This is a genomic window from Brevibacterium sp. CT2-23B (genome assembly GCF_013168765.1).
Taxonomy (GTDB): Bacteria; Actinomycetota; Actinomycetes; order Actinomycetales; family Brevibacteriaceae; genus Brevibacterium; species Brevibacterium sediminis.
The window spans coordinates 56587-113902 of record NZ_JABBYK010000009.1 but is presented as its reverse complement, the minus strand read 5'-3'; the positions used below and the strand labels follow the sequence as shown (position 1 = coordinate 113902).

General features: G+C 65.5%; 52 protein-coding genes and 1 riboswitch (2 of these 53 running past the window's edge). Of the genes, 29 read left to right on the top strand and 23 right to left on the bottom strand.

Annotated features, from left to right (window positions below; all coding sequences use genetic code 11):
• Window positions 1–1209: the 3' portion of an amidophosphoribosyltransferase gene (gene purF / locus HIM68_RS18630; protein ID WP_139470412.1), read on the top strand. 273 nt of this gene lie to the left of the window's left edge; 1209 of the gene's 1482 nt are visible here — the last part of the coding sequence; its start codon lies beyond the left edge, outside the window; its stop codon occupies window positions 1207–1209.
• 1 nt (window position 1210) lies between these two features.
• Complete coding sequence (gene purM / locus HIM68_RS18625; protein WP_172175325.1) at window positions 1211–2308, top strand: phosphoribosylformylglycinamidine cyclo-ligase; 1098 nt, start codon at window positions 1211–1213, stop codon at window positions 2306–2308.
• A 405-nt stretch (window positions 2309–2713) separates the two neighbouring features.
• Here purM and HIM68_RS18620 read toward each other — a convergent pair whose 3' ends face one another.
• Entirely contained in the window at window positions 2714–2923 is a 210-nt protein-coding gene (locus HIM68_RS18620; RefSeq protein WP_139470410.1) for a DUF3073 domain-containing protein, read from the bottom strand.
• 127 nt (window positions 2924–3050) lie between these two features.
• Between HIM68_RS18620 and HIM68_RS18615 the strand changes: the two genes are divergently transcribed.
• The 3 genes from HIM68_RS18615 to HIM68_RS18605 all read left to right on the top strand — a co-directional run bounded on the left by HIM68_RS18615 (window position 3051) and on the right by HIM68_RS18605 (window position 5470).
• Window positions 3051–3866, top strand: coding sequence for a hypothetical protein (locus HIM68_RS18615; RefSeq protein ID WP_172175322.1), 816 nt, complete (start codon window positions 3051–3053; stop codon window positions 3864–3866).
• A gap of 129 nt (window positions 3867–3995) precedes the next feature.
• A complete protein-coding gene (locus tag HIM68_RS18610; protein WP_172175319.1) occupies window positions 3996–4589 on the top strand; it encodes a hypothetical protein in 594 nt (197 codons plus the stop codon).
• Window positions 4586–5470 carry a hypothetical protein gene (locus HIM68_RS18605; RefSeq protein ID WP_253904071.1) on the top strand — a complete coding sequence of 295 codons (885 nt, stop codon included), beginning with the start codon at window positions 4586–4588 and terminating at the stop codon, window positions 5468–5470. The genes HIM68_RS18610 and HIM68_RS18605 overlap by 4 nt, the downstream gene beginning before the upstream one ends.
• Here HIM68_RS18605 and HIM68_RS18600 read toward each other — a convergent pair.
• The gene (locus HIM68_RS18600; RefSeq protein ID WP_216657269.1) at window positions 5467–6372 is read right to left on the bottom strand and encodes a LysR family transcriptional regulator; all 906 of its coding nucleotides are present in this window, start codon (window positions 6370–6372) and stop codon (window positions 5467–5469) included. The two genes, HIM68_RS18605 and HIM68_RS18600, sit on opposite strands and share 4 nt — an antisense overlap.
• 72 nt (window positions 6373–6444) lie before the next feature.
• Between HIM68_RS18600 and HIM68_RS18595 the strand changes: the two genes are divergently transcribed.
• The gene (locus tag HIM68_RS18595) at window positions 6445–7434 is read left to right on the top strand and encodes an EamA family transporter (protein ID WP_172175313.1); all 990 of its coding nucleotides are present in this window, start codon (window positions 6445–6447) and stop codon (window positions 7432–7434) included.
• Window positions 7431–8627 carry a hypothetical protein gene (locus HIM68_RS18590; RefSeq protein ID WP_172175311.1) on the top strand — a complete coding sequence of 399 codons (1197 nt, stop codon included), beginning with the start codon at window positions 7431–7433 and terminating at the stop codon, window positions 8625–8627. The genes HIM68_RS18595 and HIM68_RS18590 overlap by 4 nt, the downstream gene beginning before the upstream one ends.
• Window positions 8628–8651: 24 nt before the next feature.
• On the opposite strand, the gene HIM68_RS18585 is transcribed toward HIM68_RS18590, so the two are convergent.
• On the bottom strand, window positions 8652–9533 hold the full coding sequence (locus HIM68_RS18585) for a LysR family transcriptional regulator (RefSeq protein ID WP_172175308.1): 882 nt from the start codon (window positions 9531–9533) through the stop codon (window positions 8652–8654).
• A gap of 93 nt (window positions 9534–9626) precedes the next feature.
• On the opposite strand from HIM68_RS18585, the gene HIM68_RS18580 reads away from it, so the two are divergent.
• Window positions 9627–10562 (top strand): DMT family transporter, encoded by a 936-nt coding sequence (locus tag HIM68_RS18580; RefSeq protein ID WP_172175305.1) that lies wholly within the window; start codon window positions 9627–9629, stop codon window positions 10560–10562.
• 1 nt (window position 10563) lies between these two features.
• Here the strand turns inward: HIM68_RS18580 and HIM68_RS18575 are convergent, their stop codons facing one another.
• From HIM68_RS18575 to HIM68_RS18560, 5 genes are all read right to left on the bottom strand, one after another.
• On the bottom strand, window positions 10564–12045 hold the full coding sequence (locus HIM68_RS18575) for an NAD(P)/FAD-dependent oxidoreductase (protein WP_172175302.1): 1482 nt from the start codon (window positions 12043–12045) through the stop codon (window positions 10564–10566).
• A gap of 54 nt (window positions 12046–12099) precedes the next feature.
• Window positions 12100–12585: a TenA family protein gene (locus HIM68_RS18570; RefSeq protein ID WP_253904070.1), complete on the bottom strand. Its 486-nt coding sequence runs from the start codon at window positions 12583–12585 to the stop codon at window positions 12100–12102.
• 9 nt (window positions 12586–12594) lie between these two features.
• The gene (locus tag HIM68_RS19125; protein ID WP_253904069.1) at window positions 12595–12786 is read right to left on the bottom strand and encodes a hypothetical protein; all 192 of its coding nucleotides are present in this window, start codon (window positions 12784–12786) and stop codon (window positions 12595–12597) included.
• Window positions 12781–12887: riboswitch (TPP riboswitch) on the bottom strand. It overlaps the preceding gene by 6 nt.
• A 56-nt stretch (window positions 12888–12943) precedes the next feature.
• Window positions 12944–13618, bottom strand: coding sequence for a uridine kinase (locus HIM68_RS18565; protein ID WP_367647588.1), 675 nt, complete (start codon window positions 13616–13618; stop codon window positions 12944–12946).
• Window positions 13619–13632: 14 nt separating this feature from the next.
• Window positions 13633–14658, bottom strand: coding sequence for a RimK family alpha-L-glutamate ligase (locus tag HIM68_RS18560; RefSeq protein WP_172175299.1), 1026 nt, complete (start codon window positions 14656–14658; stop codon window positions 13633–13635).
• Window positions 14659–14786: 128 nt separating this feature from the next.
• Here HIM68_RS18560 and HIM68_RS18555 point away from each other — a divergent pair, with 128 nt between their 5' ends.
• Window positions 14787–15149: a VOC family protein gene (locus HIM68_RS18555; protein WP_139469148.1), complete on the top strand. Its 363-nt coding sequence runs from the start codon at window positions 14787–14789 to the stop codon at window positions 15147–15149.
• A 54-nt stretch (window positions 15150–15203) separates the two neighbouring features.
• On the opposite strand, the gene HIM68_RS18550 is transcribed toward HIM68_RS18555, so the two are convergent.
• On the bottom strand, window positions 15204–16586 hold the full coding sequence (locus tag HIM68_RS18550) for an MFS transporter (protein WP_229664224.1): 1383 nt from the start codon (window positions 16584–16586) through the stop codon (window positions 15204–15206).
• A gap of 310 nt (window positions 16587–16896) precedes the next feature.
• Between HIM68_RS18550 and HIM68_RS18545 the strand changes: the two genes are divergently transcribed.
• From HIM68_RS18545 to HIM68_RS18535, 3 genes are all read left to right on the top strand, one after another.
• Complete coding sequence (locus HIM68_RS18545) at window positions 16897–17430, top strand: HutD family protein (RefSeq protein WP_172175296.1); 534 nt, start codon at window positions 16897–16899, stop codon at window positions 17428–17430.
• Between the two features lie 199 nt (window positions 17431–17629).
• Window positions 17630–18994 (top strand): hypothetical protein, encoded by a 1365-nt coding sequence (locus HIM68_RS18540; RefSeq protein ID WP_172175292.1) that lies wholly within the window; start codon window positions 17630–17632, stop codon window positions 18992–18994.
• A gap of 235 nt (window positions 18995–19229) precedes the next feature.
• The gene (locus tag HIM68_RS18535; protein WP_172175289.1) at window positions 19230–20708 is read left to right on the top strand and encodes a catalase; all 1479 of its coding nucleotides are present in this window, start codon (window positions 19230–19232) and stop codon (window positions 20706–20708) included.
• A 180-nt stretch (window positions 20709–20888) separates the two neighbouring features.
• On the opposite strand, the gene HIM68_RS18530 is transcribed toward HIM68_RS18535, so the two are convergent.
• Complete coding sequence (locus tag HIM68_RS18530) at window positions 20889–22823, bottom strand: aconitate hydratase (protein ID WP_172175286.1); 1935 nt, start codon at window positions 22821–22823, stop codon at window positions 20889–20891.
• 231 nt (window positions 22824–23054) lie between these two features.
• On the opposite strand from HIM68_RS18530, the gene HIM68_RS18525 reads away from it, so the two are divergent.
• Window positions 23055–23900 (top strand): DNA-formamidopyrimidine glycosylase family protein, encoded by an 846-nt coding sequence (locus HIM68_RS18525; RefSeq protein WP_172175283.1) that lies wholly within the window; start codon window positions 23055–23057, stop codon window positions 23898–23900.
• 78 nt (window positions 23901–23978) lie between these two features.
• Here the strand turns inward: HIM68_RS18525 and HIM68_RS18520 are convergent, their stop codons facing one another.
• Window positions 23979–24659 carry a TetR/AcrR family transcriptional regulator gene (locus tag HIM68_RS18520; protein ID WP_172175280.1) on the bottom strand — a complete coding sequence of 227 codons (681 nt, stop codon included), beginning with the start codon at window positions 24657–24659 and terminating at the stop codon, window positions 23979–23981.
• A gap of 48 nt (window positions 24660–24707) precedes the next feature.
• On the opposite strand from HIM68_RS18520, the gene HIM68_RS18515 reads away from it, so the two are divergent.
• Genes HIM68_RS18515 through HIM68_RS18505 form a run of 3 tightly spaced genes read left to right on the top strand, consistent with a single transcriptional unit; the run spans window position 24708 to window position 27982 of the window.
• A complete protein-coding gene (locus HIM68_RS18515) occupies window positions 24708–26084 on the top strand; it encodes an NAD(P)/FAD-dependent oxidoreductase (protein WP_172175277.1) in 1377 nt (458 codons plus the stop codon).
• The gene (locus tag HIM68_RS18510; protein WP_172175274.1) at window positions 26081–26944 is read left to right on the top strand and encodes an SDR family oxidoreductase; all 864 of its coding nucleotides are present in this window, start codon (window positions 26081–26083) and stop codon (window positions 26942–26944) included. The genes HIM68_RS18515 and HIM68_RS18510 overlap by 4 nt, the downstream gene beginning before the upstream one ends.
• Window positions 26945–27004: 60 nt before the next feature.
• Window positions 27005–27982, top strand: coding sequence for an aldo/keto reductase (locus HIM68_RS18505; protein WP_172175271.1), 978 nt, complete (start codon window positions 27005–27007; stop codon window positions 27980–27982).
• A gap of 84 nt (window positions 27983–28066) precedes the next feature.
• On the opposite strand, the gene HIM68_RS18500 is transcribed toward HIM68_RS18505, so the two are convergent.
• The 3 genes from HIM68_RS18500 to HIM68_RS18490 all read right to left on the bottom strand — a co-directional run bounded on the left by HIM68_RS18500 (window position 28067) and on the right by HIM68_RS18490 (window position 33199).
• Window positions 28067–29302, bottom strand: a complete 1236-nt coding sequence (locus HIM68_RS18500; RefSeq protein WP_172175268.1) for a threonine/serine exporter family protein — start codon at window positions 29300–29302, stop codon at window positions 28067–28069.
• Between the two features lie 124 nt (window positions 29303–29426).
• Window positions 29427–31067: a GMC family oxidoreductase gene (locus HIM68_RS18495; RefSeq protein WP_172175265.1), complete on the bottom strand. Its 1641-nt coding sequence runs from the start codon at window positions 31065–31067 to the stop codon at window positions 29427–29429.
• A 194-nt stretch (window positions 31068–31261) separates the two neighbouring features.
• Window positions 31262–33199, bottom strand: coding sequence for a primary-amine oxidase (locus tag HIM68_RS18490; RefSeq protein ID WP_172175262.1), 1938 nt, complete (start codon window positions 33197–33199; stop codon window positions 31262–31264).
• A 100-nt stretch (window positions 33200–33299) separates the two neighbouring features.
• Between HIM68_RS18490 and HIM68_RS18485 the strand changes: the two genes are divergently transcribed.
• The 4 genes from HIM68_RS18485 (at window position 33300) to HIM68_RS18470 (ending at window position 38237) form a co-directional block, all read left to right on the top strand.
• The gene (locus HIM68_RS18485; RefSeq protein WP_172175259.1) at window positions 33300–33896 is read left to right on the top strand and encodes a TetR/AcrR family transcriptional regulator; all 597 of its coding nucleotides are present in this window, start codon (window positions 33300–33302) and stop codon (window positions 33894–33896) included.
• A 169-nt stretch (window positions 33897–34065) separates the two neighbouring features.
• On the top strand, window positions 34066–35028 hold the full coding sequence (locus tag HIM68_RS18480; protein WP_172175256.1) for a helix-turn-helix domain-containing protein: 963 nt from the start codon (window positions 34066–34068) through the stop codon (window positions 35026–35028).
• Between the two features lie 289 nt (window positions 35029–35317).
• Complete coding sequence (locus HIM68_RS18475) at window positions 35318–36709, top strand: APC family permease (protein ID WP_253904076.1); 1392 nt, start codon at window positions 35318–35320, stop codon at window positions 36707–36709.
• A gap of 124 nt (window positions 36710–36833) precedes the next feature.
• Window positions 36834–38237: an aldehyde dehydrogenase family protein gene (locus HIM68_RS18470; protein WP_216657277.1), complete on the top strand. Its 1404-nt coding sequence runs from the start codon at window positions 36834–36836 to the stop codon at window positions 38235–38237.
• A 70-nt stretch (window positions 38238–38307) separates the two neighbouring features.
• Here the strand turns inward: HIM68_RS18470 and HIM68_RS18465 are convergent, their stop codons facing one another.
• Both HIM68_RS18465 and HIM68_RS18460 read right to left on the bottom strand, forming a co-directional pair.
• Window positions 38308–38943, bottom strand: coding sequence for a bifunctional 2-polyprenyl-6-hydroxyphenol methylase/3-demethylubiquinol 3-O-methyltransferase UbiG (locus tag HIM68_RS18465; protein WP_172175247.1), 636 nt, complete (start codon window positions 38941–38943; stop codon window positions 38308–38310).
• Window positions 38944–39037: 94 nt separating this feature from the next.
• Entirely contained in the window at window positions 39038–39934 is an 897-nt protein-coding gene (locus tag HIM68_RS18460) for a LysR family transcriptional regulator (RefSeq protein WP_139907031.1), read from the bottom strand.
• A gap of 122 nt (window positions 39935–40056) precedes the next feature.
• Between HIM68_RS18460 and HIM68_RS18455 the strand changes: the two genes are divergently transcribed.
• The 5 genes from HIM68_RS18455 (at window position 40057) to HIM68_RS19390 (ending at window position 45629) form a co-directional block, all read left to right on the top strand.
• Window positions 40057–41247: an acyl-CoA dehydrogenase family protein gene (locus tag HIM68_RS18455; RefSeq protein ID WP_172175244.1), complete on the top strand. Its 1191-nt coding sequence runs from the start codon at window positions 40057–40059 to the stop codon at window positions 41245–41247.
• A gap of 98 nt (window positions 41248–41345) precedes the next feature.
• Complete coding sequence (locus tag HIM68_RS18450; protein WP_253904067.1) at window positions 41346–42407, top strand: 2-keto-3-deoxygluconate permease; 1062 nt, start codon at window positions 41346–41348, stop codon at window positions 42405–42407.
• The gene (locus HIM68_RS18445; protein ID WP_172175241.1) at window positions 42404–43651 is read left to right on the top strand and encodes a four-carbon acid sugar kinase family protein; all 1248 of its coding nucleotides are present in this window, start codon (window positions 42404–42406) and stop codon (window positions 43649–43651) included. The genes HIM68_RS18450 and HIM68_RS18445 overlap by 4 nt, the downstream gene beginning before the upstream one ends.
• The gene (gene pdxA / locus HIM68_RS18440; RefSeq protein WP_139907034.1) at window positions 43651–44676 is read left to right on the top strand and encodes a 4-hydroxythreonine-4-phosphate dehydrogenase PdxA; all 1026 of its coding nucleotides are present in this window, start codon (window positions 43651–43653) and stop codon (window positions 44674–44676) included. Before HIM68_RS18445 ends, pdxA begins: the two co-directional genes overlap by 1 nt.
• Window positions 44677–44735: 59 nt before the next feature.
• Window positions 44736–45629: a GntR family transcriptional regulator gene (locus HIM68_RS19390; RefSeq protein WP_172175238.1), complete on the top strand. Its 894-nt coding sequence runs from the start codon at window positions 44736–44738 to the stop codon at window positions 45627–45629.
• A gap of 112 nt (window positions 45630–45741) precedes the next feature.
• Here HIM68_RS19390 and HIM68_RS18430 read toward each other — a convergent pair whose 3' ends face one another.
• Both HIM68_RS18430 and HIM68_RS18425 read right to left on the bottom strand, forming a co-directional pair.
• Window positions 45742–46815 (bottom strand): amidohydrolase family protein, encoded by a 1074-nt coding sequence (locus HIM68_RS18430; protein ID WP_172175235.1) that lies wholly within the window; start codon window positions 46813–46815, stop codon window positions 45742–45744.
• Between the two features lie 35 nt (window positions 46816–46850).
• A complete protein-coding gene (locus HIM68_RS18425) occupies window positions 46851–47735 on the bottom strand; it encodes an oxidoreductase (RefSeq protein ID WP_216657268.1) in 885 nt (294 codons plus the stop codon).
• Between the two features lie 83 nt (window positions 47736–47818).
• Between HIM68_RS18425 and HIM68_RS18420 the strand changes: the two genes are divergently transcribed.
• Together HIM68_RS18420 and HIM68_RS18415 are read left to right on the top strand one after the other, a co-directional pair.
• On the top strand, window positions 47819–49573 hold the full coding sequence (locus tag HIM68_RS18420; RefSeq protein WP_367647587.1) for an ABC transporter transmembrane domain-containing protein: 1755 nt from the start codon (window positions 47819–47821) through the stop codon (window positions 49571–49573).
• Complete coding sequence (locus tag HIM68_RS18415; protein WP_172175217.1) at window positions 49570–51351, top strand: ABC transporter ATP-binding protein; 1782 nt, start codon at window positions 49570–49572, stop codon at window positions 51349–51351. Before HIM68_RS18420 ends, HIM68_RS18415 begins: the two co-directional genes overlap by 4 nt.
• 20 nt (window positions 51352–51371) lie before the next feature.
• Here the strand turns inward: HIM68_RS18415 and mgtE are convergent, their stop codons facing one another.
• Window positions 51372–52739, bottom strand: a complete 1368-nt coding sequence (gene mgtE, locus HIM68_RS18410) for a magnesium transporter (protein WP_172175214.1) — start codon at window positions 52737–52739, stop codon at window positions 51372–51374.
• 137 nt (window positions 52740–52876) lie between these two features.
• Here mgtE and HIM68_RS18405 point away from each other — a divergent pair, with 137 nt between their 5' ends.
• Entirely contained in the window at window positions 52877–53587 is a 711-nt protein-coding gene (locus HIM68_RS18405; protein WP_172175211.1) for a helix-turn-helix transcriptional regulator, read from the top strand.
• A gap of 56 nt (window positions 53588–53643) precedes the next feature.
• Window positions 53644–54450 (top strand): isocitrate lyase/phosphoenolpyruvate mutase family protein, encoded by an 807-nt coding sequence (locus HIM68_RS18400; protein ID WP_172175208.1) that lies wholly within the window; start codon window positions 53644–53646, stop codon window positions 54448–54450.
• 7 nt (window positions 54451–54457) lie between these two features.
• On the opposite strand, the gene HIM68_RS18395 is transcribed toward HIM68_RS18400, so the two are convergent.
• The 4 genes from HIM68_RS18395 to HIM68_RS18380 all read right to left on the bottom strand — a co-directional run.
• The gene (locus HIM68_RS18395) at window positions 54458–54820 is read right to left on the bottom strand and encodes a universal stress protein (RefSeq protein WP_172175205.1); all 363 of its coding nucleotides are present in this window, start codon (window positions 54818–54820) and stop codon (window positions 54458–54460) included.
• Window positions 54821–54829: 9 nt separating this feature from the next.
• Window positions 54830–56275: a sugar porter family MFS transporter gene (locus tag HIM68_RS18390; protein WP_172175202.1), complete on the bottom strand. Its 1446-nt coding sequence runs from the start codon at window positions 56273–56275 to the stop codon at window positions 54830–54832.
• A 64-nt stretch (window positions 56276–56339) separates the two neighbouring features.
• The gene (locus tag HIM68_RS18385) at window positions 56340–56837 is read right to left on the bottom strand and encodes a hypothetical protein (protein WP_172175199.1); all 498 of its coding nucleotides are present in this window, start codon (window positions 56835–56837) and stop codon (window positions 56340–56342) included.
• A 76-nt stretch (window positions 56838–56913) separates the two neighbouring features.
• Window positions 56914–57316, bottom strand: partial view of a patatin-like phospholipase family protein gene (locus HIM68_RS18380; protein ID WP_172175196.1) — the end only. The gene runs 581 nt beyond the window's last position; only the last 403 of its 984 coding nucleotides appear in the window; its start codon lies off the right edge, out of view; its stop codon occupies window positions 56914–56916.

Genomic DNA, 57316 nt, shown 5'->3' with positions numbered 1-57316 from the left:
GGGCACACACGGTATTCGACGACCGGATCACCGTCGTTCGAGAACGCTCAGCCCACCCTGGGGCCGACTCCGTTCGGCACCGTGGCATTGGCGCACAACGGCAATCTGACGAACTTCGACGCACTCGAGGCCATGGCCGATTCCCGTCGCGACCACGCGACGAAGGTCGTCGAGGAGGCCACGAAGAAGACGTCCCGCACCCGGCCCTTCCGTGATTCGTCGAACGACACCTCCCTGGTCACCGAGCTGTTCGCGACCGAAGAGGGTGAGAACCTCACCGAGGCGGCCCTGACCCTGTTGCCCCATGTCGAAGGGGCGTTCTCGCTGGTCTACATGGACGAGCACACCCTCTACGCCGCCCGGGACAGGCACGGGGTGAGGCCCCTGTCGCTGGGACGGCTGGAGAACGGCTGGGTCGTGGCCTCGGAGACCGCGGCGCTCGACATCGTCGGTGCGAAGTTCGTCCGCGACGTCGAACCCGGAGAGCTCATCGCCATCGACGAGGACGGTCTGCGTTCGCACCGCTTCGCCGAACCGGACCAGGCCCGCTGCGTCTTCGAATACGTCTACCTCGCGCGTCCCGACAGCATGCTCGCCGGCAAGAACGTCCACGCTGCGCGCACCCAGATGGGCCGGCAGCTCGCCGAGGAGTACCCGGTCGACGCCGACCTCGTCATCGCCACTCCCGAATCCGGAACGCCGGCGGCCGTCGGCTATGCCGAGGCCTCGGGCATCCCGTTCGGCCAGGGGCTGATGAAGAACGCCTATGTCGGACGCACGTTCATCCAGCCCTCACAGACCCTGCGGCAGCTGGGCATCCGCCTCAAGCTCAATCCGATCCGGGAGAACATCGAAGGACGACGTCTCGTCGTCGTCGACGATTCGATCGTGCGCGGAAACACTCAGCGGGCGCTGGTGCGCATGCTGCGGGAGGCCGGAGCGGCAGAGGTCCACGTGCGCATCTCCTCCCCGCCGGTGAAATGGCCGTGCTTCTACGGCATCGACTTCGCCACCCGGGCCGAGCTCATCGCCAACGGACTGACGACGAACGAGATCTGCGAGAACCTCGGTGCCGATTCTCTGGGCTATATCTCTCTGGACGGCATGATCGCCGCCACCCAGCAGGAGCGCAGCCAGCTGTGCACCGCCTGCTTCTCGGGCGAATACCCGATTCCCGTCAACAACACCCCCGCCGACAAAGGATGCTGAGTTGAGTTCCGACGCGAACCCGAAGTCCACCACCTATGCCGCCGCAGGCGTCGACGTCGAGGCCGGAGACCGCGCCGTCGAACTCATGAAGGCCGCGGTCTCGGCCACCCACAACTCCTCGGTCGTCGGTGGGATGGGCGGATTCGCCGGACTCTTCGACGTCTCCGTGCTCAAGGACTTCGAGCGTCCGCTGCTCGCCTCGTCGACCGACGGTGTGGGTACGAAAGTCGCCATCGCTCAGGCCATGGACAAGCACGACACCATCGGCTACGACCTCGTCGGTATGGTCGTCGACGACATCATCGTCTGCGGTGCCCGGCCTCTTTTCATGACCGACTACATCGCCTGCGGCAAGGTCGTGGCCGAACGCATCGCTGATATCGTGCGCGGAATCGCCGACGCCTGCGCCTCGGCCGGAGTCGCACTGGTCGGCGGGGAGACCGCCGAACACCCGGGTCTGCTCGGGGTCGATGAGTACGATGTCGCCGGTGCCGCCACCGGAGTCGTCGAGGCCTCGAAACTGCTCGGCCCGGAAAAGGTCCGTGCCGGGGACGTGCTCATCGGTCTGCCGTCCTCGGGCATCCACTCCAACGGATACTCGCTGGTCCGCCACATCATCGCCGAGGCGGGATGGGGCCTGGATACGCATGTGTCGGAATTCGGGCGCACCCTCGGTGAGGAGCTGCTCGTTCCCACTCATGTCTACACCGGCGAGCTCGCCGCTCTCTTCGACGCACTGCCCGACTCGGTGCATTCGGTCTCGCACGTCACCGGCGGGGGACTGTCGGCCAATGTGGCCAGGGTGCTTCCGCAGGGCCTGGTCGCGAAGATGTCGCGTGCCTCGTGGGAGATCCCGGCCGTGTTCTCCGTGCTCGGCGACCTCGGAGGAGTGCCGCAGGACGACCGGGAACGCACCTGGAACCTCGGCGTCGGCATGGTCCTCGTCGTCGACGCAGCGTCGGTCGATGGTGTGCTCAAGGCGAGCCCCGGAGCCTGGGTGCTCGGCGAGGTCGCCGCCGATGACGGTTCTCTGGCGACCGATCCCTACTATGTGCAGGGCGCCAAGGGCGTCGACGGCGGCGCCGCGATCCTGCAGTAATGGGTCGCGTGCCTCGCGCAGCCGGCTGGCCTGGTCGCGGGGCATCCCTCACCGTTAGTCTCGCCCTCTCGGCGCAGAGGCTTCGCACACCGTTAGTCTCACACCCTCGTGTTCCTGCACGGGGGTGTGCTGCTTGCGGTGCGTGATGGCCGCGGGAGTGGAGGAATTGCACTCAACGGTGCGTGATGCTCCTCGGTCACAGCCGCCTCGGCGAGGGGATGGAACTCGAGTTCGCGGTCATTCGGCGCGGTTACGCATGGCGGTCGCCGCCTCGGCGAGGGAATGCCCACGAGCGAACGGACCGGCGGGCCCACGACCGTCTGTGCGCACGACAGAGGGCGGGGACCGAAGTCCCCGCCCTCAGTGCGTGTCAGATCAGCCGTGTGCGGCTGGACTCATCCGAGATCAGTTCTCGTACTCGTCGTCATCGTCGACGTTGTACTTGTCGGCGTAATCCGAGTAGTCGGGTTCATCGTCGTACGGATCGGACGGACCGGACTTGCTCGCGTCGGCGCCCAGCTCCTGCTGGAGTCTATTAAGGTCGGTATCCGGGCTGTAGTACTTCAGCTTCCGAGCTACCTTGATCTGCTTTGCCTTTGCGCGGCCGCGACCCACTGGCGTGACCCCCTCCGTCGTCAATGGGGCGAATGGCCCCGGACTAGATCTCTGCTATGCGCTTAAATCCTACCTGTTCATACTGGGAAGTTCCATTTTGTGAGTGGACCTTGGATAGGCTGAACCCATGGCCTACCGTCGCGATTATGTCGTCACCCTGCGGATCTTCGAACCCCTTGTGGTGCATTCCGAATTGCAAGACAGGCAGGTGGAGGACAACCGGTCACGCATCGAGGAGCAGATCTCCCACGACGCTGACAAGCGCTTGATCTCCCTGCCGCCTTCGCCCGTGGCTGATTCCTTTCGGCGCACTCCGATCTACCTTCCAGCGTCTCAGACCGCGGACGGAGTGGACCGTTTCTGTCCTGCTCAGGAAGACATTCGTGGATGGGAGGCGCTCGATTCGCTGGCCGAGCACACCTCGAAGGCGACCTTGGACATCGTCGCTCCGAAGTCCGCTCGCCGACGTGCCGCCAGCCGTCGTGCGGAGTGGCTGCAGGACGCCAAGGACACGCGGATCTTCACCCGCGTCTCTGCCTGGGACGTGCCCCCGTCGTGGTGGCTGTTCTTCTCTCTGACCGAGGATCAGATCATCACCGAGGAGACCGACGAGGGCCTCCGGGTGCTCATCCGTACGGATATCCTGGCCGCCTCGGCGCGCATGGAATGGGCCTCGGAGACGATCGCGGACACCTCGAAGGTCGTCGATATGGTCGAGCAGACCTCGGTTCTGGCCGAGTGGATCGACACCTTCGACATGAACTCGGTCCTCGAACTCGACCTCGGCGGGATGTCCGATGTGCTGTGGCCGAGCGAAGCCGCGGAACTCGTGGACTCGTGGGTCACGGCACTGAGCAACAACGATTCCGAGTCAGCGGTCGCCGCCTTCCAGAAGTATGCGGCCGGCTGGGAGCAGCTCAACCTCTACGCCCGCAGCTCCTGACCCCAATTACTACCTGACGGGGGCTGAGCAACCTGGCGCCAGGTTGCTCAGCCCCCGTCAGGTAGTAAGAAGGGCGGATAGGATTGTCTGCGAACGAGCCGCACCCGAGAGGACGAGTCCCGCAAGCGTATGGAAGAGAAGAAGCGCCGTCTCCTGACGAGCCAGGACCCAGCTGCTCAGGGGCCTGACCCCGCCGGTGCGTCCGATGGCCCCGGCGCCGGTGAGTCCGCGACCGACATCGCCAGGTCCGCTGGTACCCCGAAACCCGCGACCCGGGTGAAACCGCTGTCGAAGGTCTCCATCGGCTGGCGCATCGTCGTTCCCGCCATCGCCTTCGTCATCCTCACCTGCGGACAGTTCCTCAACACGAACGACTTCTTCCCGCTCGGATCGCTCACCCAGTACGCCACCGCCAAAGACCTCAACGGAACCGTGAACTCCACGTGCATCGAAGCTCAGTTCCCCGGCGAGGACGAACCGCGCCGCCTCGGGTTCAATGCCGCGACCGTCGGCATCGAACGCGGTGACGTCGAATCCCAGCTCGACCGGGTCATCGCCCACCCCGAGCTCCTGCAGTCGATGGCCGACTCGTACGTCCGGCTGCACCCGGACGAACCGAAGCCCGAAGCGATGATCCTCTGCCGCACCACCACACAGCTGAAGAACGGCCTGGCCGTCGGCGAACCCGAACAGACGACGCTGGCGAAGTGGGAGGTCCGATGAGCAGCATCCCGACCCTGAGGTCGACCCCCACCGAGGCGGCCCCCACAAATCCGTTCCTCCGCTGGTTCATGCCCGAGGTCCCCCTCGCTCGGGTGGCCGTGTTCCGTGTCTTCATCTACCTGTTCATCATCATCGATGTGCTCACGATCTCCGGTGATGTCATCGCCCACGGCTGGACGCCCGAGTTCTACCAGCCACTGTGGCTGGCCCGGTTCCTCCACATCCCTGCTGTCAGCGTCCTCGGTGCGCAGATCCTGCTCACCCTCATCATCGTCTTCTCGCTGCTCGCCGCCGCCGGAATCCTTCAGCGCCTCAGCGGCTGGGCGGTGGCGCTCAGCTTCGGCGCGTGGATGTTCTACACCCAGGGCTACGGTTACGTCGCCCACGATCATATGGCGCTCGTCATCGCCGCCTTCGTCCTGCCGACGATCGGAACGGCGCGCTTCCGGGACGTCGGCACCGCCTCGGCGCGGGCCGGCTGGGCGCTGCGGATGGTGCAGATCTCCGTCGTCCTCACCTACTTCTACTCGGTGGTGATGAAGTGGATCGCCTCGGGCAACATCACCCACTGGGCCAACGGTGCGGTCATCATCTGGGCGCTCATGCGCCGCGGCGCCGAATGGTCGAAACCGTTCCTCGAGATGCCCGGCCTCCTCATCGCCGCGCAATGGGCGACACTCGTCTTCGAGTTCCTCTCACCCGTCGTCCTGTTCCTCAAGCGCAAGTGGCTGTACGGGGCCGTGGCCTTCTTCTTCCTCTTCCACCTCATGACCTACCTGGCGCTGGGCATCCACTTCCTGCCGACCGTCATCTGCTGGGCGGCGTTCCTGCCCCTGGAGAAGCTCGTGCCGAAGCGCTTCACCAGCACGGGCACCGCCTAATCCGCGGCGTCGTCGACCCGGCTGAGCGCGCTGATCACAGCACGCACCGCGACACGTTCGGCCGTGTCCGGACGCATCACGGCTACGATCCAGCGTGTCGTCGTCACCCCCGTCAGCGGCACCAGTGACAGTCCCGCATCTCGCGGCGTCGTGAACCGGGGAAGGAGCGCGACCTGGTCCGAGGAGGCGACGATCGCTTCGATGAGCCGGTTGTCCCGGATGCGTTGGACAACGTCGAGGTCGCGACCGGTGAGATGCTCGATCGAGGTGAGAATCGTGTCGAAGGGGTATCCGCGGGGCACTCCCACCCAGCGACAATCGACGACATCGTCCGGGGTCAGCTCGGCGCGATCGGCAAGCCGATGGCCGATGGCGAGGGCCACGTCGATCGGTTCGCGGGCGAGCGGGACGACGGTGAGTCCGTCGGTACCCAGGGGGCGTTCGGCGACGAGGCTGTGTGCGACGACGATATCGACATCTCGGGTCAGCCCCGCGAATTCGTGCTCGGCGAGGTCGACATCGTCCATGCGCAGATCGATGTGAGGGTGGTCCTCCCGCAGCCTGCGCAGCGCATCGGGGAGGAGGTGTGTGAGCGCGCTCGGCAGCCCGGCCAGGGCGATCTCTCCGACAGCTTCGCCGAGGTGGCCCTCCCATTGGGCCTGCACCCGGGCAAGCGTGCGGGCCACGTCCCGACCGCCGTCGGCGAGCAGTCGTCCCGCGGCTGTGAGCGTGAGTCCGCGACCGGCGGGTTCGACGAGAGCATGGCCGATCTCGCTCCCGGCCTGCCTCAGCTGCTGAGAAACGGCCGACGGGGAGCGATAGGTGACATCGGCGACGGCGGTGACGCTGCCGTATTCGTCGAACAGGCGCAGCAGCTCGAGATGCTTCGGATCGATGACCATGAAGCCATGCTACAGAGTCAGTGAAGCACTCTGCGATTGTGCTTCACTGTTGTCGAAGTTGAGAATGGGGCCATGTCATTCAAGCACTGTCTGCTCGCCGCCTCGGTGGCGGTGATGTGGGGACTGAATTTCCTCGCCATCGATCTCTCCCTGGCCCAGTTCCCGCCCTTCTTCCTCGTGGCTCTGCGCTTCGCCCTGCTCGCGGTTCCCGCGCTGATCTTCGTACCGAAGCCCGACGTCAAAGCGCGGTGGATCATCGGCTACGGACTCGGCTTCGGACTGCTGCAATTCCTCTTCCTCTACTGGGCGATGGCCGCCGGCATGCCCGCGGGACTCGCGTCCCTCGTCCTCCAAGCCTCGGGCCCCTTCACGGTGCTGCTGGGCATGACATTCCTGCGCGAGAGGGTCCGCGGCTCGCAGATGCTCTTCCTCCTCATCGCGATGGCCGGCCTCGCGGTCGTCGGCTGGCAGCGCTTCGACTCGCATGCGAGCTTCCTGCCCTTCCTCCTCACCCTCGCCGGCGCCTTCGGCTGGGCGATCGGCAACATCTGCAACCGGCAGGCTCACACCACTGAGCCGATCAAGCTGACGATGTGGATGTCGCTCGTCCCGCCCGTGCCGATGCTCGCCCTCTCCCTTGCGGTCGAAGGACCCGACCGGGTCGGGGCGTCGTTTTCGGGACTGACCACCCCAACCGGACTTCTTGCCATCGCTGGGCTGATCTATACAGTGGTCATCGCGACGATCCTCGGTTCGGGCGTGTGGTCGTGGCTGATGTCGCGCAACCCCGCCGGAGTCGTCGCCCCCTTCTCGATGCTCGTGCCCGTCGTCGGAATGAGCGCGGCGTTCGTCTTCCTCGGCGAGCGGGTCACCGTCGGCGAGCTGTGCGGGGCCGTCCTCGTCATCATTGGGGTCCTCGGCGCGGGTTTGAAGGCCGCGAAAGGGGCGCGGATTCTCGCCGCCGCTGAGGCAGTCGTGCCGGTCAGCGCGCCAACGGAGGATTCGACGCGGGCGATTCCATCAGGGCCAGTTGACAGGTGTTCGCGTAGCCTGAGGTCATGACCGCCGATGATGCGCCTCCGACCCTTCATGACGACCGCCTGTCCGCCGAGGATCTGCTCGCGTCCCCGCGGGGATGCTCGCTCGTGTTCGGGCTGGCCCTCGAGCAGGTCGAGAGTTTTCCGTGGACTGGCGATGAAGAAGCCCCAGGCGCGGAGGCGGTGGTGCGCAATCTGAGGTGCCTGTGCCCGATTGCGCCGACTTGGAGTGCAGTTAAGGAAGCCATGTCCGACGTAGTCGACGCTGCAGTGTATTGGCAGCCTCCTGATGATGACGATTGGGGGACCGCGGAAATCGGCGAGGTGCGCGAGGCTCTGCGTCCCTTCGCCGAGATGCTCGTTTCCACGGGCTTGCTAGATGCCTGGTCTAAGCCACTCGATCCCGATGATCAGTGGGCGCTGGGCTGGGACGACAAAGAACTCAATGAAGTCAATGGACGCCACACAGGACTGCCCGCGGTCTTCGACCTCGAGACAGGCCCGACGGATGAGCGCATAGAAATCACTCTGACCGATCTATACCCGCCTCTTGACGAAGACGAAACGAGGCTCCCCTGGGGATTGGACGAGTGGCTTGCAGATGTCCTCACCACGGAAACCCGTTACCGTCACGATTTCGCCAAGAACCCGTATATGGAGCTCAGCGGCGAATGGTGGTCGACTCCGCCAGACGGGCTCTGGTCGTCGACGGGGACCTGGCCGGACGGAACCCTGATCGGCGTCGAACTCGTCGAGGACGATTTCGGTCTCGAGCGTGCCCGAGCCTGCCGTCTGCGACTGCGCCCGGACGCTCGCATCGCCGAGATCCGGACACCCGAGGATTGGGCCGATCTGTGCCGCCGCTACCCGCTCGACGTCACCGCCCAGCGCCGCTATGTCTGGTCCGAGACCACCGGGCGCAAGGGCCGCTGGGTCATCCCCGACTGGTCACGGGTGGCCGAGGAATTCGACGGTGTCCACGTCGGTCTGGCCGGCTATCTGCGCACGGCCGGTGCGGTCATCGACGTGGCGGAGGGCCGCCTCGGCGAGGAATCGGAGACCATCCCCACGGCAGGTAACACGGACGATCGGACCGCGAGTCTCGTGGCGGGCTGGCACCCGGATACTACGTACTGGCTGAACAACGTCATCGAGGCCGTCACCGAGGTGGCCGAATGGCACTATGACAGCGACGCTGATCGGTGGGTGCGGGACTGACCTCGGCGCGACCCGAGAGTTCGGTCAGTCGGCGAGTAGCGCGCCTCGGACAGTCTCGACGGCACGAGGTGCGACGCGGTCGTCGGTGAGCAGCAGAATTGTGCGCTCTGTTCCTGGGATGAGCCTGCGGAAGACGACCTCGTCGGTATCGGCCGGTGGAGTCGAATACGCCAGACACGCGAGAGCGAGGCCGCCGACGACGAGGCTGAGCTGAGTGAGGGGATCGGCGACGAAATGCCGGACGTCGAGTTCGATTCCGCGGGTGCGACCCGCCTGGACGAGGGCTTCGTGGTCGCGGGAATCGCGTGCGCAGGTCGACCAGACTTCGGCGGCAAGATCCGTGATGTCAACGTCCGTCACCGAGGCCGTCCAGTGACCGCTCGGCGCGGCCACATAGGCGGTCTGCCTCGTCAGGTCGGTCGAGACGATCCCTGCCGGCAAGCTCAGCGGGGCGTTCGTCCACGATTCGGCGATGACGATGTCGAGGTGCCCCGCGGCCAGGCGCTTCAGGTGGTCATCGGTCTCGCCGTCTTCGATCGACACGGTCATGTCCGGATGAAGGCTGCCTAACTGAGCGAGGCGCGGGGCGAGCAGGTCGCGGATGCTCGAGGCGATCGCACCGATCTTGACAGTCCCCGTGACCTCGTCGTGTTGGAGATCGTTCTCGGCGCGCTGCATGAGCTCGGTGACCTGCCGGGCGTAGTCAGCAAGAGTGCGGCCGGCATCAGTGAGGCGAAGGCCGCGCCCATCGGCCACGACCACGTGCGTTCCGGCTTCTCGTTCAATTCGGCGCAGCTGCTGGGAGACGGCGGGCCCGGTGAGGTGGAGCAGCGCGGCGGCCTGATTGACCGATCCGGTTCTCGCCACGGCGTCGAGGATCCGCAGCCGCGACCATTCGAGTCTCATCGTTTCGTCCCCACTTTCGGTAAGCAGTACTTATCAATACTAGGTTGGAATAAGAACTAGTGCTGAATGGTCAAGTGGCCATAGCGTCGAAGTATGAGTCAGACACCAACCCCCGCAGCCATCTCCTCGGTGCTCGCCGGAGCGCTGTGCCTGTCTGCGTCCGCTATCATCGTCAAGCTTGCCGATGTCGACGCGGCGACCACCGCGGTGCTTCGCTGCGCCATCGCCGTTGTGCCCCTCATTCCACTTGCGCTCGCCGAAAGACAGCGACAGGAGAGCCTGAGCCCGAGTGGTTGGCTGTGGTCGCTTGCGGCGGGCATTGCGCTCGGCATCGACTACAGCGCGTGGACCGCATCGATCTTCCTCGTCGGAGCGGGCGTCGCGACGGTGCTCATCAACGTCCAGGTCATTGTCCTGCCGCTGCTCGCTCTCATCATCGATCGCGAGCGCATGGAACGGAGATTCCTGATTGCGCTGCCGATCATGATCATCGGGATCGTCCTCGTCAGCGGTGTGGGCCTCAGCGAACTCGGCATCGGGCCGAGCGCATCGGCGGCAGGGCAGGGCCGCCTCGGCGGGGTTCTTCTCGGGCTACTCGCCGGAATCGGATACGGAACGTACCTCTTCCTCAGCCGCAGAGCCACACGGACGCAGTCGGATCTCGCGCTCCAGCCGCTGACGTGGGCGACGGCGGCGGCCGCGGCCACGTCGACGCTCATCACCCTCTTCTCACGGGGACTTTCGGTCTTGGATATCAGCGGGCGTTCGTGGATCCTGCTCATCGCACTCGCGCTCGTCGGACAAGTCGCGGCGTGGCTGCTCATCCATCACGGAAGCGGTCGGCTGCCTGCCGAAGTCACGGCGAGCCTGCTGCTTGTTCAGCCGGTACTCGCGCTCGCTCTCTCGACAATGGTGCTCGGGGAAAGGTTCGGTCTCGGACAGATCATCGGGGCAGCCGTCGTCGTCGGTGGAGTCGCGGTCTCGAGCGGGCTCGTGCGCAGGCCCGGTGCTCGACCGGAAGGGTCCTAGGTCAGTCGCCCGGTGACAGGCTGGGTGCCTCGTCGATGCCGAATCGGGTTTTGAGAGCCCGGCGCGCGGCGAACCAGCCGTTCATCCCGTGCACGCCCGGTGCCGGCGGGGTCGCTGCCGAGCACAGGTAGGCACCGGGCACGCCGAGGCTGTAGTTGTCCCAGCTGGTGCGCGGGCGGGCCATCATCCGGTAGAAGGAGACGATGCCGGTGGCGATGTCCCCGCCGATGTAGTTCTGGTTGTGGCCGGCCATCTCGGAGGCGGGGATCGCGTTGTGCGCGACGATGCGGTCGCGGAAGCCCGGGGCGAAGCGTTCGAGCTGGCGGGTGATGTACTCGGTCGGGTCGAGCGGGCAGTCGAAGGGCACGTGCGCATACGTCCACAGCGGTCGCAGGCCGTTCACCTCGCGGGATGGGTCGAAGACGGTCGGATCCGAGACGAGGCACACGGGATCGGCGGGCATGCGACCGGACATCACCTGTGCCTCGGCGGCGGCCATCTGCGCCCGGGATCCGCCGATGTGGATAGTGCCGGCACGGCCGACCTCGGGGTCGGACCAGGGGACCGGTCCATTGAGGACGAAGTCGACCTTGGCAGCGGCGTTGCCGTGTTTGAAGCTGCGCAGGGCTTTGTCGACGTGGCTCGGGATGAGGCCGGAGAAGATCTGCGCGGCGTTCAGCGCCGAGGTGTCGAGCATGTAGGCGCGGGCAGCGGGCATGTCCGATACGTGGTCGATGCGCGCATCCGTGTGCACGGTTCCGCCGTGGGCTTCGAGGTCGGCGACGAGGTAGTCGATGATCGACTGCGATCCGCCGATGGGGGAGGGCCAGCCGCCCGCGTGGGCGACGGTCGAGAGCATCGTGGCCGTGGCCGCGGTGCCCATCGCCGGCAGCCCACCGATTGCGTGCGCGGCGACGCCGGTGAACAGGGCCTGGGAGGATTCGTGGGAGAGCGGAATGTTCCACGCGGGACTGGCCTGGGACAGGAGCCGCAGGCCGAACTTCACGACGTTCGCGATGCCGGGAAGATCGCGCAGGGTCTCTGGCACAGAACGTTTGTCACCGAGGGAGAGCCAGATCGCGTCATCGACCCGGTCGAGCAGCGGAGCGAAGAAACGCCGCCATTCCGGTCCTGCCGCGCCGAGGTGGTCGACCGTCTTTTCGAGATCGTGGAAGGCCAGCGCGGCGGGTTTGCCGTCGAGGGGCTGGGCGTAGGAGATCTCGGGGGTGGTGAACTCGAGGCCGCGGGCACGCAGGTCGAAGTCGACGAAGAAGGGGCTGGCGATGGCCAGTGGGTGGACGGCCGAGCAGATGTCATGAGTGACGCCGGGGGCCAGACCGAGGTCGAGGGTGCGGGCGCCGCCGCCGATCGTCGGCTGAGCCTCGTAGACTTCGACGCTCAGCCCGGCACGGGCCATGGTGACGGCGGCGGCCATGCCGTTCGGGCCGGATCCGATGACGACTGCATCTACACCTGTGCTCATGGGGCCAGTCTAGGTCAGTGAGATGGACGGCTGCGGTGTGCGTTCCCTGGCGGCTCAGTTGTCGTACACGTTGTCGAAGAAAGCGCATTCGAGGTCGACGGCGTGCCGCCACACGCGGGTCAGGGACTCGGCGGCTTCGGCGTCGCCGGAGGGGAAGACGCGTTCGAGTTCGTCGACGAGGAACTGCACCCACCCGTGAAAGGCCTCGCCTCGGTGGAGATCGATCCAGCCTCGGTGAATATGTCGCGGCGGCATGTCCTTCCGGGACTCGGCCCAGTCGAGATAGAGCCATTCGGCGACAACGAGGACGACGAGCAGCTGCGGATACGACGCCGAAGCGACTGACGAGTCCATGAGATTGCGGAACCCAACCGTCGGGGCGGTCAGTTCCGGGTGGAGATAATCGGCTGTATCGACTCCCAATTCGGCGAAGGAGTCGACGAAATAGGTGTCCTCATCGGCGACGAGCATTCCCAGCTGTCGGGCGAACCGCAGCTTCGCCTCGAGTTCATCGGCGTGGGCCACGCACGCGCCGAGCATCGACAGAAACTACTCGAAGAACTGATAGTCCTGCACCAGATAGTCGCGCATCACTGCGTCGTCGATGCTGCCGGCGAACAGTTCCCGGACGAACCGGTGATCGACCGCTCCCGCCCACTGCCGGCTGGTCGAACTCACCAGTGCTGATACAGCTCCGTCGGCGTCCACGGTGATCGATGTGTCGAAATCTGTGGTGGTCATTGCTTGTCCACTCCCTCCGCCGGTGCTCACCGGATCAGGTTCAAAGGGTCTGCATGCGCACTCTCAGCGCCGGTCCTTTCGGCGCTCCCCTGTAGCACTTCGACACTATCATCGGGATAAGGTGTGCTGTCAGAGCGAACGGGCCAGGGCCGGCAGATCAGGGCCGGTCGGGCCCGGACCGGCGGATCAGGGTCGGCCGTTCCAGATCGCGATTGTCGAGCACCCATGTGGCGTTTTCCCACGGAGCAGCCTCGGCGAAGTAGAGTCGCTGACCACCGACGTAGCGGCGATTCGACTCATCCTCGGGATCGGCATCGAAGGCTCCGGCAAACCGCTCGTTTCCTCGCGGGACCGAGACCTCGAAGGGAACATCGACCCACACGCTCGCATCCCAGAGGTCCACAAGCTCGGGCCGGTGGAGGAAGATTCCGTCGATGAGGAGGACGCAGTCGTTCGGCAGATTCCGAGGTTCGGGCGCAATCGGCCGATCCTTGTCGACGTCCCACACGGCTGGAACGACCGTGCCGCCTCGTCGAAATGGTTCGACGACGGAATCGACGAAAGCTCCGTAGTCATAGGAACGGCGATAGAAGGTGTCTGGCCCCTTGCCTTGGGCGTAGCGGATCGCCCGAGGGTGGTGGAACCCGTCGATGCTGATGGCGGCGACCCGGCGGTCGGAACCATGTCCAGGAACGTCCGCAGCGGTCTTGGCCAAATTCACGAGCTCGTGAGCGAGCATCGTCTTCCCCGCACCGTCGACCCCATCGAGGGCAATGAGCGCACGACGCCCTGGCCGGACTGCTCGCAGTTCCGCCAGTAGTTCCGTGAGCACGCGGGCGCGGGACCTCACCGGGCTGCGGACCCGGCGGGGGATACCGACTGTGGGGCCGCCTCGGCGAGGGTGTCGGCTATGAAATCGGCGATCCGATCGGCGGCCGGCTGCCGACCGGCCAGCTGCTCTCCGGATTCGACGGCTGGGTTGTAATTCGTGTTCGTGTTGATGTCATAGACGACCTGCCGGCCATCGGCGGTCTCGATGAACTCGACGCCGGCGATCTCGATGCCGAGGTCGGCCAACAACGTCTCGAGCCGAGCGATGAGCGGTGTTCCGGCCGTGATCTCCTCACGGCGGGCGAACTGGGGGACCGCCTCGACGTCGGGATCGGCCCCGGCACCCGGAATCGTGCAGGCATCGGCCGGGCACAGCTCGAATGACCCACCTGAGACGTCGACGCGCACCGCATAGTGGAAGCGTCCGCCGATGAATTCGGCACGGGTGATGAACGGCTGGGCAGGCTGCACATATTCCTGGATGAGGGTGATGCCGTCGATCGGCGCATTCGCTCCACCGGGCGCGAACTCATCGGCGACCGCCTCGAGCTCGGCGTGGGAGTCGAAGCGACGCACACCGAGGCCCTTGCCGCCCTGATTGTGCTTCGTGATGAATGGGGGAGTGAAGCCGGCCGCGGCGTCGACGAGCGCCCGCGGTCCGAACGCGGCGGCGGTGCGCGGAACATCGAAGCCCCGGCCGGCCAGCTCGCGATGCTGGCGGACCTTGCTCACCTCGAGCTCGTAGACATCGCGACCGTTGATGACTCGGCGGCCGGCGGCGGCGAGCCAGTCGAGGACCGCACGCCCGTACTCCTTCACATGCGGATCGGTCCGGGTGTGCGCCGACGCAGACAGCCGCGACCAGAACACCCCCTGTGGGGGCTCGGCGGCGAGATCGATCGTGGTCTCGGGCAGCAGCCATTCGACATGGGCGACGCCGAGGCGGTCGAGCGCATCCGTGAACGGAGCGATCCATTCCGGATTGTCATGGATGACATAGACCGACGGACCGTCGCCGACGGGCAGGGCATGAGAACTCATCGCGAACCTTCATCGTGTGGAGCCGGTGCGGCCGAGAGTACGCGGAAACATCGGCGGATCTGCTCAACAATCCTACGCCCTGGTGTCCAGCCCTTCGCTGTGTCAGTGCGGCGGCGTAGACTCGGGGCATGGCTATCGCAAAGCAGCCCGTTGTCGTGCTCGACGCCCCTGACGCCGGTGAACTCGCAGAGTTCTACGGCAAACTCCTGGACTGGTCGGTCACCGTCGAAGAAGACGGCACCTGGGCAGAAGTCGTCTCCAACTCCTGGCCGCCGATCTGCATCCAGCAGGTCGAGGACTACCACGCACCCAGCTGGCCCGGGCAGGCCCACCCGCAGCAGATGCACCTCGACGTCATGGTCGATGATCTCGACGTCGCCGAGGAAGCCGTGCTCGAGATCGGCGCAGGCAAGGCCCCGGAGCAGCCGGGAGAGACGTTCCGAGTGTTCCTCGACCCGGCTGGCCACCCGTTCTGCCTGTGCAAGGGATGACCGGCCCCGCCCAGAGCTGATCCGGAGAGACCATCGGCGCTGACACGCGCCGGCTCAGACCAGGTCGGCCTCCTCGTTGAGCTCCTGGGCGAGGTCCTTCGCCTCTTCCTTCGATGCCGCCGACGGAGTCGAACCCCACAGCGGACGACGATTGCTCTCAGGCACGAAGTGGATCGTGACGAGCCCGATGACTCCAGCGGCCATGAGGTAGATCGCCGGCCACATGAGGAATCCGGTGGCGTTGATGAGCGAGGTCATGACGAACGACGTCGTGCCGCCGAACAGCGAGATCGAGACGTTGAACGCGATCGCCAGTGCACCGGCGCGGACCATCGTCGGGAACAGCGACGGCAGAGTCGAGGGCATCGTAGCGCTGAAGCAGATGAGGCTGAGCCCCATGATGAGCAGGCCGAGGAAGACCACGAAGTCGTTGTGCCCGCGGATGAGCCACAGTGACGGGAACGAGAGCACGATGAGCGAGAGCGCTCCCGCGCGCACAACGGCCTTGCGGCCCAGCCTGTCCGAGAGCTTGCCGATGACCGGGATCAGCGCCAGACAGCAGGCCATGACGATGATCTGCAGGACCTGCGAGGTCAGTTCTGAGACTCCGCCGCTGCCCTGGAGGTCTTCGACCATCGGGAAGTACACGGGAATGAAGGAGGTGAGCATGTAGTTCGTCACGTTCCAGGCCAGCACCAGACCACAGCAGGCCAGCAGGTTCGGCCACAGCTTGAAGATCTTCTTGAACTCGCCCTTAGCGTGGTTCTTCTGCTCCTCCTGTTCGGAGAGCTTCTCCATCTCCTTGTAGGCAGGAGTATCCGCGAGCTTCGTGCGCAGGTAGACGCCGATGAAGCCGAGAGGCAGAGCGACGAAGAACGGGATCCTCCAGCCCCACGACTCGAGGAACTCGGGAGTCGAAACAGCCTGCATGATCGTGGCGACGAGTGCACCGAGGACGTAGCCGGTGAACGTTCCGACCTCGAGCAGGCTGCCGAGGAAGCCGCGGCGCCGGTCGGGTGCGTATTCGGCGATGAAGGTCATCGCATTCGAGTACTCGCCGCCGGTGGAGAAGCCCTGGAGCAGACGGCAGGCCAGCAACAGGAACGGTGCCCAGAGGCCGACGGTCGCATAGTCGGGGATGACACCGATGAGGAAGGTGCCGGCGGCCATCATGATCATCGTCATCGCCAGCACCTTGTTGCGCCCGATCTTGTCGGCCAAAGGGCCGAACACCAGACCGCCGAGCGGACGGACAAGGAAGGCGACGGCGAAGAGTCCGGCGACGATGACGGTCCCGATCGGTCCTGAGTCCTCCGGCAGGAAGATTCCCTCAATCACGACGGCGAGGTAGCCGTAGACACCGAAGTCGTACCATTCGGTGATGTTGCCGATGGCCGCGGCGCCGATGGCCCGCTTCGTGACGTCGGGCTTGGTCACTGTGATCTCTTCCGGCCGCCACCGCCGGCGGACATTATCCGGTCCGAACATGTCCCTCCCTCCGATTGCCGGTGAGAGGCTTGCGGGAACGCGACCCGGGCGCGAATCCACAGAGTGTGAGAATCACGCGCAGTCGTCTCCGCGAGCCCCTCATCGTTCTGGTTGATGTCGTTGTTCTCAGCCGGGTCGCCCCGACGAAAAACACCACTCAAGGCTAGTCCTCTCAGCTCTCATGGCAACCCCGATTGCGCGGGAACCCCCGATTCCGAGGTTGTGAACAGCTCGTCGCAGGTCCGTCTAAAGTGGTTCTATGCGCCTTCTCACCAGCTTTGATGATCGTGATCCCGTTCCCTGGGCCAACGGTGCCGGGGAGACGACCGAGCTCGTCTCCCCCGCCGACTCCGAGAATCTGACCCCGCTTGCGCGGCCGTGGCGACTGAGCATCGCACGGCTCGATCGCACCGCCGAGTTCTCCGTCCTGCCAGGGATGGAGCGCACCTTCCTGCCCACCGCCGAGGTGGTGCTGTCCGTCGACGGTCGAACACACCGCATTCCCCGGCTGACTCCGCTGCGCTTCCGCGGGGACCGAGCCGTCGTGCTCACTGAACTGGGTGAGCCGTGCTTCGCAGTCAATCTCATGGTCGCTCAGTCGGATTCGGTCGACCCGCCTCGGCGAGAGCTGGCGATGATCGGCCCCGACGAGGAACACGCAGTGAGGGCGGACGACGGCGCCGCCTTCCTCCTCACCCTCGCGTCGAGCCCGGACCGCCCGCGTTTCCAGCTGTTCGAACTCACCGGTTCCGACGGTCCGGCGGACCGCCTCGGCGGAGTCCTCCTGCGTTGAGGGAAGACGGGGCCCACACCGCTGGGGAAATGGTGTGAAGCGCGTGTCTGCCGCATCACACCGGTCGTCGTTTTCGCAGGTCAACACGCCTATCCGCGGTCGGGTGGGTCAGCGATCTCCCAGACTGCGAGGGGGTGGGTCAGGATGCCCGCACACTCGAGTCCGATACTGGTGAGAAGTACGTGTTTATGGAGGACCATTGGCATCGAATCACGGCGAAACCGACCAGACGGACAAGCAGCGGACGACTCCCGGCAGTGAGGCTCCGACGAGCGCGCCGCGGCACTCTCAGACTCTGCCGCTCATCACCGAGGAGATCGCGGAGAGGCCTCGTGCCGAGGCGGCGCCGACCGAGCATGTCACTACTCCGGTGATGCCGCCCAATCCGATCCGCATTGACGATCGGACCGGAGCAAGTCCGGCGAGGAGTGTGTCGGCGGAGACCGTGGGCACCGAGGACGGGCAGCGGACCGCCTCGATGCCGTCGGGGGACGGAAGCCAGGCGGGAGAAGCGACTGGCGGTGACGACGAGAAGAAGTCCGAAGGGCGCATTTCGGCCACCCAGCTGATCGCGGGTGCCGGTGCCGCGGCGACCTCCTCGGTCATCGGCGGTCAGCTCGGCGTCGCCGGCACCGTCGTCGGCGCGGGCATCGCGAGCATCGTCACCGGTCTCGCCGTCACCCTCTACGGCCGCAGCCTCGACAAAGGCAAGGAGAAGATCCAAGAGGTCGGCTCCAAGCTGGCCCCGGCCGTCAAGGCGAAGATCGCAAAGAACCCCACCGCGAAGACCGCAGCTGTCGATCAGACACTTGCCGAGGATTCGGCCTTCGCCCCGCCGGAGCCCACCGGTGGCCATGCGACTGCATCAGCCGCCTCGGTGCCGCACGACAGAACAGCCGAAGACGGCGACAGCAGTGAGACCGAGAGCGAGCCCCGCTCCTGGTGGCAGAAGCTGCGACGCAAACGGATCCTCTACCCGTTGACGATCGGCGTCGCCGCCTTCGGAATCGGACTCGGCGCGGTCGTCGTGGCCGAGAACTTCACCGAAGCCGATATCTCACCAGGCACCTCGCAGATCTCACGATCGGTGACCGGGCAGTCGACGAACGACGAATCCGTCACCGACGACGGGGCCTCGGACTCCGGAAGCAGTGGAAACGAATCGTCGAGCGGATCCGGGTCGGGCGCCGACGGCGGTCAGAGCTCATCGAACAGCGGATCGAACACCCAGAACGGTCAGTCCACCTCGGCGGGGGAGACCGACACCGAAGGTGGGGCCGAGGGGCAGGGCTCTCAGGGCACGGACACGACGACGGGCACGAGCGATTCCACCGGCAGCTCGACGAGCACCGACGGCACCGAAACGAGCAGCGGTTCCACCTCGACCGATGGCACCGGCAGCACCGGGGACACCAGCGGCGGGACAAGCAGCAGCACGGGCTCCGGATCCGCCTCGGACGGTTCGGGCAGCGGTTCCGGCAGCGGCTCGTCGGGTTCGGGCGGATCCGGAACCGGCGGTTCCGGCGGTTCCGGTGGTGGGTCGGCCGCCTCGGCGGAGGGGTGAGCCGGACAACGTCGAGGACGGGAATTTAGACAGCCCACCCTTGGTTGTATGAAGTAGAGAACATCGCTAGGTTGAAACCAACTCCGACAGTGTTCTGCCGAAGTCGGGATAACGAGACTGGGCGAACGGCGCTCAGCCGATCGATCAGCTGCACCGGCGGGAACCGCATCTCACCGGTGGCCGTGATCGCGGGCTGGGCGACGACGCCTGAAATCAAACGGTTGAAGGAGATGTTATGACGCAACATACAGATCATGAATATGCCGGTCACGACAATACGAAGGCATCGTCGACCGAGTCCGGTGCGCCGCGGGAATCCGATGCTCACTCGCTGAGTGTGGGCGCGAACGGGCCGCTGCTGCTCCACGATGTGGCTCTGGTTGAAAAGCTTGCTCGCTTCGACCGTGAGCGTGTTCCCGAGCGCAGCCCCCACGCCAAGGGATCCGGCGCATTCGGTGAGCTCGAAGTCACCGAAGACGTCTCCAAGTACACCAAGGCCGACTTCCTGCAGCCGGGCAAGAAAACCCCGATGCTGGCCCGCTTCTCCACCGTCGCCGGTGAACTCGGCTCGCCCGACTCCTGGCGCGACGTGCGCGGATTCGCACTGAAGTTCTACACCGAAGAGGGCAACTTCGACATGGTGGGCAACAACACCCCCGTGTTCTTCGTCCGCGATCCCATGAAGTTCCCCGACTTCATCCACTCGCAGAAGCGCACCCCCGATTCGGGTCTGCGCAGCAACAACATGCAGTGGGACTTCTGGTCGCTCTCGCCAGAGTCGGCTCACCAGGTCTCCTACCTCATGGGACCCCGCGGCCTGCCCAAGAGCTGGCGCCACATGAACGGCTACTCCTCGCACACCTACATGTGGGTCAACGCCGAGGGAGAGAAGTTCTGGGTCCAGTACCACTTCCACACCGACCAGGGCGTGGAGAACATGAGCAACGAGGAAGCCGGTCGGATGGCTGGCGAGGACGCGGACATGCACCGTCGCGATCTGTTCGATGCCATCGAGCGCGGGGACTACCCGTCCTGGACCTTCAGCGTGCAGATCATGCCGTACGAAGAAGCCAAGGACTACCGCTTCAACCCCTTCGACCTGACCAAGACCTGGTCGAAGAAGGACTACCCGCTCATCAAGGTCGGCAAGTTCACCCTCAACGAGAACCCCTCGAACCACTTCGCGCAGATCGAGCAGGCTGCCTTCAGCCCCTCGAACACCGTGCCGGGAACCGGGCTCTCGCCGGACAAGATGCTGCTGGGACGTGTGTTCTCCTACCCGGATGCACAGCGCAACCGCATCGGCACGAACTTCAACCAGCTGCCGGTCAACGCCCCTGTCACGAAGACGAATTCGTATGACAAGGAAGGCCAGATGCAGTACCACCACTCGGGTAATGCACCGGTCTACGCCCCGAACTCGTACGGACGTTCCTTCCAGGACGAGCAGGGTCCGGTCGACAACGGCTGGGAGGCCGATGGCGAGCTGGTCCGCAGCGCCTACAGCCTGCACGCCGAGGACGACGACTTCGGCCAGGCACACACCCTGGTTCGCGAGGTCTACTCCGAGGAGGAGCGCCAGGGGCTCATCGAGACTGTGGCCGGCGCACTCTCCGACGGAGTCGAGGAGCCGGTGCTGTCGAACGCGATCCAGTACTGGAAGAACATCGACGCCGAGGTCGGCGCTGCCATTGAGACCAAGGTCAAGGGCTGACAAGCTCTGAGACTGTGAGCGTCTGACCGCTCGGAATTCGGCACGAGACGGCGGCCCGGAACCTCCCCACCGCGGGAGCGTCCGGGCCGCCTTCTCTTTTTCTCTTTTCCAATTACTACCTGACGGCGGCCCAGCAACCTCGCGCGAGGTTGCTGGGCCGCCGTCAGGTAGTTCGTGGAGTCAAGTGAGGTGGGCGGCGCGTTGGGCGATGCGACCGCCGGCGAGGACCATCTCGACCTGACGCGGCGACAGGCCATGGCGGAATTCGAACTTCCGGCCGGCCGCCTCGGCGGTGATCGTCGTCCCGTCACCGAGCTCATCGCGCAGACCACGAAACTCAAGCACATCACCCTGGGACAGGGACTCATAGTCGGCCTCGTTCGTGAACTCGAGAGCGAGGACGCCGAAGTTCGCGAGATTCTGCCAATGGATCCGCGCCAACGATTTCGCCACAACGACCCGCAGACCGAGATAACGGGGAGCGATGACCGCATGCTCGCGAGAGGACCCCTGACCATAGTTGTCCCCACCGACGATCGCGTGCCCTCCGTCGTGGTCGGCGGCACGGGTGGCATAGGTGTCATCGACCTGGATATAGACGAACTCTGAGATCTTCGGGATGTTCGACCGGTACGGCAGAACGCGGGATCCGGCGGGCATGATCTCGTCGGTGGAGACGTTGTCGCCGACCTTGAGCAGGATCTCCAGATCGATGTCATCGGGCAGCGGATCGAAGTCCGGCAGGGTCGAGATGTTCGTTCCCTTCACGAGTTCGACCGACCGGGCTTCCTCCGGTTCCAGCGGTGGGACGAGCATCTTGCGGTTCGCGGAGTACTTCTCTGGCAGCCGCACCTCGGGATAGTCCATGTCGAGATCGCGAGGATCGGTGATCTTCCCAGTCAGCGCGGCAGCGGCTGCGGTCTCCGGCGAGCACAGCCACACGGCGTCCTCGTCGGTGCCGGACCGGCCGGGGAAGTTCCTCGGCATGGTGCGCAGACTGTTGCGCCCGACCGCCGGAGCCTGGCCCATGCCGATGCAGCCCATGCAGCCGGACTGGTGGATCCTGGCCCCGGATCCCACCAGAGAGGTCAGCCATCCGCCGGCGATGAGGTCGGCAAGGACCTCACGTGAGGTGGGGTTGATGTCGAGTGAAATCTGCTGGTGGATCTGGCGGTCGGCAAGTGTTTCGGCGACGACGGCGAAATCCCTCAGTCCCGGGTTCGCCGAGGAGCCGACGACGACCTGGAAGACGTCGTCGCCGGCGACCTCGCGCACCGCAGTGACATTGCCCGGAGATGAAGGTGCTGCGATGAGCGGCTCGAGCTGGGAGAGGTCGATGGCGTCGGTGAGGTCGTATTCGGCGCCCTCATCGGCCTCGATGCGCGTGAAATCCTCACCGCGGTCGACGGCTTCAAGGTAGTCGCGGACGGCATCGTCGGCGGGGAAGACCGTGGCGGTGGCGCCGAGCTCGGCACCCATATTCGCAATCACGTGACGGTCCATGGCCGTGAGGTTCTTCAGGCCCTCTCCGTGGTATTCGATGATCTTTCCGGCTCCGCCTTTGACGCCGTGGCGACGCAGCATCTCGAGGATGACGTCCTTGGCCGAGACCCAGTCGGGCAGGGCGCCCGTGAGCTCGATGCCCATGATCTGCGGCGCGCTGATGAAGAGGGGTTCACCGGCCATGGCCATGGCGATCTCGAGCCCGCCGACGCCGATGGCGAGCATTCCCAGGGCACCGGCGGCGCAGGTGTGCGAGTCGGAACCGATGAGAGTGGCTCCGGGCTTTCCGAACCGTGACTGGTGAACGGGGTGGGAGACGCCGTTGCCGGCAGGGGAGAACCACAGACCGAACCGTGCCGCGGCAGAGCGGAGGAACTCGTGGTCCTCCGGGTTCTTCTCATCGGTCTGCAGCAGGTTGTGATCGACGTACTGCACGGACAGTTCCGTGCGGATGCGGTCGAGGCCGAGCGCCTCGAGCTCGAGCATGACCAGGGTGCCCGTCGCATCCTGGGTGAGAGTCTGGTCGATCCGGATCCCGAGTTCGTTTCCGGGAGCGAGCTCCCCGGACTCCAGATGTGACCGGATGAGCTTCTGAGCAACGTTCTCAGCCATTGTCCGCCTCCTTCGGCAGTCAGCGATCCACCGAAGCCACTCGGTTTGCGGTGGTCAATCCACGCTAGTCCTCGACCGACGGGTTCTCAAGGTCGGTCACCTCCTGCGACCGGGTTTGCGCGTCTCAGAACTACCCGACGGCGGCTCAGCAACCTCGCGCGAGGTTGCTGAGCCGCCGTCAGGTAGCAATTGGGGGTGTTGGGATTGGGCGGTGAGGAGGATACTGGGACTATGCCGGAGCTGCCCGAGGTCGACGCGCTGGTCGACTTCCTGCGTCCTCGGCTAGTCGGGGACTTCGTCACCCGCGCGGACATCGCCGAGCTCAGCCTGCTCAAGACCGTCGACCCGAGCATCGATGCGCTCGCCGGACTTGCAATCACCGAGGTGGCCCGCCGTGGGCGAGCCCTCGTCATCGGTCTCGACGGACTTAACCTGGTCTGCCGGTTCGCCCGAATGGGCTGGCTGAACTGGCATGACACCGTACCGAATGGTCCGGTCCGGATGGGCAAAGGGCCGTTGGGAATGCGCGTAACCCTGGCCTCGGGAGCCGCTTTCGACCTCATCGAACCCGGATCGAAGAAGAACGCCGCCGTGTCCCTCGTCCGCGACCCCTCCGAGGTGCCCGCCCTCGCATCGCTGGGCCCCGACGCCCTGAGTCTCACCGTCGACGAACTCGCCGCGGCACTGTCCGAGTCGACCTCCCGGATCAAAACGGTCCTCGAAGATCAGAGAATCATCTCGGGCCTCGGTAATGCCTATACCGATGAGATCCTCCACGCTGCGAAGCTCTCCCCGTTCGCAACCGCGAAGACCAACGACCCGCAGACGCTGCACACCGCCATCCATGAGGTGCTCGATGCCGCCCGCACAGCCCTCATCGGCCTGCCGCCGGGCAAGATCAAAACCGCGAAGAAACGCGGATTCTCCGTTCACGGCCGCACAGGTGAGACCTGTCATGTCTGCGGGGAGACCATCGCCGAGGTGTCCTTTGCCGACAAATCTCTCCAGTACTGCCCCGGCTGTCAGACCGGCGGAAGGAAGCTCTCCGACCGTCGAATGGACCGCCTCCTCAAGTGAGGCGCCTCCTCAAGTGAGATCCGACTACCGGCATGGACGGCACCATCGACAGGATCTGTACCCCCGCTCACCGCACTCTCACGCTGGGCGGAGGCGAAAATGGCGGTCGGCGATGCCATGGGCACGCAGGGCCACCTCGGTGATGGCGGTGAGGAACTCATCCCGGGATGATCGCTCATCGGCGGGAGTGTGGATGCGCTGCACGAGCGTCTCGGTGATTCCGCCGACGAGGACGATGCTTGTGAGGTCATTCGACGCCGCCGGCGCGGTCAGGCCGTAGGCGTGATCGAGTTCGTCGAAGGCTCCCTGCACCGAGGCGGCCAGCAGTCGCATCGTCTGATGACGCCGTTCCTCGAGTGAGTCGCAGATGCCGACGGCTTCGACCTCGAGGAGGCGAGCCTTGCGCTCGTCATCGAGCATCGGCGACAGGGCCGCGCCGACGATCAGCCTGGCAGCTTCGGCCAAAGTGGCGTCAGAGGGGATCTGCGCCTCGTCGAGGACCGTGGTGATCTCCTCGTTGAGTTCGATGTAGAGGTCCTCGAGAAGACTCTCCTGAGTCGGGAAGAGCTCGTAGAAGGACCGGCTGGAGACCCCCGACTCCTGACACAGGGCTTGCACCGAGGTCTTTCGGAACCCGATCGTTCCATAGAGCTCGAGCGCCGCGTCGAGCAGGCGCGTACGACGCGCCGAATCCCGTTCCGACCGCAGGGTGCCGTGCCAGCGACGTGGGGAAGAAGGCTGGGCCGGAGAAGAATCCATCCTCCCATTATAGTGAAAATTCATATTTTCACTGGCATACTCTGTGACATGGCTTACATGATTCGACAAGGTCGTCGCGAACCGGCCCCCACCGCCCCGGTCGCCCCGGACCCTTCTCTGCCGAAGGTCTGCATCATCGGAGCGGGATCCTCCGGCATCGCCGCCGCGAAGACGCTCTACACCTCGGCCATCCCCTTCGACTGCTTCGAAAAGGGCAGCGAAATCGGCGGCACATGGCTCTTCGACAACCCCAATGGTCAGAGCGCCTGCTACGAGACCCTGCAGATCAACACCTCGTGCCCGCGCATGGCCTTCTCCGACTTCCCGATGCCCGAGCACTACCCGCACTACGCCAGCCACGATCAGGTCTTCGACTATTTCCGCGACTACGTCGACCATTTCGGATTCGGTCACACGATCACCTTCAACACCGAAGTCACCGATGTTCGCCGAGGCGGCCGTGGCGGTTGGGATGTCGACATCAGATCCGGAACAGGTCAGGACGCCGTGTCGGAGACTCGGCACTACGATGCCGTGATGGTCGCCAACGGCCACCACTGGGATGCCCGCTGGCCCGACCCTGCCTACCCGGGGGACTTCGCCGGCGAACAGATCCACGCCCACGACTACCGCAGCGGCGACCAGCTCGAAGGACGTGATGTGGTCGTCGTCGGTGCCGGCAACTCGGCCATGGACATCGCCGTCGAAGGCTCGCGCCGGGCGAACAACGTCACCCTCTCGATCAGACGCGGCCAATGGGTGATGAAGAAGACGATCATGGGCATGGCGGCCGACCAGATCGTCCTGCCCGGGTGGGCCCCGTGGTGGATGACCTCGGCCCGGCTGCGCCTCGGCGCGATCCTCTCCGGCGGGTTGAAGAAATACGGACTGCCGGTGCCCGGCCACACGCCGGGCCAGTCCCACCCCGTGCAGTCGGATGCCATCCGGGATCGCCTCAAGGCCGGTGCCGTGACGGTGCGTCCCGGGATCGAACGCCTCGAGCGCGACCGCGTCGTCTTCACCGACGGAACCTCAGCCCCGGCCGACCTCATCGTCTGGGCCACCGGCTACCGGGTGTCGTTTCCGTTCCTGTCCTCCGACGTCGTCGACGTCGAGAACAACGACCTGCCGCTGTGGAAGCGGTGTGTCCACCCCGACCGGCCGGGTCTGTTCTTCATCGGCCTGCTTCAGCCGGTGGGTGCGGTCATGCCGCTGTCCGAAGCCCAGTCGAAGCTGGTGGCGAAGATCCTCACGGGATCCTGCGAACTGCCGAGCCGTCGGGACATGGTCAGACAGATGGCTCGCGATGACCGCCGGAACAAGAAGCAGTTCTACGATTCGCCACGGCACACGATGGAGGTCGACTTCGACCACTACCTGTGGGAGATCGACCGGGAGATGAAGAAGGGAGCGATCGCCGCATGAAACGCTTCGGCACAACCCGCGGGAAGATCGTCGCCGTCACCGGAGGGGCACGCGGAATCGGCAAGGCGATCGCCGCACAGTTCACCGCGGCCGGCGCCCGAGTCGCCATCGGCGACCGCGACCTCGAAGCGGCCGAGGACACCGCCGCGGAACTGGGAGTGCGCGCCTTCGGCCTCGACGTCACCGACCCGGACTCCTTCGCCGATTTCCTCGAATTCGTCCGCCGCGATCTCGGCCCCGTCGATGTGCTCGTCAACAATGCCGGCATCATGTGGGTCGGTTCCTTCGACGAGGAACCGAACGGAGCGGCTCGCGCTCAGCTCGAGGTCAACCTCCTCGGCGTCATCAACGGAATCAAGACCGCAGCACCTGCCATGCGCGAGGCCGGGCACGGTCACCTCATCACGGTCGCCTCGGCGGCATCGATCCTGCCCACCCCGGGCGAGGCGACATACGCGGCTACCAAACACGGAGTGCTCGGCTACCTCAAGGCTGTGCGCACGGAGATGCGCGGTACCGGGGTGCACTTCACCGCCGTCATGCCCGCCGTCGTCGACACCGTCCTGGCCGCGGGGACCGGCACCGGTGCGGGTCCGCTGCTGCGTCCCGACGATGTCGCGGCCGCCGTCGTCCGTGCGGTCGCCCGGCCCCGTTTCGAGATCACCGTACCCGGCTTCATCGGTCCCGTGACCCGCCTGGCCGATCTCCTGCCACAGCCGGTCAGGGACCGCATCTTCGGGGCCATGGTGCCCGACCAGGTCGCGCAGGTGAGGGCCGACGCCCGCGCCGGTTACGAGGTCGCGGCGTTCACGACCTCCCGCGCGGGGCGCGGTCAGGGGCGGGCCGCCTCGGCGGAATAGTCCTCCAGATCTATCCGTTGTGCAGAGGTGCGGGCCATCTGAGGCCCGGACATTCTGCGAATGGAGGAAAATTTGACGTCACGGAAGCAGATCCCCGGCACCGACCTGTCCGTCTTCCCGATCAATCTCGGCACGAACACCTTCGGGTGGACGGCCGATGAGGCGCAGTCCCATGCCGTCCTCGACGCCTTCGTGGCAGGCGGCGGCAATTTCCTCGACACCGCCGAGTCCTACCCTGCGTGGGTGCCCGGCAACACCGGCCGCGAATCCGAGACCATCATCGGCACCTGGTTGGCCTCGCGGGGCAACCGCGATGACGTCGTCATCGCCACGAAGGTCGGCGACCATCCCGAGCACAAGACTCAGGATCCCGAATATATCCGCACCGCCATCGACGCCTCACTGGAGCGTCTGCAGACCGATCACGTCGACCTCTACTACGCCCACCGTGACGATGAGGTGACCCCCATCGCCGAGGTGGCCCGCGTCTTCGATGAGCTCGTCCGTTCCGGTAAGGCCAAGCACACCGCGGTGTCGAACTATTCGCCGGCGCGTCTGGTCGGGTGGTTCGCAGCGGCTGAGGACGAAGGGCTGGTCAAGCCGGTCGCGATCCAACCGCAGTACAGCCTCGTCTATCGGCGGGAGTTCGAGACCGATCTGCGCCCAATCGCCGAGCGGCGGGATCTCGCGGTGTTCTCGTACTTCAGCCTTGCCGCCGGCTTCCTCACCGGCAAATACCGCACCGAAGCCGACCTCGAGGGGGCCGATCGGGGTGGCATGGTGCAGGGATATTTCAATGCCGAGGGGCTCAAGGTCGTCGACGATCTCGTCGCGATCGCTGATTCGCACGATGTCGCTCCGACGACTGTGGCGCTGTCCTGGCTGCTGGCTAAGGGCGTGACGGCGCCGATCGCCTCGGCCCGCACACCTGAGCAGCTCGAGGCGGTCATGGCCGCGCCCGGGCTCGAGCTCAGCGCCGACGAGGTCGACCGTCTCGACCGGGCCTCGACACCGTTCGCTGTAGAAGAACCGTCCTGACTTCCCTCCCAATTACTACCTGACGGCGGCTCAGCAACCTCGCGCGAGGTAGCTGAGCCGCCGTCAGGTAGCTCTAGGGGTGTCTCAGGCGACGATTTCGTCCTTGGGCTCGACGGTGTGGGCAATGGCGGCGCCGATGACCGTGCCGATGGCGATCGTGAAGAACGTGGTCGCAGCCGCCAGCATGCTGCCGGCAACCCCAGCGCCGTCACCGAATTCGATCTGCGAGGCATTGAGGAGCCCGAACGACCCGGGAGCGACGACGAGGAACGCGGGCACGAAGCTGATCCGCCAGATCGGGCCTTTCGGCAGGCGCGAGAGCACGACGGCCACCACCGATGCGGTCAAAGCGCCGGCCAGACCGCCGATGGCCGCACCGAATTCGGCACCGATGCCCAGCTGCGCCAGCGCGGCCGCAGCGATGGTGAGGACGATCGGCACGGTGTGCTCGAGAGGGGTGTGCAGATAGATGATGAGGCCCAGTGTCGCGGCGGCCACGCCCAGGGCGGAGAGCCACCATGTCGAGGAGGTGAGCTGGGAGTTCGCAAGCGCCTCGGCGCCGGTGCCAGTGACGACGGCGGCACCGGCGACTCCGGCGATGAACATCGCCAACTGGACGGTGGCCGAGACGAGCCGGGAACTGCCTGCCGAGAGGGCGCCGGCGGAGATCTCGGTCAGCCCGGTGACCACGGCGCTGCCGGGCAGCAGCAGCGCCAGAGTGGCGACGATCGTGCGCAGGGGACTGTCCAGCCAGTCGAGGCGGAAGCCGATGAGGATGAGCACCGCGACGATGAACGACGAGGCGACCGGCAGCAGCGGTCCGAGGCTGGGGTGGCGGGCATTGACGGCGAGGACACCCGCGACGATGAGCGAACCGAGAGCGGCGAAGGCGAGGTTGACCAGTCCCGGTTCGAGCAGCAGGCACAGCCCGACGCCGACGGGCACCGCGCCGAGGCAGGTCACCCATCCGGGCCAGCGCGGGGGAGTGCCGTAGACCCCGGCCTCGATCATGTGGCGAGCGGCGTCGATGCCGAGCCGACGCGACCGCACGGCGTCGACGATGTCGAGCAGCTTCGCGGTCTGGTCGAACCGCAGGTCAGGGCCGATGCGTTCGAATCGGGTGGGACTGCCGGGGCCGATGGTGAGGAAAAGGCCCTTGGGAAGGGCAGCGACATTGATGGACTTCAGGCCGACCGCAGGTGCCAGTCCGGTCAGTGCGTCTTCGACATCGACCGAGGAGATCCCACCTGCGAGCAGCCCCGTCCCGATCGTCACCAGCAGCTCCTGTGCGGGGACGGTCTTTTCGCTTGCCTCGTGCACTCCCAGTCCCTCTCGTCTGCAGTTCGGCCGACGAAGTAGAAGATACCAGCCTCTTACTACCCGACGGGGGCCCAGCAACCTCGCGCCAGGTTGCTGGGCCCCCGTCAGGTAGCAATAAGGGGAATCAATGGGCGGCGGGAGCGGTGATTCCTGCGGCGGGGGAGCCGACGAGAGCGGCCGCGGCGCGTTCGGCGATCATGATCGTCGGAGCGTTCGTGTTCCCGGTCGGCACGAGCGGCATGATCGACGCATCGGCCAACCGCAGCCGGCTCACGCCCCGGACCTCGAACGTGGCCGGGTCGACGACCGCCTCGGCGTCCGTTCCCATCCGGCAGGTTCCGGCTTGGTGATGATAGGTCACAACCGACCCGCGGACGTAGTCCTCGAGGTCCTCGTCGGCCACCTCGGGGCCCGGGTGGATCTCGGTGGGCTGCCACGATGACAGCGCCTCGGCCCGCCCGATCTCACGGCATTGCCTCACCGAGGCGACGAGAGCGTCGACATCGGCCTGTGCCGAGAGCACCTGCGGGTCGACGACGAGCGGATCCTGTGGATTCGGCCCGCTGAGCCGCACCTCTCCGCGACTTTCGGGGCGAACCAGGCCGCCCTGCAGAGTGAAGGCTCCGCCGGGTCCTGGTCCGATCTGCGCGGTCGGCGCCGCATCCTGGGCATACATCGGCACGGAGAAGAACAACGGCTGGGTGTCGGGGACCGGCAGCTCCGGTCGGGACTTCGCAAAGAAGTGAACCTCGGCGGGCGCCACCTCTCCCATCGGCACCTCCCGATCTCCGGTGGAGAAGATGACCGGCGAGAGCCAGTGATCCTGGAGATTCTTGCCGACGCCCGGCAGATCGACCACGGAGTCGATGCCGACCTCGGCAAGCTCCTCGGCAGGACCGATGCCCGACCGCAGTAGCAGCTCGGGGGAGGCCAGGGCACCTGCGGAGAGGACAACCTCGTCGGCGGACACGGTGCCGACGCGGCCGCGGAAATCGATCTCGAGACCGGTGATCGCGGTCCCGTCGAGGAGAAGCCGACGGGCGTGCGCGGAGGTGAGAATCGTGAGGTTCTCACCTCCGAGGCGGGGCTTGAGGTAGGCGCGCCATGTGTTCATTCGTTTGCCGTCGCGGACGTTGAGCTGGATCTTTCCGATGCCTTCGACGGATCCGGAGTTGTAGTCGTCATTGACGGGTATGCCGGTCTGTGTGGCGGCCGTGAACATGTCCTCCTGCAGCGGATTGCGCGCATAGTCGACGCGCACATCCATCGGACCGTCGGTGCCTCGATTCTCAGCGATGTCGCCGTCGAAGTTCTCGATTGCGGCGAAGACCGGCCAGACCTCGTCCCAGGACCATCCCGGACACCCGGATTCGACCCACTGTTCGTAGTCCCAGGCATCGCCGCGGACCCAGATGACGGCGTTGAGGGCATTCGACCCGCCGAGGACCTTGCCGCGGGGGAGGTGGATGCGGCGGTTCATCGCCGCCGGCTGCGGGGGAGTGTAGTAGTCCCAGTCCTGCTGCGAATGCCAGATCAGTCCGAGGTTGTTGAGATGGTCGATATTCGGATTGGTCTCGTCTCCGCCTGCTTCGACGAGGCAGACTTTCTTTCCGGCATCGAGCAGCCGGCGGGTGAGGACGCACCCGGCCGATCCCGCACCGACGACGATGTAGTCGAATCGCTCGTTCGGGATCTCAATGGGAAACGTGTCAGGGTGGTCTGAGGTGTTCGAGGCCACGGTGCCTGATTCATGCTCGGTTGTCATGGCCTCAGGCTAGTGACGTCGGTCACCGGTGAGGAATGCCTGCGGACGAGGTGTGCACGATTCGGCAAGTCGTCGGCGACGGTCGTGCGCGTATCGTCAATTTCGGTCCCACCCGACCTCTCCGTGCTACCCGACGGCGGCCCAGCAACCTGGCGCCAGGTTGCTGGGCCGCCGTCGGGTAGCAATTGGGGAGGTTAGGAGTCGCAGCAGGGGGAACCGGACTCCGGGGCGGGGACGTCGAGGACGGGGGAGCGGTCGAAGAATCCCTCAGGTCGCAGCTTGAAGCCGACGGTGTCGACGGGCATGATCGGCCAGTCCTCGACCCGCGGGAAGTGGGTGAGGCCGAAGCTGTGCCAGACCACGATGTCCTCCCCGTCGACGTTGCGATCGGATGTCGTCCACGCCGGCAGCCCTGCATGTCCGGGATGCTGGTTCGGGAAATCCCCGGTCGGGTAGCGCTCGTCCTCCTGATACTGCGAGACCCACAGCGACTTCGACGCGAACGTGGCACGGCGATGAATCGACGAGTCCTCGGCCGCGAGCAACGTGGGCAGGCCCGTCGGGTGCAGTTTGTATCCGACCGGTTCGCCGAGGCGGTTGGTCGACTCCGGGTTCGTCACCACCCATGTCCGCGCCTTCGACTGATCCGCATCCCGCTGCGCAGCCAGTTCGGTGGCCAGAACGGTCCGGGACCGGCTGAAGGCATTGCCGCGCGGATTGTCCTGCGAGACCGGCAGACACACCACATCCTCCTCCTCGACCCGGCATTTGCCGCCGTCGAGGGCGAAGTCGAGTCGAGCCCCGAAGAGATGCTGGTGGAACGGGGCACCGAGACCGGGCGCGATCTCCGAGGCGAAATCCGTCGACCCGTTCGGCAGCGCCGAGGTGAAGACGACACCGGTGGCCTTGGCCTCGAACTCGATCGTGCCGTCGAGGTAGAGATACCAGTAGAACCCGTAGTCGTAGTTGCCGACCGTGGTGAAGAACGAGACGACGAAGCGACGGTTGCGCCGGGTATAGGCGACACCCGACCACAGGTCCGAATGCTTGGCCAGAATCGACGCATCCTCCTCGTGCATGCAGATGCCGTTCTTGATCTGCCGAGGTTCGCCGAGGTTGTTCGCCACCCACGGCGACAGATAGGTGATGTCGCCGAGGCAGTCACACCCGAGCTCGAGCGAGTTCGCCCATTGCCCGACGAGGTATTCGCCGGTGTCGAAATAGTTCTGCCACGACCGCACCGGTGAGGGGTCACCATAGGGAACGACCATCTCGGCGATCGCCGCCCGATCGAGGATCGTGCGACGGCGCTCACCGTCATCGAACGCGATGTTGTGCAGGACGAGTCCCTCGCGCATGTCGAAGCCGACATCGAACGACCACTTCTCCCACTCGATGTGATTGCCCTCGGTGACCGTGAAGCTCGGCCCCTCCGGCTGCGTGATGGAGATCGGCTTCTGCGTGGTCCGCACGGGCCCGGTCAGTTCCGGATCCGTGTAGTTCCCGTGCTCGGCCGGCACCGGAACGTTCTCGAGGTCAAGGACCTGGTCGACGGTTCTGTTCGTGACATCGACATAGGCGACGAGTCCGTCGATCGGGTGTGCCCACGCCGAGTCCGACTCATGCTGCTGGTGGAACGCCAGCCCGCGCAGGATCCTCCGTCCCTTCTCCTCCGGGTATTCGAAGACTCCGGCCGACAACGGCGCCACCCGGACCTCTGCGATGGGCAGCCCGCGCCTCTCGAGGCTCGCCAGCCACGTCGGATCGGCGGCGAGGACCTCTTCGACGACCTCGAACTCCTCTTCCATGACAGGGAACTCGCCCTCTTCGGTGGAGTCCACCTCGGCGACGGATTCGACCGTCTCACGGGTGGCCGAGACGACGATATCGCGGGCAGTGCCTGCGGACTTGTCGAGGATGAAGGCACGGAAACGGCGATCCACCTCGGCGATGGCCCGCTCCGTACCGCGCACGGGATCGAGCAGGCCGACGTAGGCCATGCGCGCGGTATCGGGGAAGTGCCCGGCCGCGCGCAGCACCGCGGTGACGGTCGAGATCTCGGCCTCGGTCGGCAGTGTGAAGGGGGTGGCGGTGGTCGCCTCGGCGACGGGGGCGGAGGAATGGCAGGACATTGTGCACCTTTGCAATCTGGGCCTGTGGGCTGAGTCACGCTAAAATCTACACTCGTAGGAAATAAAGTCAAGACCCGATCTGCACCGCTGTGGAGGAACCATGCCCAAGATCGTCGACCACGACCAGCGACGACTGGACCTCGTGCAGGCGACGCTGCGCCTGATCGTCCGCCAGGGCCTCAACGGGGCGACGATGCGCGATATCGCGGCTGAGGCCGGGTTCGCCAATGGGGTCGTCAAAACGTATTTCGGTTCGAAGGCGGACCTGCTGGCGGCCACCTACCTGTACGTCTTCGAGGCCACGAACGTCAGGGTCGCGACCTCGACGACGGGCCTGCGCGGGCTCGACGCTCTGCGCGCCTTTGCGCACGAGGTGCTCCCGGTGACCCCGGCGCTGCACGACGAAGCCCGCGTCGTCCTGTCCTATCTCGCCGAAGTGGCCCAGAACCCCGAACACGCCCGCGCGACCGCTGAGACCATGGAGCTGTGGAGGACGTGGATCGTCTCCTGGCTCGGCGAGGCCGACGCCGACGGTCGTCTGCGTGCCGAGGTCGATATCGAATCCGAGACCGAAGTGCTCCTGACGTATCTGCTCGGGGCGCAGACCTCGGCGATCATCGGCGGGCGCGGATTCGACTCCGCCGGCTTTCGGGCCCAGCTCGACTACGTCATCGCCCGACTCGACCTGCCGAACTGAACCGGTAGGGCCGGGGCGAACCTTGGACGGAGGGAGCCTTGCCGAAGCTAGGTGACCAAATGGTCGGTAATCGGGTTCGGGGTGGTGACTGGCGCGACGGTTGGGGATAGAGTGACCGGACAACGGGCCTTCGGCGAAGCGGTCGAGGCTGAGTGAACTGAGGACGACGATGTTGCTTGAAGACACCGCGAACGACTTCGACGGCTGGCAGGGCCTGGTCTCGGACTCGTTCGTCCCGCTCGATACGGAACCCCAGCGCCGAGGCGGATTCCAAGGTCGCATCAGCGCGCGCGACTACGACTCCGTGGTGATGTCGCAGATCAACGCCAATCCCCATGCCGTCCTGCGCACCCCCGAGCTGATTGCCCGAGCCCGGTCGGAGGCGCACGGCTGCGCGGCCGGAACGAACTACTTCAAGGTCTCTCTGCAGCTCGACGGGCACGGACTGCTCATCCAGGACGGGCGAGAGATGACTCTGGCGCCCGGATCGCTGGCCATCTACGACACGTCCCGACCGTATACGCTCAGCTTCGATTCGGACTTCTCGTCCTACGTCATGATGTTCCCGCAGTCACGGGTCAACCTTCCCGCCGGAACCGTCGGCCAACTCACCGCCACCCCGATCGGAGCCGACCACCAACTCGGCGCGGTCGTCGCCCAGGTCATCTCCCAGGCCGGGGCCATGCTGCCGACCCTCAGCCGGACGACCGGTGTGCGGCTGGCCGGCAACGTCGTCGATCTGCTCACCACCGTGATGGCCGACGAGCTCTCTGCCGCGGGCGGCGAGATCGACGAACGGCAGCAACTGTGGGCCGAGATCACCGACTACATCGATGTCCACCTCTCCGATCCGCAGCTCAGCCCATCGACCATCGCCGCCGCCCATTTCGTCTCGGTGCGCACCCTGCACCAGATCTTCGAAGGCACCGGGGAGACCGTTGCCGGAGAGATCCGACGACGCCGCATCGAGAAATGTCGAGTCGACCTCGCCGACCCCGGGCAGCGCCAGACCCCGGTGGCCGCCATCGGCGCCCGTTGGGGACTGAGCGATCCCGCACACTTCTCCCGGCTGTTCCGCAGTGCAGTCGGACAGCCGCCTGCCGGGTACCGCCGCAGCACTCACGCCGACTGAACCAGTCTTCGCGCCGGCTGAACCGAAGCGCCCGGACGCGGATGCGCGAATCGTCAAGAACTCTGCCTGCAAAGCCAAGACGCGATCGGCAGGCGGCACCCACACTGGCAGTAATCACTTTGACTGTTAGGTGGATCACATGAGCACTCTCAGCTCGGACCCGGCCAAAGGCGGCCTGGGTTCCCCGATCGGCAATGCCGCCGATCGGGCCTCCACGGACGTCGGACAGGCACCCGCGGCCACGGCCTCACTCGATGCCCGCCGCATCGGAATCCCCGCGCTCGTCTTCATGATCATCGCCGCCTCGGCGCCGTTGACCGTCGTTGCGGGCGGAGTCCCCAGCAATTTCGCTGTCACCGGTCTGGTGGGGATTCCGCTGTCATTCGTCGTCCTCGGGATCATTCTCATCCTCTTCGCCATCGGCTATGCGGCGATGAGCCGCCACGTCCACAACGCCGGTGCCTTCTTCGCCTACATCTCGAAAGGTCTGGGCAAGCCCGCCGGGATGGGGGCGGCGATGACCGCGCTGGTCGCCTATAACGCCATGCAGATCGGCATCGCCGGAATGTTCGGCTTCGTCTTCTCCTCGTTCCTCGACGCCCTCTTCGGCATCTCCTGGTCCTGGTGGGTCTGCGCCCTCATCGCCTGGGTCATCGTCGGCATCATGGGAGTGCTGCGCGTCGACTTCTCCGCGAAGGTGCTCGGCATCATCGTCGGCGCGGAGTTCCTCGTCGTCATCGTCTTCGACATCATCGGACTCGCACACAGCCCCGAAGGCATCACCGGCGACGGGCTCGCGTTCGACCAGCTCTTCGCCCCCGGAGTCGGCGCGGCCCTGGCATTCTCGATCGCGGCTTTCATGGGCTTCGAATCCGGGGCCATCTACAACGAGGAGGTCAAAGATCCTCGTCGCACGGCAGGCCGGGCCACCGTCATCGCCGTGAGCATCATCGCGGTGTTCTACGCGTTCTCAGCTTGGGCGATGGTCGTCGGCGAAGGGGCCACGAAGGTCATCGGGCGGTCCCAGGAATTCGGGCCCGACCTCATGTTCGTCTTCCTCGGCGAACACGCCCCGGTGTGGTTCGTCGACCTCGGCAACCTGCTGTTCCTCACCTCGCTGCTGGCCGCGCTCGTGGCCTTCCACAACATCGTCGCCCGCTACGTCTTCGCCCTTGGTCGAGACCGGGTTCTGCCATCGTCGCTGGCCAGGACCTCGCGGCGCACCGGTGCGCCCGTGGCCGGCTCCCTCACCCAGTCGGGACTGGCACTCGTCATCATCCTCGTCTTCGCCGTGGTCGGCTCCGGCAGCGATGACCCGCTGTTCCCTGTCGTCACGCTCTTCACCTGGCTGACGAACATGGGTGCCTTCGGACTCGTCCTGCTCATGGCACTGACCGCGCTCGCCGTCGTCGGATTCCTGCGCACGAAGTCGGGGGAGTACTCGCTGTGGACCCGCGCGATCGCCCCGGGCCTGTCAGCCATCGGACTCCTCATCCTCTTCGTCGCCATCGTCATCAACTTCAACGTTCTCATCGGTGCAGAGGGCACCACGGTCCTGTCCTGGCTGCTGCTGGCCATCGTTCTCGTCCCCGGGCTCATCGGCACGATCTGGGCCATCGTCCTCCGCTCGTCGTCACCGAACCTCTATGCAGGAATCGGTTCGGGTGGTTCCCTGGGATGACGTAAGCGTTCCGACCGCCTGAAACAGCCGTACACACCGCCAGAAGATGACCACACCAACCGCAGTCGACCACACGGTCGCCGATCAAAGGAGCACCATGACCGCCGAGGCAACCGCCCCCGAAATGACCACCACCGCTGGAATTCTCGCCGCCATCGTCGACCCCTCCGGACGCGAGATCCACGACCCCGCCACCGGTGAGGTCGTCGGCCGCACCCACGAAGACACACCGGCAGAGATCGACGCTGCGGTGACAGCAGCGCGCCGGGCTCAGCCTGCTTGGGCAGCGCGCAGTTCCCAGGAGCGCAGCGACCTGCTCAACCGAGCAGCCGACGCCATCGAAGCCTCCGCCGAGGCGCTGGCTGAGCTGCTCTCACGCGAACAGGGCAAACCCCTCAACGGACCCAACGCCCGCTTCGAAGTCGGTGCCTGCGCGGCCTGGCTGCGTGCGAACGCGTCCTTCGAACTCGAACCCGAGGTCCTCGTCGACGACGGCGAAACGCATGCTGAACTCCATTACAAGCCCGTCGGCGTCGTCGGTGCGGTCGGTCCCTGGAATTGGCCGATGATGATCTCCGTCTGGCAGTTCGCGCCGTCTCTGAAGATGGGAAACACCGTCGTCCTCAAACCCTCGGAGTACACGCCGCTGTCCGTGCAGGCGCTTGTGGCTGTGGTCAACCAGGTGCTGCCGGCCGATGTGCTCTCCGTCGTTCCCGGTGATGGTTCTGTGGGCGCTGCATTGACCAGCCACGAGGATGTCGACAAGATCATGTTCACCGGATCGACGAAGACCGGACAGGCGATCATGCGCACCGCCGCGGACAACCTCGCCCGCATCACCCTCGAGCTCGGCGGCAACGACGCAGGCATCATCCTCGAAGACGCCGATCCGGCCCAGATCGCGGGAGACCTGTTTTGGGGCGCGTTCATCAATACCGGACAGACGTGTGCTGCGATGAAGCGGCTCTATGTCCCCGAATCGCTCTACGATCAGGTCTGCCAGGCCCTCGTCGAGGTGGCCGGACAGTCTCCGATGGGTGTGGGGCTGGAAGAGGAGAATGTGCTGGGGCCGTTGCAGAACAAGCAGCAGTACGACATCGTCGCTCGCCTTGTCGACGCAGCCAAGGACGGGGGAGCGCGCGTGCTCATGGGCGGCGATCCCGTCGCCGATCAGCCCGGCTACTTCTACCCGACGACCCTCGTCGCCGACATCGACAACGACAACCCGCTGGTGGCCGAGGAGCAGTTCGGGCCGGTCCTGCCGATCATCAAGTACACCGACCTCGACCAGGCCGTCGAATGGGCCAACGAGCTCGAAGTCGGCCTCGGATCCTCGGTGTGGGGCACAGACCTCGACGCCTGCCGACAGGTCGCGGCCCGTCTCGAGGCGGGAACCACGTGGATCAACAAGCACGGCGCGGTCGACCCTCGCGTGCCGTTCGGTGGGGTCAAGAAGTCCGGCTTCGGTCTCGAATTCGGTCTCGAGGGCCTCAAGCACGTGAGTGTCCCCCAAGTCATCTCCTGGTAATTACTACCTGACGGCGGCCCAGCAACCTCGCGCGAGTTTGCTGGGCCGCCGTCAGGTAGTTCTGGGAGGGCTATTCGGGAGGTAATACGTGAATGCCGTCGGGGCCGTCAGCTGTGCGGCGGGTACCTAGGGCCGAATAGACGCTGACCGACCACGGTGAGTCGGAGTCGAATTCGCCGAGGTGCCAGTCTCCATAACGATGCTCAAGTCTCAGTGATGTTCCGGCCGCGCAGTGATCGAGATCGACAGGGCCGCCTCGTCGGTGGGTCGTTGTTCCGACAACGAGGCGACCGCCAGGTGCCAGCAGCTCGTCGGCAGTGGCGAATGCCCTTGCGAGCTCCACTCGAGTCAGAAAAGCCGGCACATTGCCTGACATGAGAATGAGATCGAAGCGCTTCGGCAACTGATGATCTGGCATCGTTCCGGGTGACAGGTCTGTCGCTGACAACTGCCGGAACCAAACAGAGTCGAAGAGCTCCCTCGCCACCTGCAGCACCTCGGGATTCGGGTCGATGCCGAATGCCCGGTGTTCGGCTCTGCGCAGTGCCGCGACCGCACTGCCGATGCCGCAGCCGATGTCAAGGACCGTTGATTTGCGAGGCACAATCATGTCGATGAACCGGGCGTCGACCTCGAGATCGGTACTTGAATGAGCCAACCGCCGCATCTTTGCGGCGTAGTCCGAAAGATCGGTCGAATGCACCATCCCCATAGTCTCTCACTCATTCCGCACCAACTTCGCGCTCTCAGAACTACCTGACGGGGGCCCAGCAACCTCGCGCAAGGTTGCTGGGCCCCCGTCAGGTAGTAATTGGGGAGGGGAAGAGGGTGCGGACGATGTCGAGTACCCGGGCCAGTGCTTCGGACGGGTTGTTTCGGCGCCAGCCGAGGGCGAGAGTGAACGAATCCCCGCCCTCGGCGAGGCGGACATAGCGCACCCCGTCGATGCGGATGTGATCCGAGGACTCGACGACGACGGCCATGCCGACCTGCGCGCCGACGAGCGCCAGAAGACTGTAGGGATCCGGTGCCTCCTGGACGACCTGCGGCAGGAAACCGGCGTCATCGGCCAGCCGCATCATCACCTCTCTGACCTGAGATCCGTGCGACGGGGCATAGGAGATGAACGGCTGACCGGCGAGCTCACCCATGCTCACCGACTCACGCTCGGCCAGCTCATGCCCCGAGGGCATAGCGATCATCACGCTCTCCTGCCGGATGACGTGGACCTCGACACCGGCCGGCACCGGCGGGCTGATGATCGCGAGATCCGTCTCCCCGTCGCGCAGCGCGATCGCGGCCTCCCCGCAGTACATCTGCGGCTGCAGGTCGAGGCTGATGCCAGGGTGCCGTTCGCCGACCTCGCGGGCCAGTCTGGAGAGGATGGAGTAGCCGCTCGTGCCGCCGAATCCGATGCGCACCCGGCCCGCCAGGCCCTGTTGAGCGGCCCGGGCGATGCGCCGGGCACCGTCCACCTGAGTCCCGATTGCCGCAGCTGGTTCGAGCAGCGCCTCACCCGCCGGCGTCAGTCGGACTCGCCGGGTCGTCCGCTCGAACAGATCGACGTCGAGGTCGCGTTCGAGCGCGCGGATCATCTGGCTGAGCGCGGGCTGCGCGATGTGCAGGCGCTCCGCGGCCCGCCCGAAATGCAGCTCCTCGGCGACGGCGAGAAACGCAGTGACCTGCCTGAACTCCATGTCATGTCCCCACTGCCCCGATTGATAAGAATATACGCTTAATCACCATGATATTACCTCTTGGACTCTGAGTAATTCCGATGGCACTGTTGAAGACGAACTCAATGCCCAAGGAGACGCCCATGACTGCCGAAACCACAGACACCACCACCGCCGACCCCTCCGACCTGCTCGACCTCGCCGGACTCCTCACCGACGACGAGCTGGCGCTGCGCGAAAAGGTCCGCAGCTTCGTCGACGAGCGGATCCGCCCGAACATCGCCGAATGGTACGAAGGCGCGATCTTTCCGACCGAGATCGTGCGTGAGATGGGCGAGCTCGGCCTCCTCGGCATGCATCTGCAGGGGTACGGCTGCCCGGGGCGTTCCGCCGTCGAATACGGTCTCGCCGCCCTCGAACTCGAAGCCGGCGACTCCGGACTGCGCACCTTCGTCTCCGTCCAGGGATCGCTGGCGATGTCGGCCATCCACAAGTTCGGCTCCGAGGCGCAGAAGAACCGCTACCTTCCCGGAATGGCCAAAGGTGAGATCATCGGCTGCTTCGGACTGACCGAACCCACCGCCGGATCCGACCCCGCCTCGATGGCCACCACCGCCACCCAGGGCGCCGACGGATCCTGGACGCTCAACGGTGCCAAACGTTGGATCGGTCTGGCCTCGATCGCCGATATCGCCGTCATCTGGGCCGCCACCGACGACGGCATCCGCGGCTTCCTCGTGCCCACCGACACCCCCGGATTCACCGCCACCCCGATCACGCAGAAGCTGTCGATGCGGGCCTCCATCCAGTGCGATATCGACCTTGCGGACGTGAAATTGCCCGCCGAGGCGGTCCTGCCCGAGGTCACGGGACTGAAGGGGCCGTTCTCCTGCCTCAATGAGGCCAGGTACGGAATCATGTGGGGCGCCATGGGGGCCGCCCGCGACTCGTTCGAAGTCGCCCTCGACTACGCACAGAACCGCCTCCAGTTCGACAAGCCGCTCACCGCCTACCAGATCACTCAGGAGAAGCTGGTGAACATGGCCCTCGAGATCCAGAAGGGCACACTCCTGGCCATCCAGACAGGACGACTCAAGGACGCCGGGACACTCGATCCCGTGCAGATCTCCGTCGGCAAGCTGAACAACTGCCGCGAAGCCATCGCCATCTGCAGGGAGGCCCGAACCATGCTCGGCGGCAACGGCATCACCCTCGAATACTCACCGCTGCGGCACGCGAACAACCTTGAATCCGTGCGCACCTACGAAGGCACCGACGAAGTCCATACGCTCATCCTCGGCCGCCACATCACCGGGGAGCAGGCATTCAGATGAGCTGAGTGGGTTGAAGCGGAGGCGGCTACATGGCCCGGGGCAGGGCGTTGTTGGCGCATCGTTAGTTTGTACGTACACTGTGTACGTACAAACTAACGATGATGCTCTCACATCACTTCTTGCAAAGGGGATTCGTCATGGTTGCCGAATCGCAGATCAAAAGTCGCATTCCGCTTTTCGACGGGATGAATCGGATTCCGGGTGGAATCATGCTCATTCCGCTCATCCTCGGCTCTATCGTCGGGACCTTCTTCCCGGGATTCCTTGACCTTGGGAACTTCACCACAGCGCTATTCAAAGATTCGGCTCTGCCGCTCATCGGAATCCTCATCTTCGCAACCGGGATGCAGATCACGCTGAAGACCTCGGGCCCGGTTCTGGCCACAGCAGGAACGATTCTCCTGACGAAATCACTCGTTCCCGCAGCGATGGTTGTCCTCCTGGGGCATTTCGTCGGAATCGATGGAATCCTGGGAGTCTCGATCCTCGCGCTGATCGTCACCATGGACAACAGCAACGGCGGTTTGTGGCTAGCCTTCACCGGCCGCTATGGAGATGCCCGTGATCGGGGAGCGTATATGGCTTCAGCCATCAACGATGGTCCCTTCTTCTCAATGCTCTTTCTCGGCGCGGCAGGACTTGCCGACATTCCCTACACTCTGCTTCTGGCTGCAGTGATCCCGCTCGTTCTCGGTATCATCGTCGGCAATCTTGATGAGAAGTGGACCGAGATCATGCGTCCGATTCCGAATATGGTGATCCCGTTCTTCGCCTTTGCCCTCGGAACCGGAATCGATCTCGGAAACGTTGTCACTGGTGGTCTTTCGGGCCTTCTGGTCGGCGCTTTTGCCACTCTCTTCACCGGAACTCTGGCGTACTTCGGATACCGGTGGATCCTCCGTCGAGGCAATCAGTCCGGAATCGGAATTGCCTCGGCGACGACGGCAGGAAACGCCATCGCCACCCCTGCGATCATCGCTGGCGCTGATCCGACATTCGAACCCTACGTCGAAGTCGCAACAGCCCAGGTCGCCTCGGCAGTTCTCGTCTCCGCCGTTCTCGCTCCGCTCCTCGCCGCTTGGGTTCTCAAACGGGAGGGTGGACTCAAAGTTCAGGACGAGAATACCCAGTCAGCGCCGCTGCGCCCCGAGGGACTGTGACCACCCCGGCAGTCCTCGTCGTCGCCGACGACCTGACTGGAGCAACTGACTCGTCCGTGCAGTTCGCACGTGCCGGTTGGCAGGCGCGACTGCAACTCGACGAGTCCGTCAGCGAGAATCAGTCGAACGGGACGGTGAGTGCACGAGTCACCGACGCTCGTGCCATGAACGACGACGAGGCAAGTCAACTGACGCGGGAAGCAGTGCTCACGGGTACCGCCGGTCAAGATCGGCGCCTCTTCCTCAAGATCGACTCAACCCTGAGAGGCTCCGTCGCCGCGCAGATCGACGGCGCTTTGACTGGATGGAAGACTAGACAACCGGAAGCGGTGGCCCTTGTCTGCCCTGCCTACCCGGCGATGGGTCGGACCGTCATCGGAGGGAGGCTGCTCGTCGACGGTATCCCGGTCGACGAGACAGCCATTGGAAACGACCCGGTCACGCCGGTGACAACCTCATTTGTAGCGGAAACCCTGCCTGACAGCGAAGCTTTCAACGGCTCCATCGAGCACGAGCAGCTGAGGCGTGCCATCAAAAGAGCCCAGGACTCGGGTACCGCGTCTCTGACGGTGGACGCCGGTACCGACAGCGATCTCAGTACCATCGCAGAGGTGGTCGCAGAGTTCGGCGGCACCGTCGTTCCTGTCGGCTCCGCTGGGTTGGCTTCCGCACTCTCAACTGTCTGGGGCTCAGAACTCGGATCCCGAGAATGGGTCGTGCCGAACTGCCGTCGACTCGTAATCGTGGCAAGTTCTCTGCACACCGTGACCCGCGAGCAGATCGTCGCACTCACAGAGTCAATGGCTGGAGCAGTCGAAGTCTGGAAGCCTGATCTGACGCAGATCCTCGACCGGGAACCACGTCGAGCATGGCTGGAAGAGGTGCGCGCAGCTGACTCATCTGCGCCTGTCGTCGTCATCGATGCCCCAGCTGGACGGACAGTTCAGACGGAACTGGTCGCAGGATTCATCGCTGAGACGACGGCCGAACTCACCGGATCGGATCCGTCGACAGGACTCATGTTGTTGGGCGGTGAAGGAGCGCGAGCAGTGCTCAACCGGCTCGGCGCCCGCGGCCTGCTTATTCGTTCGACGGTGCGAGAGGGCATCCCGATCGGCACCATCGACGGCGGGAATCGCCACGGGACAACTGTCGTCACAAAAGCCGGCGGCTTCGGTCGCCTCTCTGATGTTGCACACATCGCTGCAGATCTGCTTGGCATCGAGCTAGAAGGAAGAGAATAATGTCACTACCTGTTTTGGCCATCACATTGGGAGACGTTGCCGGGATCGGCCCCGAGATCACCGCGAAGTCACTTCTCGGACACGACGATCTGCGTGAGAAGTGCGTGCCGGTCGTCATCGGCGATGTGGCCTCGGTCCGGCGCGGAGTCGAAGCAGTTGGAGGGGAAGCCTCGGCAGTTCGAGAGATCACCTCGCCTGCTGAAGCTCGCAACATTCCCGGCACCGTTGAAGTCATCCAGGTCGGTCCGGATCTGAGCGATGTCGTCGTCGGCGAGCTCAGCGCAGCTGCGGGTGACGGTTCTTATCGGTTTGTCGTCGAAGCGTGTCGACTGGCCAAGGCCGGGGACGTTGACGGCATCGTCACTGCACCGCTGAACAAAGCCGCGATGCACGCCGGTGGTCACCAGTTCCCCGGCCACACCGAGCTGCTTGCCCACGAGTTCGGTGTCAAGGACTACTCTTTGGTCCTCTCCGCGGGAGACCTCTATTTCTTTCACCTGACCACACATGTATCAATGCGCCAGGCGATCGACGACATCACTTACAGTCGCACGCTCAGCGTCCTCAAACTCGCGGGCGCCTTTGCCAAATCGATGGGCACTCCGGATGAACTGATCGGACTTGCTGGCCTCAACCCGCATGCTGGGGAGAACCGCCTGTTCGGCAACGAGGATGCCGATGTGCTCGCTCCAGCCGTCGCAGCGGCGAAGGACTCAGGGCTCAACGTCGAGGGGCCGCTCCCCGGCGATGCTCTCATTCCTTCTGCGGTGCGCGGTAAGGTCAACCTCGTTGTCGTTTGCTACCACGACCAAGGGCACGCTCCGTTCAAGGCTGTCTACGGTGATGACGGAGTCAACATCACGGTCGGTCTGCCCGTAGTTCGCGTGTCCGTCGACCACGGCACAGCTTTTGATATCGCCGGTCGGGGAATCGCACGTGAGGCTAGCCTTGTACTGTCTATCGAACGGGCCGCGGATCTGGCGCCCGAATGGGGTGTCGTGTGGGAAGCCGCGCAAGCGATGTGAGATATTCTGATCCGGCCGGGTGAGTCGGCCGAAGGTCCCCATTCGGACAGAGGAGAATCATGTGGATCGATGATCAGTCTCCCGCCAGCCTTGACCCTGCGTCCGATGTCCCGTTGCACAGGCAACTAGGCGATACGGTGCGAACTGCAATTGCAGGCGGTCAGCTGCCTCCTGGGACTCGATTGCCTACTGAAGCTCAGTTCCAGGAGCGATTTGGAATCTCCCGGTCGGTAGTCAGGCAGGCGCTGTCGGGACTCGCCAGTGATGGTCTGGTCCAACGAGGACGAGGACGCGGAAGCGTTGTTGCACCGAAGCATGAGCACCACCGGGCGGTTCAGAAGATGTCTGGACTGTCTGCTCAGATCGCTACCTCTGACGACGTGGTTACTACTGAAGTTCTTCGCCTTGAGAGCGATTCTGATCCACGGGCAGAGGCGGCTTTGGGGACTTCGGATCTCGTATCACTATTGCGTCTGCGCAGTGTCGGAAGCGAGCCGATTGCGCTTATCCACACCTGGTTGGCAAAGTCGACTGTGCCAGGGTTGCAGGCCAGTGACCTTGTCGATGTCTCTTTGCACGCGACTCTCGCGGCGCGTTATGGGGTCCCCGTTTCCGCTGGGCGCAGGCAAGTGCGAGCAGTCGCAGCTTCGGGATCTGTGGCTGCCGAAATGTCCGTGCCAGTCGGCGCTCCATTGCTGGTTCTAGAAGGGACCAGTCTCGATTCAGCAGGGTCAGCCATAGAATATTTCTGCACCTGGCACAGAGGCGATCAGGTAGTTTTCGATGTCGATGCAGGGGCCAGTACCCAGGACAGTTCGCGCTCGTTCAAATCAGGAAGCGTGAATGCACACAGTTCGCCAGATGAAGTCTTGGGGCTGAGCGGGAGCGCACTCCGACTCGCTGAATCCTTGACAGAATTTGCTGCGCGTATCTCAAACGAGTCTCACCGTTGAATTGCTGGATGCTTTGTAATGAGTTAGCTATTCGGAGGCCTCGGCCGCCATATCACCGGCCAGCAGGCCTTCCGCTGAGCTGATCCGGGTCGCAGTCGGCCAGTACCCTAGATCAGCTGCTGACCTGCACCCCGCCGACCCACACCTCGGCGGGGGTGCGCAGATCCTCCAGATCAGCCAGCGGATCGGTCCCGAGGACCAGCAGATCCGCACGACCGCCTTCGACGATCCGCCCCCGGTCACTCAGCCCGAGCGCATCGGCTGCGCCCGAGGTGGCCGACCGGATCGCCTCGGCGGCAGCCATCCCGGCGTCGATCAGGTAGCCGAGCTCATCGTGCAGCGACGCCCCGTGGGGCACGGGCGCGAACGGCGTCTCGTTCGCATCGGTGCCCGCAATGATCCGCACCCCCGCCGCATGCAGGGCGCGCACATTCGACAGGGCGAGAGCGAACGCGGAATCGGCATGCTCGCCGAGGCGGGCGTCGGCAATCGCACGCATCATCACCAAGGTGGGGGAGACGATGGTGCCCGTCTCGACGATCCGAGAGATCGTCGCCTCGCTCAGCCGTGCCCCGAAAGGGACATGGGTGAGCACATCGACACCAGCCTCGAGGCCGCGATCGAACGCCCCCGGAGTGACCGCATGGGCGACGGTGAGCAGGCCCCGGCCGCGCGCTCCGTCGACGAGCGTCCGCAGCGTCGGGATATCGAGTGCGGGCACCTCGGTGGCGTCCGGATCCTCGATGATGATCTTGATGAGATCGGCTCCGCCGGCCTCCCGCCAGTCAAGGAAACGGTCAGCATCGTCGGGTCCGGTGACACCGGATCCGACGGGGAATCCCATCACCTCGATCTGTGAGCTCCCCGGCGCCGAGGCGGCCGATCCGGCGCTGACGATCCCCGGGATTCCGCGGTCAGACCGGAAATCGTCGACAAGCGAGTCCGGATGCGTCCCGAGATCGACGAGCGTCGTCAGCCCCGAGCGAAGAGCACCGACGAGCGGCTCCCGCGATTTCAGGTGCACATGAGTGTCGATGAGTCCCGGCAGAACGAATCCGTTCGACTCCGCAGACGGGTCCTCGGCAGGGCTGATCGTCGTGATCGTATCGGCGAAGTCGATGTCGACGGCATCGCCGATGGCAGCGGAGTCGACATCGATGATGTGCACATTGCGCAGAGTCGTCATGAATCCACCTTAGTCACCGCAGGCATCTGCAATCTTCACAGTTCCGGGAAGCAGACCCCGGTCAGCTCTTCGGACACCGCCCACAGTCGGCGGGCCGCCTCGGTGTCGGTGGACTTCGCCGAACGGGATGCGAACCCCGGCTTGCCGCGGATCTCGAACGCCCCGGTCGGGCCGATGTAGCTGCCACCGGGCAGATCGGCGACGGCGGCGCAGAGGATCGGCCGTGCCCCGTTCTGCTCGCTCTGAGCGACCACTCGGGTGAACGCACGGCTGACTCGCGCGTCCAAAGAGTTGTCGTCGCTGGAGCCGAAGAGGTTCGTCGCCGCCATCCCCGGATGGGCGGCCGTCGCGATCACCGAGGATGACTGTTCGGACAGCCGACGTTGGAGTTCAGAGGTGAAGAGCAGGTTAGCCAGCTTCGACTGACCATAGGCGGCCATCGGCCGATACGATCGGCCGGTCCACTGGAGGTCGTCGAATTCGATCGTGCCGAACCGGTGGGCGATGGAGGCGACGGTGACGATGCGCTCGCGCACCTTCGGGAGCAGCAGGTTCGTCAGGGCGAAATGGCCGAGGTGGTTCGTCCCGAACTGCGATTCGAATCCGTCGACGGTCCGGTACAGGGGCGGGATCATGATCCCCGCATTGTTGATGAGGAGATCGACCGGATCGGTGAAGTCCGCAGCGAAGTCGCGCACCGAGGACAGATCGGCGAGGTCGAGGTCGCGCACCTCCGTGCTCCCGGACATCGTCTTCGCGGCGGCTTCACCCTTCGCGCGGTTGCGGACGGCCAAGATGACATGGGCACCGCGGCCCGCGAGAACCCGGGCAGTCACCCGGCCGAGTCCGCTGTTCGCGCCGGTGATGAGGGCCGTGCGCCCTGTGAGATCGGGAATGCCGAAGTCCATCGGAGAAGTCATGAAGCCATCCTAGATTTCCGCCCTGGCAGTCAGCTGTCCACCCGAGCCGCCACCGCACCACCGAATTTGTTAGGGTAGCCTTCGTGCCGAAGACCCCTGAAACCGGTGCGCAGATGCTGCGCCGAGCCGCCCGTCGGCGCATCCGTCCCCTGTTCGGTGGAGCAGGGGCCTTGTCGATCTGGCAGGTCTGCGAAGCGCTCGTGCCGGTGGCGATCGGCATCATCGTCGACCGGGCGATCATCCCGCTGTCGATCCCAGCCCTCATCATCTCCATCATGGGCCTCGGCCTCCTCTTCACAGTGCTCAGCCTCGGCTACCGTTTCGGTGCACGTCTGTGCAACTCCGCCCGCGAGCACGAAGCCCACGCCCTGCGTGTCGAGATCACACACGCGGCGCTGACCGCCCCGGGCCTTCCAGCCGACCGCACCTCGGGCGAGGTTCTGTCGATCGCGTCTGCGGATGCCGACACCGCGGCCACCGCATTTCAACAGGCCGGACGCGGCATCGCCTCGGTGCTGGGCATGATCACCGCCGCGGTCTTCCTCCTCATCGCCGACCCCGTGACCGGACTCGTTGTCCTCATCGCCGTACCCGTCGGCCTGATCATCGTCGCCCTGCCCGGCCGGTCCGTCTCCGCGCGCGCGACCGCGCAACTCGAAGCCGTCGCCTCCGCCGGACGCTCGGCGTCTGACCTCATGCACGGACTGCGCGTGATCAAAGCGATGGGAGGAGAGCCGTGGGCGGTCCGTCGCTACCGCGCCACCTCCGATGCGGCCGCCGACGCCGGCGTCGCCACAGGTGAGAAAACCGGACGCCTGGCCGGGCTCGGGGCACTCGTCATGTCCGCGGTGCTGGCGATCGTTCTCATCGTCGCGGGCCTGCGCCTCATCGACGGCCAGATGAGCGTCGGCGCGCTGATCGGCATCCTCGGCATGACCGCCTTCCTCACCGAGCCCATGCGCGCACTCGCCGACATCGTCGGCCTCTTCGCCCAATCCCACGGCGCCGCCGAACGGATCGCCCGCCTGCTGACCAGCATCGATGCTGAATCAGGCACCGGCGATGCGACAGACACCAGCGCCGAGGCGGCCCCCACCACCCGTGATGCCGCCGATATCCGCCCGAGAGTGACCACCACCGAATCCGGAATCACCATCACCGGATGGCCGACGACCGCCGAGTCCCGGGCACTCACCACCGCCGGGGGAGCGCTGACCTGCATCGTCTCCGACGACGCCGAGGACGCAGCCATGCTGTTGGCTGAGCTGACCTACCACGCCAGGAGCCTCGGCCCCGCCCGGATGCTCGTCGCGCCCCACGACGTCGATCTGTTCGAAGGCACCATCGGATCGAACATCACGATGGTCGTCGCCGACGACAGTACAGACACCGACGACGATCCGGACGCTGCCGATCACCCACCGATCTCGGCCGAGGTGCTCGCCGCCTCGGGAGTCGACGAGCTGCTCGACCTCGTCGATGGGGGACTCGGCTACCGGATCCAGGAACTCGGCGGGAACCTCTCCGGCGGCCAGCGGCAGCGCGTCGCCCTGGCTCGAGCCCTGAACGCCGACCCGCAGATCCTCGTCCTCGCCGAACCCACCACCGCCGTCGACGCGGTCACCGAAGCGAAGATCGCCCACGGACTCAGCCGACTGCGCCGCAGGAGAGGAGACCAGGCCACGATCATTCTCACCTCGTCCCCGGCCTTCCTCGCCGCCGCCGACACCGTCGCCTATCGCCCCACGTCGGGCCCGCTGCTCATCGGCCGCCATGCCGATCTCCTCGAGACAGACACCGACAGTGCCGAGGCCTACAGAGAGACGGTGACCCGATGACGCCGCAGACCACCCTGACGCTCGCCTCGCGGCGTCGCTCCTTCGCCCACCTGGCCCCGCTGCTGCGGCGCCGCGCCGGCTGGATCGTCCTCCTCGTCGTCGCGGGACTGGCCAATGCCGGGGCAGGCCTCGTCGGGCCGTGGGCGATCGGCCGTCTCGTCGACGAACTCCCCGCCGGAGCAGACCCCGAACTCGTGTGGGTCTGCGCCATCGCCGTCGCGATCGCCGGCATCGTCATGGCCGCCGGCACATGGATCGGTGCCTGGGCGCTCGCCCGCATCGCGATGCCCGTCGTCGCCGAACTGCGTACCGAAGTCGTCGACTCAGCCCTGACACTCGAGTCCCAGCGGATCGAACGCACCGGCACCGGCGACCTCGTCTCCCGCGTCGCCGACGACTCCCGCAAGATCGGCGAGGCCGCCGGCCAAGTGCTGCCGCTCGTCGTCGAATCCCTCCTCGTGGTCGTGGTCTCTGCCTTCGGTCTGGCCGCCATCGATTGGCGTCTCGGCCTCACCGGGCTCGTCGCCGTGCCGATGTACTGGCTCACTCTGCGCTGGTATCTGCCCAGATCAGAACCCATCTACAAAGAAGAACGCGCCGCTTTCGGCAGGCGTGCCGGCCGCCTGCTCGGCGGCCTCACAGGCAGCGCGACCCTGCGCGCCTATCGTGCCGAGGCCGGGGAGATGCGACGCATCGACTCCGCCTCTGCGCATGCCCGCGACCTGTCGATCGACGTCTTCCGGTTCGTCACCCGCGCCTTCGGTCGCAACAACCGCGCCGAGGCGGTCGTGCTCTCTCTGCTGCTGGCCGCCGGCTTCGTCCTCGTCTGGTTCGGGGAGTCCACCGCCGGCGCCGTGACCACGGCGGCTCTGGTCTTCCACCGCCTCTTCAACCCCATCGGCGCCCTCGTCGGACTCTTCGACCAGGTCCAATCGGCCGGTGCCTCCCTGACCCGGATGGTCGGAGTCATCGACGAAGCCGGAACCGTGCCGAAGCGCTCGGCCCAGGCCGCACCCGCCGCCCCGTGGCTCGTGCTCGAGGACCTGTGGTTCTCCTACGACACCGACGCGGATACGGACAATCACGTGCTGCGCGGGGTGAACCTGAGCATCGCGCCGGGTGAGCACATCGCGGTCGTCGGCACCACCGGTGCCGGGAAGACGACGCTGGCGAAGATCGCCGCGGGACTGTCCGCACCCGGTCACGGACGGGCACGGCTGACGGACGGCGGTGCCGCCTCGGCGAACGGGGTGGACGTGGGATCGATGGACGAATCCGCGCTGCGCCGGCATATCGCCATGGTCGCGCAGGAGGTGCACACCTTCTCCGGCAGCCTGCGCGACAACATCACCCTGCCGCGTCCGGACGCAAGCGACGACAATGTGCGCAATGCCGTGGACATGGTCGGCGCCGGGTGGGCGACGTCCCTGCCGAACGGCCTCGACACGCAGATCGGGGAGGGTGGGGTCCGCCTGTCCGCGGTGCAAGAGCAGACGATCGCGCTCGCCCGCCTCGTCCTCGCCGACCCGGACTTCGCGATCCTCGACGAAGCCACCGCCGAGGCGGGATCGGCCGGAGCCCAAGTCCTCGAATCCTCCGCCGCGGCGGCCCTTTCCGGCCGTGGTGCGCTCATCGTCGCCCACCGGCTCAGCCAAGCGGAGAAAGCCGACCGGGTCCTCGTCATGGAGCACGGGCAGGTCATCGAGGAAGGCACCCACGCCGAACTCGTCGGTGCGGGCGGCCGCTACGCCGAGCTGTGGGAGGCGTGGTCGGGCTGAGGCCGTCGGACAGGGGGGCATCAGCTCAGGCCGAGCACCGTCGTGGCGATCGTGAAGTAGAGGATGAGGCCCGTGGCATCGCAGAACGTGGAGATGAACGGGTTGGAGAACACTGCCGGATCCGCCCCGACCTTCTTCGCGATGATCGGCATCAGCCCTCCCACCGTCGCGGCCATGATGCACACCGACAGCAGCGTGAGTCCGATGACCAGGCCGATCGCCCAACCGTAGACGAGTCCGGCGACGACGAAGCCCAGTGTGCCGAGCACGGAACCGAGTACCGCGCCCACGCGCAGCTCTCTCCAGATGACTCGGCCGAGGTCGCGGACGCGCACCTCACCGACGGCCAGGGCTCGGGTGACGGTGGTGGCCGCCTGGTTGCCGGTGTTTCCGCCGGTGCCGGTGAGCAGCGGAATGAAAAGCGCGAGGACGACGACCTGATCGAGCCGGTCCTCATAGACTTCGAGGACCTGGACGGTGAGGATCGCCGATACGGCGAGGACGAGCAGCCATACGATGCGGCTCTTGACCAGACGCATGATCGTCGAGGACAGGTAGGAGCGATCCAGCGGTTCCGTACCGGACCCGCGGGCGAGGTCCTCCGCGTCCTCCTCGTCGACGATATCGAGGACGTCGTCCATGGTGAGGATGCCGACGAGCCGCTCCTCCTGATCGGTCACCGGCATCGCGATGAGTCGGTGGGAGAGGAACTCACGCGAGGCTTCCTCACGGTCCGTCAGCGCATGAGTGCTCAGCGAATCACGAACGATGTCCTCGATGATCGTGTCCTCATCGGCGGCAAGCAGGTTGCGCAGCGACACCACTCCCCGCAGCACCCGGCCGGGACCGACGACGGGCAGCAGGTAGACGGTCTCGGGTCCGTCGATGCGGGCGCGCACGACCTCCATGGCCTGGGCCGCCGTCCAATCCTCGTGGATGCCGAGGACCTCCGGAGACATGTACCGTCCGATCGCGGACTTCGGGTATCCGAGCACCGCGGACGTCATCTCCCGCTCGTCCGGGGTCAGCCCCTTCATCAGGCGGCTGGCCACGCTGGCGGGCAGCTCGCCGAACAGCTCGGCACGGTCATCGGGGTCGAGGCCCTCGACGATATCGGCGACCTCAGGTTCGCGGAGATTGCCGATGAGCTCGGCCTGGTACGCCGGAGGGAGGTCCTCGAAGACGTCGAGAGCCTCCTCCTTCGTCAGCACGCGGAAGAGCATCGCAGACTGCAGCGGGGTCGAGGTGTGGACGAGGCGTCCGATCTCGGCACGCGGGACCTGTTGGGCCAGACCAGCGATCTCATCGAGCGTACCGGGATCGATTCTGCCGGTGAGTGCGGATTCGAGTCGGTCGGCCGCCTCGGTGCCCTCTGTCGTATCGGCCACACATGCCCCCTCACCTCGGACGGAAACTCCCGCCCTCAACCTTAGGCCATCCACGAGGCGGCGCCGGGCTCGCCTCGACAGCGCGCAGCCGCGACATTTCGGGCACCACCGAAACAACACAGCCCTACGATGGTGGCATGACGAGGAGATTCCCGGAGTCCGCACCGAACATCGCCGCCCTGGCGTCGGCCATCGCCGACCCGAGGCGCGTGATGATCTGTGCCAGCCTCCTCGACGGCCGTGCCTGGACGCTCACCGAACTCTCCCGCGCCCTGTCGATTCCGATGTCGTCGATGACCGAACACGCCAACGTCCTCATCGACTACGGCGTCCTCGTCGAGCGACGAGAAGGCCGACACCGCTATGTTCAGATCGCCTCGACCGACGTGGCCGACTGGCTGGAGCACACCGGAGCTCTGGCCGGCGGAACGATGACCTCAGCACCGACGCTGGCTGCGAAGACCCGTGACCGTCAGCTCATCGAAGCCCGCACCTGCTACCGGCACATCGCAGGCCGATTCGGCACTCAGCTCTTCTCCGCACTGATGCAGCGAGAATGGATCGATCCGTCTCTCACCATCACCGAATCCGGGAGGGCCGGGCTCGCAGAGGCATTCGGGCTCGAAGTCGGTCAACCGTCCGCCTCGTCGCGCCCCTTTGTGCGCCGGTGCCTCGATTGGACGGAACGTCGTTCCCACCTCGGCGGTCGCCTCGGCGACGACATCTGCAGCACGTTGTTCGACCGCGGGTGGATCCTGCGCCGCCCGCACTCGCGAGCTCTGACGATCACCGCGGACGGGCGCGACCGCCTCGACTGGGTGTTCAGCGCACAGAGAGATCATCTCTGACCCCCAACGAGCAATCCGACAGCGAACAATCCGACAGCTAACAACGGAGACCGACGATGACCGCACCCCCCGACACCACGAGCGCCTTCCGCGAACTGCACGTTCCCGGCGACCCGTTCATCCTGCCGTGCGCCTGGGACGTGGCCAGTGCGCAGTTCTTCGCCGAGGCGGGGCATGCGGCCATCGGCACCACGAGTCTGGGCGTCGCGGCTGCCATCGGCGCCGCCGATGAGGACCGTGAGACGCTGACCGCCACCGCGGACCTCGTCGCCGCTCTGCGTCGGGCGCTGCCGGAACAGCCGCTGACCTGCGATTTCGAGGACGGGTACGGTGACGGCCCCGAACCCGTCATCGACTCCGTGTCCGAGGCTTTCGCCGCCGACCCCACTGGCCGACTCATCCTCGACGGCATCAACATCCAGGACTCGCGGCACGCACGGATGAGCGAGCCCGTGGTCTTGGCCGCGAAGGTGGCGGCCGTCAAAGAAGCGTGTCCGGATCTGTTCGTCAACGCCCGGATCGACACATTCTGGCTCGGCCAGGACAGCCTCGGCGAGGTTCTCGAACGCATCGACGCCTATGCGGGCGCGGGAGCCGATGGCATCTTCGTCCCCGGCGACCTCGACCTGTCGACGGTCGAGGCGATCACCGTCCGCAGCCGGGTTCCGGTGAACGTGCTGGCCAGTCCGCGATACTCGCGGACGACGCTCGCCGAGGCGGGGGTAGCCCGGATCAGCACCGGGTCCCTGCTCTACCGTGCGGCGATGTCGGAAGCGCTGCGCTCCCTCGCCGTCCTTGCCGACGACTCCCCGGCGGAGACTGAGAACGTGCTCTCGTACCGGGCTTTCACCGAACTGGGCTGAGTCACCGTCAGCGCCCGTCCTGCCGGACGGTGAGCACGGGAACGGGGGAGCGCAGGATGAGCCGCTGCGCGACCGACCCGAGGATCATCTTGCCCACGCGCGATCGGGCACGGACACCGAGGACGAGGCGATCGACCTCCGCGTGATCGCCCAGTTCGTCGATGACGGCGGTGACCGGGTCACGATCACCGCGGCCGGACCGATTGATGACGGTGATCTCGAGCCCGGAGGGGATCTCATCCTCGGTGAAGTCATGGAGGGTGAGGTTGATGAGCAGCAGCCCGGTGCCGAGGTTCTGCGCCTCGGCGACGGCCGATTCGAGGGCAAGCCGGCCCTCGGGGCTGTCGGTGACGGCGACGGCGACTGACATGGAGGCTCCTTATCTGCGTCCGTACTCGGCTTTGAATTCGCGTTCGAACTCCGCGAGGTCCTTGTCCTTCGTCTCCGGCAGCATCAGTGCCAGGAAGACGAAGGCGATCACGGCGAGGCCGGCGAACATGCCGAAGGTCGCCGTCATGCCCAAGGCCTGGATGAGCGGCGGGAAGAACTGGGCGACGATGGCGTTCATGATCCACAGCACGAACACGCAGATGCCCATTGCGAAGCTGCGGATCTTCATCGGGAAGATCTCCGAGAGCATCAGCCAGGTCAGCGGGCCGACCGTTCCCTGCATGGAGAAGACGAAGAGGACGAGGAACGCGAGCACCGTCCACGCCTGTGCCGGTCCGGGCGGAACGATGACCGCGGTCAGGGCGATGAGCGTGTGGAAGACCGCGATGAGGGCGTAGCCGGTGAGGAACATGACCCGGCGCGGCAGCTTATTCAGCAGATACATGCCCAAGGAGATGCCGGCCAGGGAGAACACGCCGTTGGCGATGTTGCCGATGATGGCGACACCGGAATCCAGGCCCGCGCTCGTGAGCAGCTGGGTTCCGTAGTACATGACCGAGTTGATTCCGGTCAGCTGCTGGAAGAAGCCGAGTCCGGCACCGATGATCACCAGTCGCAGCACCCATCGGGTGCCGAGGTCGGAGAGTCCGCCCGTGGCCTCCTTCGCATCCTCGGCTGCGAGGTGGGTGACCTCGTCGATCTCGGCTTCGGCGCGTTCGGGGGAGCGGACCTGCTTGAGCACTGCCAGAGCTTCCTCGGTGCGTCCCTGCGAGATCAGCCAGCGCGGGCTCTCGGGCTGGAAGATCATGCCCACGAGGAGGGCGATCGCTGGCACCAGGGCAACGAGCAGCATCCACCGCCAGATCGAGTCGACATGCCCGAAGAAGTTGAAGATCACGGCGTTGATGACGAACGCCGCAAGCTGACCGCCGACGATCATGAGCTCATTGCGGGTGACGTAGCTGCCGCGCTTCTCCGACGGGGCGATCTCGCCGAGATAGACGGGCACCGTCGCCGAGGCACCGCCGACTGCGAGTCCGAGGACGAAGCGGGCACCGATGAGGAACTCCGCCCCGGGCGCGAGCACGCAGCCGAGGGTGCCGATGATGAAGACTCCGGCCAGGAGCAGGATCGTCTTGCGACGGCCCCAGGCATCGGCGACTCGACCGCCGAAGACCGCGCCGAAGGCGGCGCCGACCATGAGAGAGGCGACGACGAGGCCTTCGCTCAGCGCGGTCAGGCCGAAGTCCTCGCTCAGCGGTTCGAGGGCTCCGTTGACGACTCCGGTGTCATAGCCGAAGAGCAGACCGCCGAAGGTGGCGACCGTGGCGATGATGCCGAGGCGGTGGACGGGGCGACCCGTGCCGACGTGGGGGAGTTCGAAGTTCGTGCTGGCGGTGGACGTCGATCGGCGACGCGGGGATCCGGGTGGCATGGGCGACTCCTTTCCCCTTCAGTCCTAACACATGGGAGCCTGCCGCAAGCGGAGGGGGTGGAACTCAGTCCTCCTGATACGAGTCGTCGATGACTTCGGGCATGCCGTCGATGACCGAGACCTCTTCGGTTCCGTCGTCGGCCAGGGCATCGACATTGAGGTCGTCGCCATCGAGCTCGGCGACTTCGAATTCGTCATCATCGTCGGAGACCATCTCGTCGCCGACGCGATTGCCCTGTTCCGCGGCAGGTGACTGATCGGTGTTGAACTCGTCGGAGAGGCCTGGAGCCTCGTTCTCGTCGTCCCAGCCGGCGTCGTCGATGAGAGCATCGTCGGCCCCTTCGATGCCCGTGCCTTCCGGCCCTTCGGCACCGGGCTCGACGGTCGCCTCGGCGGGCTCATCGTCGATGCCGGAGTCGACGTCGACCTGGTCGGCCTCGGCTTCGGCGGCGCTGAGTTCGGGATCATCCAACTCTTCGGCCGTCGGATCGTCGAGTTCAGGATCGTCGAGGATGGGGTCGTCTTCCAGCCGGTCGGCCGCGTCCGAATCGAACTCGCTCATGATCTCTCCTTCGCTCGCAATCAGGTTCGGGCCCTCATTCTTGCACGTCGATCGGTCGCGGGCCATGGGCGCGCACTCACTTCCGGTCGAAGCGCTCTTTCCACTCCCGCCAATCCCAGTGCGCCAGAAACTTCTCTCCGGCCATTCGGCCCGACGAGATGAGATCGAGTTTGTCGGCCGTCGTCAAAGCGAAGTCCGTGCTGCTGTGGCCGGTCGTGTCGACGAACACCGTCCTTTCGGTCACCGAAGGGTCGTCGATGTGCCGCCGGTCGTGCGCGTTGATCATCGTTGACAGCAGGGACTTCGCGTATTGGAAAGTCGTCGCGTTGGGCCGCCATTCCGCGGCCGCCGTCCGCCGGGCCGAGAGCATGACGCCGAAGGTCGGCCACCGTGCCGGCAGCGCGTCCTTGCGGTCGAAGACGTCGACGGGAAAGTTCGAGAGCAGTCCGCCGTCGGCACCGAGCACGGAGTCTCCACCG

Coding starts and splice junctions, on each gene's coding strand:
- HIM68_RS18615 (WP_172175322.1), top strand. CDS start 3,051: ATGGCCTACCGTCGCGATTATGTCGTCACCCTGCGGATCTTCGAACCC.
- HIM68_RS18610 (WP_172175319.1), top strand. CDS start 3,996: ATGGAAGAGAAGAAGCGCCGTCTCCTGACGAGCCAGGACCCAGCTGCT.
- HIM68_RS18605 (WP_253904071.1), top strand. CDS start 4,586: ATGAGCAGCATCCCGACCCTGAGGTCGACCCCCACCGAGGCGGCCCCC.
- HIM68_RS18600 (WP_216657269.1), bottom strand. CDS start 6,372: ATGGTCATCGATCCGAAGCATCTCGAGCTGCTGCGCCTGTTCGACGAA.
- HIM68_RS18595 (WP_172175313.1), top strand. CDS start 6,445: ATGTCATTCAAGCACTGTCTGCTCGCCGCCTCGGTGGCGGTGATGTGG.
- HIM68_RS18590 (WP_172175311.1), top strand. CDS start 7,431: ATGACCGCCGATGATGCGCCTCCGACCCTTCATGACGACCGCCTGTCC.
- HIM68_RS18585 (WP_172175308.1), bottom strand. CDS start 9,533: ATGAGACTCGAATGGTCGCGGCTGCGGATCCTCGACGCCGTGGCGAGA.
- HIM68_RS18580 (WP_172175305.1), top strand. CDS start 9,627: ATGAGTCAGACACCAACCCCCGCAGCCATCTCCTCGGTGCTCGCCGGA.
- HIM68_RS18575 (WP_172175302.1), bottom strand. CDS start 12,045: ATGAGCACAGGTGTAGATGCAGTCGTCATCGGATCCGGCCCGAACGGC.
- HIM68_RS18570 (WP_253904070.1), bottom strand. CDS start 12,585: ATGCTCGGCGCGTGCGTGGCCCACGCCGATGAACTCGAGGCGAAGCTG.
- HIM68_RS19125 (WP_253904069.1), bottom strand. CDS start 12,786: ATGACCACCACAGATTTCGACACATCGATCACCGTGGACGCCGACGGA.
- HIM68_RS18560 (WP_172175299.1), bottom strand. CDS start 14,658: ATGAGTTCTCATGCCCTGCCCGTCGGCGACGGTCCGTCGGTCTATGTC.
- HIM68_RS18555 (WP_139469148.1), top strand. CDS start 14,787: ATGGCTATCGCAAAGCAGCCCGTTGTCGTGCTCGACGCCCCTGACGCC.
- HIM68_RS18545 (WP_172175296.1), top strand. CDS start 16,897: ATGCGCCTTCTCACCAGCTTTGATGATCGTGATCCCGTTCCCTGGGCC.
- HIM68_RS18535 (WP_172175289.1), top strand. CDS start 19,230: ATGACGCAACATACAGATCATGAATATGCCGGTCACGACAATACGAAG.
- HIM68_RS18530 (WP_172175286.1), bottom strand. CDS start 22,823: ATGGCTGAGAACGTTGCTCAGAAGCTCATCCGGTCACATCTGGAGTCC.
- HIM68_RS18525 (WP_172175283.1), top strand. CDS start 23,055: ATGCCGGAGCTGCCCGAGGTCGACGCGCTGGTCGACTTCCTGCGTCCT.
- HIM68_RS18520 (WP_172175280.1), bottom strand. CDS start 24,659: ATGGATTCTTCTCCGGCCCAGCCTTCTTCCCCACGTCGCTGGCACGGC.
- HIM68_RS18515 (WP_172175277.1), top strand. CDS start 24,708: ATGGCTTACATGATTCGACAAGGTCGTCGCGAACCGGCCCCCACCGCC.
- HIM68_RS18510 (WP_172175274.1), top strand. CDS start 26,081: ATGAAACGCTTCGGCACAACCCGCGGGAAGATCGTCGCCGTCACCGGA.
- HIM68_RS18505 (WP_172175271.1), top strand. CDS start 27,005: ATGGAGGAAAATTTGACGTCACGGAAGCAGATCCCCGGCACCGACCTG.
- HIM68_RS18495 (WP_172175265.1), bottom strand. CDS start 31,067: ATGACAACCGAGCATGAATCAGGCACCGTGGCCTCGAACACCTCAGAC.
- HIM68_RS18490 (WP_172175262.1), bottom strand. CDS start 33,199: ATGTCCTGCCATTCCTCCGCCCCCGTCGCCGAGGCGACCACCGCCACC.
- HIM68_RS18485 (WP_172175259.1), top strand. CDS start 33,300: ATGCCCAAGATCGTCGACCACGACCAGCGACGACTGGACCTCGTGCAG.
- HIM68_RS18480 (WP_172175256.1), top strand. CDS start 34,066: ATGTTGCTTGAAGACACCGCGAACGACTTCGACGGCTGGCAGGGCCTG.
- HIM68_RS18475 (WP_253904076.1), top strand. CDS start 35,318: ATGATCATCGCCGCCTCGGCGCCGTTGACCGTCGTTGCGGGCGGAGTC.
- HIM68_RS18470 (WP_216657277.1), top strand. CDS start 36,834: ATGACCACCACCGCTGGAATTCTCGCCGCCATCGTCGACCCCTCCGGA.
- HIM68_RS18465 (WP_172175247.1), bottom strand. CDS start 38,943: ATGGTGCATTCGACCGATCTTTCGGACTACGCCGCAAAGATGCGGCGG.
- HIM68_RS18460 (WP_139907031.1), bottom strand. CDS start 39,934: ATGGAGTTCAGGCAGGTCACTGCGTTTCTCGCCGTCGCCGAGGAGCTG.
- HIM68_RS18455 (WP_172175244.1), top strand. CDS start 40,057: ATGACTGCCGAAACCACAGACACCACCACCGCCGACCCCTCCGACCTG.
- HIM68_RS18450 (WP_253904067.1), top strand. CDS start 41,346: ATGATGCTCTCACATCACTTCTTGCAAAGGGGATTCGTCATGGTTGCC.
- pdxA (WP_139907034.1), top strand. CDS start 43,651: ATGTCACTACCTGTTTTGGCCATCACATTGGGAGACGTTGCCGGGATC.
- HIM68_RS19390 (WP_172175238.1), top strand. CDS start 44,736: ATGTGGATCGATGATCAGTCTCCCGCCAGCCTTGACCCTGCGTCCGAT.
- HIM68_RS18430 (WP_172175235.1), bottom strand. CDS start 46,815: ATGACGACTCTGCGCAATGTGCACATCATCGATGTCGACTCCGCTGCC.
- HIM68_RS18425 (WP_216657268.1), bottom strand. CDS start 47,735: ATGACTTCTCCGATGGACTTCGGCATTCCCGATCTCACAGGGCGCACG.
- HIM68_RS18415 (WP_172175217.1), top strand. CDS start 49,570: ATGACGCCGCAGACCACCCTGACGCTCGCCTCGCGGCGTCGCTCCTTC.
- HIM68_RS18405 (WP_172175211.1), top strand. CDS start 52,877: ATGACGAGGAGATTCCCGGAGTCCGCACCGAACATCGCCGCCCTGGCG.
- HIM68_RS18400 (WP_172175208.1), top strand. CDS start 53,644: ATGACCGCACCCCCCGACACCACGAGCGCCTTCCGCGAACTGCACGTT.
- HIM68_RS18395 (WP_172175205.1), bottom strand. CDS start 54,820: ATGTCAGTCGCCGTCGCCGTCACCGACAGCCCCGAGGGCCGGCTTGCC.
- HIM68_RS18390 (WP_172175202.1), bottom strand. CDS start 56,275: ATGCCACCCGGATCCCCGCGTCGCCGATCGACGTCCACCGCCAGCACG.
- HIM68_RS18385 (WP_172175199.1), bottom strand. CDS start 56,837: ATGAGCGAGTTCGATTCGGACGCGGCCGACCGGCTGGAAGACGACCCC.